The sequence below is a fragment of the Hymenobacter yonginensis genome, assembly GCF_027625995.1.
In the GTDB taxonomy this organism is placed as follows: Bacteria; Bacteroidota; Bacteroidia; order Cytophagales; family Hymenobacteraceae; genus Hymenobacter; species Hymenobacter yonginensis.
Map to the genome: position 1 here is coordinate 3,602,225 of NZ_CP115396.1, position 54,365 is coordinate 3,656,589.

General features: G+C 62.5%; 55 protein-coding genes and 1 tRNA gene (2 of these 56 running past the window's edge). 28 read left to right on the forward strand and 28 right to left on the reverse strand.

What is annotated here, in order from left to right:
- Positions 1–791, reverse strand: the 5' portion of a protein-coding gene (locus tag O9Z63_RS15540; protein WP_270126215.1) for an SMP-30/gluconolactonase/LRE family protein. 409 nt of this gene lie to the left of the window's left edge; only the first 791 of its 1,200 coding nucleotides appear in the window; the start codon lies at positions 789–791; the stop codon falls past the left edge of the window.
- A 448-nt stretch (positions 792–1,239) separates the two neighbouring features.
- Here O9Z63_RS15540 and O9Z63_RS15545 point away from each other — a divergent pair, with 448 nt between their 5' ends.
- A complete protein-coding gene (locus O9Z63_RS15545; RefSeq protein ID WP_270126216.1) occupies positions 1,240–1,770 on the forward strand; it encodes an RlpA-like double-psi beta-barrel domain-containing protein in 531 nt (176 codons plus the stop codon).
- Positions 1,771–1,788: 18 nt separating this feature from the next.
- Here the strand turns inward: O9Z63_RS15545 and O9Z63_RS15550 are convergent, their stop codons facing one another.
- Complete coding sequence (locus O9Z63_RS15550) at positions 1,789–2,835, reverse strand: hypothetical protein (protein WP_270126217.1); 1,047 nt, start codon at positions 2,833–2,835, stop codon at positions 1,789–1,791.
- A gap of 184 nt (positions 2,836–3,019) precedes the next feature.
- Positions 3,020–3,421 carry a hypothetical protein gene (locus O9Z63_RS15555; RefSeq protein WP_270126218.1) on the reverse strand — a complete coding sequence of 134 codons (402 nt, stop codon included), beginning with the start codon at positions 3,419–3,421 and terminating at the stop codon, positions 3,020–3,022.
- Positions 3,422–3,562: 141 nt separating this feature from the next.
- Between O9Z63_RS15555 and O9Z63_RS15560 the strand changes: the two genes are divergently transcribed.
- Entirely contained in the window at positions 3,563–5,512 is a 1,950-nt protein-coding gene (locus O9Z63_RS15560; RefSeq protein ID WP_270126220.1) for a WG repeat-containing protein, read from the forward strand.
- 11 nt (positions 5,513–5,523) lie between these two features.
- On the opposite strand, the gene O9Z63_RS15565 is transcribed toward O9Z63_RS15560, so the two are convergent.
- Positions 5,524–5,949 carry a DUF6799 domain-containing protein gene (locus O9Z63_RS15565; protein ID WP_270126221.1) on the reverse strand — a complete coding sequence of 142 codons (426 nt, stop codon included), beginning with the start codon at positions 5,947–5,949 and terminating at the stop codon, positions 5,524–5,526.
- 172 nt (positions 5,950–6,121) lie between these two features.
- Between O9Z63_RS15565 and O9Z63_RS15570 the strand changes: the two genes are divergently transcribed.
- Entirely contained in the window at positions 6,122–6,472 is a 351-nt protein-coding gene (locus tag O9Z63_RS15570) for a hypothetical protein (RefSeq protein ID WP_270126223.1), read from the forward strand.
- An 81-nt stretch (positions 6,473–6,553) separates the two neighbouring features.
- Here O9Z63_RS15570 and O9Z63_RS15575 read toward each other — a convergent pair whose 3' ends face one another.
- The gene (locus tag O9Z63_RS15575) at positions 6,554–8,131 is read right to left on the reverse strand and encodes a hypothetical protein (protein WP_270126224.1); all 1,578 of its coding nucleotides are present in this window, start codon (positions 8,129–8,131) and stop codon (positions 6,554–6,556) included.
- Positions 8,132–8,410: 279 nt separating this feature from the next.
- Between O9Z63_RS15575 and O9Z63_RS15580 the strand changes: the two genes are divergently transcribed.
- From O9Z63_RS15580 to O9Z63_RS15595, 4 genes are all read left to right on the forward strand, one after another.
- Positions 8,411–9,196, forward strand: coding sequence for a hypothetical protein (locus O9Z63_RS15580; protein ID WP_270126225.1), 786 nt, complete (start codon positions 8,411–8,413; stop codon positions 9,194–9,196).
- A gap of 111 nt (positions 9,197–9,307) precedes the next feature.
- On the forward strand, positions 9,308–9,526 hold the full coding sequence (locus O9Z63_RS15585) for a CsbD family protein (RefSeq protein ID WP_270126227.1): 219 nt from the start codon (positions 9,308–9,310) through the stop codon (positions 9,524–9,526).
- Between the two features lie 154 nt (positions 9,527–9,680).
- Entirely contained in the window at positions 9,681–10,271 is a 591-nt protein-coding gene (locus O9Z63_RS15590; protein WP_270126228.1) for a hypothetical protein, read from the forward strand.
- Positions 10,272–10,341: 70 nt separating this feature from the next.
- Entirely contained in the window at positions 10,342–11,172 is an 831-nt protein-coding gene (locus O9Z63_RS15595) for a DUF1206 domain-containing protein (protein WP_270126229.1), read from the forward strand.
- 113 nt (positions 11,173–11,285) lie between these two features.
- On the opposite strand, the gene O9Z63_RS15600 is transcribed toward O9Z63_RS15595, so the two are convergent.
- A complete protein-coding gene (locus O9Z63_RS15600; RefSeq protein WP_270126230.1) occupies positions 11,286–12,497 on the reverse strand; it encodes an NAD(P)-dependent oxidoreductase in 1,212 nt (403 codons plus the stop codon).
- 319 nt (positions 12,498–12,816) lie between these two features.
- On the opposite strand from O9Z63_RS15600, the gene gcvP reads away from it, so the two are divergent.
- A complete protein-coding gene (gene gcvP / locus O9Z63_RS15605; protein WP_270126231.1) occupies positions 12,817–15,741 on the forward strand; it encodes an aminomethyl-transferring glycine dehydrogenase in 2,925 nt (974 codons plus the stop codon).
- 149 nt (positions 15,742–15,890) lie between these two features.
- On the opposite strand, the gene O9Z63_RS15610 is transcribed toward gcvP, so the two are convergent.
- Positions 15,891–16,184, reverse strand: a complete 294-nt coding sequence (locus O9Z63_RS15610; RefSeq protein WP_270126232.1) for a hypothetical protein — start codon at positions 16,182–16,184, stop codon at positions 15,891–15,893.
- A gap of 213 nt (positions 16,185–16,397) precedes the next feature.
- Here O9Z63_RS15610 and O9Z63_RS15615 point away from each other — a divergent pair, with 213 nt between their 5' ends.
- Positions 16,398–17,015, forward strand: coding sequence for a DUF4136 domain-containing protein (locus O9Z63_RS15615; protein ID WP_270126233.1), 618 nt, complete (start codon positions 16,398–16,400; stop codon positions 17,013–17,015).
- Positions 17,016–17,109: 94 nt separating this feature from the next.
- Here O9Z63_RS15615 and lipA read toward each other — a convergent pair whose 3' ends face one another.
- Together lipA and O9Z63_RS15625 are read right to left on the reverse strand one after the other, a co-directional pair.
- Positions 17,110–18,006, reverse strand: coding sequence for a lipoyl synthase (gene lipA, locus O9Z63_RS15620; RefSeq protein ID WP_270129279.1), 897 nt, complete (start codon positions 18,004–18,006; stop codon positions 17,110–17,112).
- A gap of 153 nt (positions 18,007–18,159) precedes the next feature.
- Positions 18,160–18,960 carry a hypothetical protein gene (locus tag O9Z63_RS15625; protein ID WP_270126235.1) on the reverse strand — a complete coding sequence of 267 codons (801 nt, stop codon included), beginning with the start codon at positions 18,958–18,960 and terminating at the stop codon, positions 18,160–18,162.
- Positions 18,961–19,087: 127 nt separating this feature from the next.
- Between O9Z63_RS15625 and O9Z63_RS15630 the strand changes: the two genes are divergently transcribed.
- The gene (locus O9Z63_RS15630) at positions 19,088–19,495 is read left to right on the forward strand and encodes an OsmC family protein (RefSeq protein ID WP_270126236.1); all 408 of its coding nucleotides are present in this window, start codon (positions 19,088–19,090) and stop codon (positions 19,493–19,495) included.
- Between the two features lie 124 nt (positions 19,496–19,619).
- Here the strand turns inward: O9Z63_RS15630 and ytxJ are convergent, their stop codons facing one another.
- From ytxJ to O9Z63_RS15650, 4 genes are all read right to left on the reverse strand, one after another.
- Positions 19,620–19,964, reverse strand: coding sequence for a bacillithiol system redox-active protein YtxJ (ytxJ, locus tag O9Z63_RS15635; protein ID WP_270126238.1), 345 nt, complete (start codon positions 19,962–19,964; stop codon positions 19,620–19,622).
- 15 nt (positions 19,965–19,979) lie between these two features.
- Entirely contained in the window at positions 19,980–20,297 is a 318-nt protein-coding gene (locus tag O9Z63_RS15640; protein ID WP_270126239.1) for a hypothetical protein, read from the reverse strand.
- Between the two features lie 78 nt (positions 20,298–20,375).
- Entirely contained in the window at positions 20,376–20,663 is a 288-nt protein-coding gene (locus O9Z63_RS15645) for a hypothetical protein (RefSeq protein ID WP_270126241.1), read from the reverse strand.
- 134 nt (positions 20,664–20,797) lie between these two features.
- Positions 20,798–22,786 (reverse strand): alpha-ketoacid dehydrogenase subunit alpha/beta, encoded by a 1,989-nt coding sequence (locus tag O9Z63_RS15650; protein ID WP_270126243.1) that lies wholly within the window; start codon positions 22,784–22,786, stop codon positions 20,798–20,800.
- Positions 22,787–22,926: 140 nt separating this feature from the next.
- Here O9Z63_RS15650 and O9Z63_RS15655 point away from each other — a divergent pair, with 140 nt between their 5' ends.
- From O9Z63_RS15655 to O9Z63_RS15665, 3 genes are all read left to right on the forward strand, one after another.
- The gene (locus tag O9Z63_RS15655; RefSeq protein ID WP_270126244.1) at positions 22,927–25,548 is read left to right on the forward strand and encodes a SusC/RagA family TonB-linked outer membrane protein; all 2,622 of its coding nucleotides are present in this window, start codon (positions 22,927–22,929) and stop codon (positions 25,546–25,548) included.
- Between the two features lie 66 nt (positions 25,549–25,614).
- Entirely contained in the window at positions 25,615–27,063 is a 1,449-nt protein-coding gene (locus O9Z63_RS15660; RefSeq protein ID WP_270126246.1) for a hypothetical protein, read from the forward strand.
- Between the two features lie 167 nt (positions 27,064–27,230).
- Positions 27,231–28,514 carry a M16 family metallopeptidase gene (locus O9Z63_RS15665; RefSeq protein WP_270126247.1) on the forward strand — a complete coding sequence of 428 codons (1,284 nt, stop codon included), beginning with the start codon at positions 27,231–27,233 and terminating at the stop codon, positions 28,512–28,514.
- 140 nt (positions 28,515–28,654) lie between these two features.
- On the opposite strand, the gene O9Z63_RS15670 is transcribed toward O9Z63_RS15665, so the two are convergent.
- The 4 genes from O9Z63_RS15670 to O9Z63_RS15685 all read right to left on the reverse strand — a co-directional run bounded on the left by O9Z63_RS15670 (position 28,655) and on the right by O9Z63_RS15685 (position 30,745).
- Positions 28,655–29,284, reverse strand: a complete 630-nt coding sequence (locus O9Z63_RS15670) for a hypothetical protein (protein WP_270126248.1) — start codon at positions 29,282–29,284, stop codon at positions 28,655–28,657.
- 136 nt (positions 29,285–29,420) lie between these two features.
- A complete protein-coding gene (locus tag O9Z63_RS15675; RefSeq protein ID WP_270126249.1) occupies positions 29,421–29,699 on the reverse strand; it encodes a hypothetical protein in 279 nt (92 codons plus the stop codon).
- A 133-nt stretch (positions 29,700–29,832) separates the two neighbouring features.
- Complete coding sequence (locus tag O9Z63_RS15680; protein ID WP_270126251.1) at positions 29,833–30,189, reverse strand: hypothetical protein; 357 nt, start codon at positions 30,187–30,189, stop codon at positions 29,833–29,835.
- Positions 30,190–30,253: 64 nt separating this feature from the next.
- The gene (locus O9Z63_RS15685; protein WP_270126252.1) at positions 30,254–30,745 is read right to left on the reverse strand and encodes a hypothetical protein; all 492 of its coding nucleotides are present in this window, start codon (positions 30,743–30,745) and stop codon (positions 30,254–30,256) included.
- 290 nt (positions 30,746–31,035) lie between these two features.
- On the opposite strand from O9Z63_RS15685, the gene pheS reads away from it, so the two are divergent.
- The 3 genes from pheS to O9Z63_RS15700 all read left to right on the forward strand — a co-directional run bounded on the left by pheS (position 31,036) and on the right by O9Z63_RS15700 (position 32,887).
- Positions 31,036–32,073, forward strand: a complete 1,038-nt coding sequence (gene pheS / locus O9Z63_RS15690) for a phenylalanine--tRNA ligase subunit alpha (RefSeq protein ID WP_270126254.1) — start codon at positions 31,036–31,038, stop codon at positions 32,071–32,073.
- A 171-nt stretch (positions 32,074–32,244) separates the two neighbouring features.
- A complete protein-coding gene (locus tag O9Z63_RS15695; RefSeq protein WP_270126256.1) occupies positions 32,245–32,718 on the forward strand; it encodes a Rieske (2Fe-2S) protein in 474 nt (157 codons plus the stop codon).
- A 95-nt stretch (positions 32,719–32,813) separates the two neighbouring features.
- Positions 32,814–32,887: transfer RNA gene (locus tag O9Z63_RS15700), tRNA-Asn, on the forward strand.
- A gap of 267 nt (positions 32,888–33,154) precedes the next feature.
- On the opposite strand, the gene O9Z63_RS15705 is transcribed toward O9Z63_RS15700, so the two are convergent.
- The 6 genes from O9Z63_RS15705 to O9Z63_RS15730 form a co-directional block, all read right to left on the reverse strand.
- Entirely contained in the window at positions 33,155–33,487 is a 333-nt protein-coding gene (locus O9Z63_RS15705) for a T9SS type A sorting domain-containing protein (protein ID WP_270126258.1), read from the reverse strand.
- A 334-nt stretch (positions 33,488–33,821) separates the two neighbouring features.
- Entirely contained in the window at positions 33,822–34,502 is a 681-nt protein-coding gene (locus O9Z63_RS15710) for a sterol desaturase family protein (protein WP_270126260.1), read from the reverse strand.
- Between the two features lie 59 nt (positions 34,503–34,561).
- The gene (locus O9Z63_RS15715; protein ID WP_270126261.1) at positions 34,562–35,104 is read right to left on the reverse strand and encodes a shikimate kinase; all 543 of its coding nucleotides are present in this window, start codon (positions 35,102–35,104) and stop codon (positions 34,562–34,564) included.
- A 6-nt stretch (positions 35,105–35,110) separates the two neighbouring features.
- Entirely contained in the window at positions 35,111–36,169 is a 1,059-nt protein-coding gene (locus tag O9Z63_RS15720) for an ABC transporter permease (protein ID WP_270126262.1), read from the reverse strand.
- A gap of 185 nt (positions 36,170–36,354) precedes the next feature.
- Positions 36,355–37,461 (reverse strand): BT_3928 family protein, encoded by a 1,107-nt coding sequence (locus O9Z63_RS15725; RefSeq protein WP_270126263.1) that lies wholly within the window; start codon positions 37,459–37,461, stop codon positions 36,355–36,357.
- A 190-nt stretch (positions 37,462–37,651) separates the two neighbouring features.
- A complete protein-coding gene (locus O9Z63_RS15730) occupies positions 37,652–38,206 on the reverse strand; it encodes a DUF1599 domain-containing protein (RefSeq protein ID WP_270126265.1) in 555 nt (184 codons plus the stop codon).
- A 98-nt stretch (positions 38,207–38,304) separates the two neighbouring features.
- Between O9Z63_RS15730 and folP the strand changes: the two genes are divergently transcribed.
- From folP to O9Z63_RS15745, 3 genes are all read left to right on the forward strand, one after another.
- Entirely contained in the window at positions 38,305–39,186 is an 882-nt protein-coding gene (gene folP, locus O9Z63_RS15735) for a dihydropteroate synthase (protein WP_270126266.1), read from the forward strand.
- Positions 39,183–40,025, forward strand: a complete 843-nt coding sequence (gene cdaA / locus O9Z63_RS15740; protein WP_270126268.1) for a diadenylate cyclase CdaA — start codon at positions 39,183–39,185, stop codon at positions 40,023–40,025. Before folP ends, cdaA begins: the two co-directional genes overlap by 4 nt.
- A gap of 73 nt (positions 40,026–40,098) precedes the next feature.
- Positions 40,099–40,458: a hypothetical protein gene (locus tag O9Z63_RS15745; RefSeq protein ID WP_270126269.1), complete on the forward strand. Its 360-nt coding sequence runs from the start codon at positions 40,099–40,101 to the stop codon at positions 40,456–40,458.
- Between the two features lie 100 nt (positions 40,459–40,558).
- Here the strand turns inward: O9Z63_RS15745 and kbl are convergent, their stop codons facing one another.
- The gene (gene kbl / locus O9Z63_RS15750; protein ID WP_270126270.1) at positions 40,559–41,755 is read right to left on the reverse strand and encodes a glycine C-acetyltransferase; all 1,197 of its coding nucleotides are present in this window, start codon (positions 41,753–41,755) and stop codon (positions 40,559–40,561) included.
- Between the two features lie 282 nt (positions 41,756–42,037).
- On the reverse strand, positions 42,038–43,117 hold the full coding sequence (locus tag O9Z63_RS15755) for a patatin-like phospholipase family protein (RefSeq protein ID WP_270126272.1): 1,080 nt from the start codon (positions 43,115–43,117) through the stop codon (positions 42,038–42,040).
- Positions 43,118–43,303: 186 nt separating this feature from the next.
- Between O9Z63_RS15755 and O9Z63_RS15760 the strand changes: the two genes are divergently transcribed.
- From O9Z63_RS15760 to O9Z63_RS15775, 4 genes are all read left to right on the forward strand, one after another.
- Positions 43,304–44,293 carry an NAD-dependent epimerase/dehydratase family protein gene (locus O9Z63_RS15760; RefSeq protein ID WP_270126274.1) on the forward strand — a complete coding sequence of 330 codons (990 nt, stop codon included), beginning with the start codon at positions 43,304–43,306 and terminating at the stop codon, positions 44,291–44,293.
- Between the two features lie 216 nt (positions 44,294–44,509).
- Complete coding sequence (locus O9Z63_RS15765) at positions 44,510–45,241, forward strand: DUF3891 family protein (RefSeq protein WP_270126276.1); 732 nt, start codon at positions 44,510–44,512, stop codon at positions 45,239–45,241.
- Between the two features lie 147 nt (positions 45,242–45,388).
- Positions 45,389–46,426 carry a helix-turn-helix domain-containing protein gene (locus tag O9Z63_RS15770; RefSeq protein WP_270126278.1) on the forward strand — a complete coding sequence of 346 codons (1,038 nt, stop codon included), beginning with the start codon at positions 45,389–45,391 and terminating at the stop codon, positions 46,424–46,426.
- 59 nt (positions 46,427–46,485) lie between these two features.
- On the forward strand, positions 46,486–47,277 hold the full coding sequence (locus O9Z63_RS15775; protein ID WP_270126280.1) for an SDR family NAD(P)-dependent oxidoreductase: 792 nt from the start codon (positions 46,486–46,488) through the stop codon (positions 47,275–47,277).
- 114 nt (positions 47,278–47,391) lie between these two features.
- Here the strand turns inward: O9Z63_RS15775 and O9Z63_RS15780 are convergent, their stop codons facing one another.
- The gene (locus O9Z63_RS15780) at positions 47,392–48,186 is read right to left on the reverse strand and encodes a DUF6503 family protein (protein ID WP_270126281.1); all 795 of its coding nucleotides are present in this window, start codon (positions 48,184–48,186) and stop codon (positions 47,392–47,394) included.
- A 156-nt stretch (positions 48,187–48,342) separates the two neighbouring features.
- Here O9Z63_RS15780 and O9Z63_RS15785 point away from each other — a divergent pair, with 156 nt between their 5' ends.
- The 3 genes from O9Z63_RS15785 to O9Z63_RS15795 all read left to right on the forward strand — a co-directional run bounded on the left by O9Z63_RS15785 (position 48,343) and on the right by O9Z63_RS15795 (position 51,575).
- Entirely contained in the window at positions 48,343–49,311 is a 969-nt protein-coding gene (locus O9Z63_RS15785) for a YihY/virulence factor BrkB family protein (protein ID WP_270126283.1), read from the forward strand.
- 276 nt (positions 49,312–49,587) lie between these two features.
- The gene (locus O9Z63_RS15790) at positions 49,588–50,811 is read left to right on the forward strand and encodes a hypothetical protein (RefSeq protein WP_270126284.1); all 1,224 of its coding nucleotides are present in this window, start codon (positions 49,588–49,590) and stop codon (positions 50,809–50,811) included.
- A gap of 47 nt (positions 50,812–50,858) precedes the next feature.
- The gene (locus O9Z63_RS15795; RefSeq protein ID WP_270126285.1) at positions 50,859–51,575 is read left to right on the forward strand and encodes a hypothetical protein; all 717 of its coding nucleotides are present in this window, start codon (positions 50,859–50,861) and stop codon (positions 51,573–51,575) included.
- Between the two features lie 77 nt (positions 51,576–51,652).
- Here the strand turns inward: O9Z63_RS15795 and rlmN are convergent, their stop codons facing one another.
- Together rlmN and O9Z63_RS15805 are read right to left on the reverse strand one after the other, a co-directional pair.
- Positions 51,653–52,720 (reverse strand): 23S rRNA (adenine(2503)-C(2))-methyltransferase RlmN, encoded by a 1,068-nt coding sequence (gene rlmN, locus O9Z63_RS15800; protein ID WP_408613903.1) that lies wholly within the window; start codon positions 52,718–52,720, stop codon positions 51,653–51,655.
- A gap of 152 nt (positions 52,721–52,872) precedes the next feature.
- Positions 52,873–53,298, reverse strand: a complete 426-nt coding sequence (locus O9Z63_RS15805; RefSeq protein ID WP_270126289.1) for an acyl-CoA thioesterase — start codon at positions 53,296–53,298, stop codon at positions 52,873–52,875.
- Positions 53,299–53,454: 156 nt separating this feature from the next.
- On the opposite strand from O9Z63_RS15805, the gene mnmD reads away from it, so the two are divergent.
- Positions 53,455–54,141 (forward strand): tRNA (5-methylaminomethyl-2-thiouridine)(34)-methyltransferase MnmD, encoded by a 687-nt coding sequence (mnmD, locus tag O9Z63_RS15810; RefSeq protein ID WP_270126291.1) that lies wholly within the window; start codon positions 53,455–53,457, stop codon positions 54,139–54,141.
- Positions 54,142–54,174: 33 nt separating this feature from the next.
- A protein-coding gene (locus O9Z63_RS15815; protein ID WP_270126293.1) for an HNH endonuclease crosses the window boundary here: on the forward strand, positions 54,175–54,365 show its start. It continues 502 nt past the right edge of the window; 191 of the gene's 693 nt are visible here — the first part of the coding sequence; it begins with the start codon at positions 54,175–54,177; its stop codon lies beyond the right edge, outside the window.

The window sequence follows — 54,365 nt, forward strand, 5'->3', positions numbered from 1 at the left end:
GCAATGCCATCGGCGTTGATGCGGGCGCTGTTGCCGCTGGGGTCAATCAGCTCCTTGCCGTCGGCCTTGATGTTGAGGGTGGTATCGGCCAGCATGGAGGCGTGGCCGCTGAGCACCCGCCGGCCCCGGCCCGTGCGCAGGTCCACCACCACCAGGCTACCCAGGCCCGAGTCGGTGAGGTAGGCGAATTGGTTCTGGGTGTCCACGCGCACGTCGTTGAGGTAGGATTTGCGCGGGGCCACGCTTTCGGGGAAGCTGATGGTCTGCACCACCTTGTCGGTTTTGGGGTCAATCTTTACCAGCTTGGGGCCGCCGGGCACCGTGGCCCGCAGGCCGGGCGAGGCGGGGTCCACTACCCACAGCATACCGGTGTTATCGGCGTACACGCTCTGGGGGCAGATCCAGTGCTTCTGGGGCTCGTTGCGCAGGGTTTCGTTCCAGGTGCACCAGTTGGCATCGGGATAGGGCTTGATGGAGCCATCGGGCGCTACTTCCGCAATGGGCATCACGGGGTTGTTGTCCCAGCGGGGGAAGTCGGCAAACACGCGGCCGTCGGGCAGCACGGCCACGCCCACCATCTGCGGCTCCCGGAACTGGGCCACCACCTGCAGCGGCGAGTTGGCTGGCGCGACGGGCGCGGCCGTTTGGGTGGAATCAGTGGCAGCGGTGGTGCCGCTGGCATCGGTAGCGGGCGTGGAGGGCGAGGAGCAGGCCTGCGTGAACAGAGCGGCCGCCAGCAGGCCAGTAGCCAGCCAGGGCTTCTGGCCAGAGAGTAAGAGTGAGGAGGACATAAGCAGCAACAGGTTGAGAAAAAGCAGAAAGGCACGCCGCAAAAAAGCCGGCCTCGTCTCCATACGCGGGTGTACTGCAAGGGTTCCTGCTTCGCCCACAACCATATGCTGCCCACTGCCGTATTGGCCGGTCCTGAACAAGTAATGATGTCGCCTGTTATACTAAAAAAGTTAGCAAAGGGTAAAAAAACCAGTCTAAAAAAAAGTAGTACCTTTGAGCCCTCCAAAAGGACAATATTTTACAAGTGCAATTGATTATGATTTTTATCTATATTTAACCCATAAAACGTCTTTCACTTGCCTGTTTACGGCTTTATAAAGCCGCTACACATACGCTAAAGAGTGTTTTCAGGCTGCTAACGCAGATGGCGCACTTACCCACTAGCCGAGTCGGGCCGGCTGTCCATTCTCTCCGGACAATAAGCGAGAGTCCACGAACCCAAACGTCATGTCCCTTGCCTTATTCCTATTAACCCTCCTCTTTCCACCCCGCACCCTCACTGACTCGGCTCTTGCGCTGCCATCCACTGTTGCCAGCATCAGCCCCCGTCCGGTACAGCTCGTAGTACCGGTGACGCCCATGCGGCGGCCCACTGCTCCCCCCCAATCCCTGTCGTACCGCGTGACGGCAACCACTTACTGGCCCGAAGTGGGCCAGACCGACGATGCCCCGATGGAAACCGCCGATGGCTCCATCATTCCGGCGCGTCATTCCAGCAAAACCCGCTGGCTCGCCGTATCCCGCGACCTGCTCAAAACCTGGGGCGGCCCGTTCAACTACGGCGATAAAGTCCGCGTCAGCGGCATTTCCTCTGCCCTGGATGGCATCTACGTCATTCACGACACCATGAACCGCCGCCACCGCCATTGCGTGGACGTGCTGGTGAACGAGCGTGAGTGCAAAACCGGCCTCGAAGGCCGCTGGCCCAACATCAAACTCAGCAAGTTTGTGTTCGAGCCTGCCTGGCAGGCCAGCTAGCCTTCTGGTCACTCCATTTTAGCTTTCCTTTTCGTTTTCTGTCTGCGGGCCCTGGAAGTGGTCCAGCTGCCGGGGCTGCCCGTCGGCGTCGTAGAGCAGGCTGAGCGGCTGCGCCGGATCGGCCAGAATCTGCGTGAGCGGAATCTGCCAGGGCTTCCACATCTCCAGCAACGACTGCGCGTAGCCGCTGTTTTCCCAGGGGTTGAACACTGCGCCCGTTACGTCGTCAATCAGGGTGTCCATTACCAGCGTGGTGTCGCCGGGGTGTACGGCGCGCGGGTAGTAGTCGGGCACCACGTTGAGCAGGTAGGCCCCGTAGTATACCCGCGCCTTGAACTCGGCCACCTGCGCCGGGTGCAGCGGCCGTTGGGCATCGTCGTACACGCGGCGCATGGCCTGCCGAATGATGCCGTTATCAACCAGGCACGCCACCAGCACGGCTTCATCGAGCTTGATGCTGAAGGTGAGCGTGCTCAGGTCGTCGTCGTAGAAGAAGGGCAGGGTGTCTTCACGCAGGTCGGTTTCCAATAGGAACACCGAGCCCGGCACGAAGTCGTCGTACTCCATGGGCACCCGCAGGGCCTGAAACGGCTGGAAGAAAGCCTGGAACCGGCGGAACAGCTGGGCGTTTTCGGCCAGCGGATACTGGGGCCGCGCCAGCGGCATCAGCTCGTTGAGCAGCTCGGTTACGAGCACGCCGTAGAACATCTTGCCCAGCCACAGGAACAGGGTCTGCTCGTCGAGCTCCCGCAAGCCGGCCAGGCCTTGGGCGGCAGCCTGCTGCACGCGGACTTCCAGCGGCTCTACGTGCCGGGTGCGGCATTGCGGGCAGCAGGCAATCTGCAGCTCCTCGTAGCGTACAATGCTCATATCGAGCAGCTTGATCTGCCGCTCGTGCAGGTTATAGCGGGTCATCAGCCACTCGGCAAACACGGGCACCGCATCCTGCCCGGGCACGGTGGGCGTACCACACAGAAAACAATGCTTCTGGCTGAACTGCATCCCGGTGAACGGGTCGTAGAGGGCCAGGGGCGAAAGAGACGGGAAAGCAGAACCAGATTCCATAGTGTTGTAAGCGGCGAAGAGGCGCAAAAGTACGCCGCAGATGCCGGCCTGCCGCTACCGCCCCTCACCCCCACCACACAAGTAGCCCCGTCGGCTGCCACACCCTTGCCTGTTGCAGGCAGAGGCGTGGCGGCCGACGGGGCTACTGTGCTTAGCAGAGTGTGTGCCTGCGTGCCGGCGAAGCTTAGCGCGAAAGCGAAGAACCCATTTTGATGAGCACTTTGCCCAGATGCATGAGAGGGCCGGAATAGCCGCCATTCGACTCTTCGGCTACCTTGGTGGTTTCGGCGCCGAGCGTGGCCAGCGTTTCAGCCAGGTCGTGCGACTTGGTGTCGGAGGCGGCAAGCTGTTCGCGCAAAGTGGCCAGCTCCTGAATTATTTTTGCCAGGCCGGGACGCTCCGAGGCCTTCAGGACCTGCTCCCAGCGCTCTATTTCGCCGAGGCCATGCTGGTCAGGCTTGGCGGGCAGGCCGGCGTTGAGCAGCGTGAGCGTATCCTCCAGCAGCGCAGTGTTTTGCTGATCAGTAACCTCGAGCGGCACTGTAGGAATGGGGGTATTTTGGGGAGTGGAGGCCGTGGAATCCATGGGGACAGAGTATGACTGACGAAAGAAGGTGGTTGTCTATACTTGCCCACCGCCGGAAAAGTTGAGCTACCCTGCTGCCACTGGCTGCGTAGAAGGCTGCCGGCCGGCTTGCCCGGCGGCCGGACCGCCGTTTCTTTTTCTATGCTCCACACCTACCTTCCGATTCCTTTCGCCGACGCCACCCGGCAGCAGCAGTTCGATGATTTGCGGGCCGCCCTGCTGGCTGAAGCCGGCGCCCCCGCTACGCTGCTGCTCGGGAATCTGGCCGTGGGTGCCGGCGAGGAAGTGCTGGATGCCGTGCTTATCCGGCCGCACAGCATTGTGCTGCTGCTGCTGTTGCCGGGCGGCGGCCCGTTGCACATCCCCGACTTCGGCCACAGTGCCTGGCGGCTGGCGGGGCGCCCGCTCACCGGCTCGGCCGGCGCCGACAACCCTTTTCAGCAATTCAGCCGGCAGAAGGAAGCGCTGGCAGCCTGGCTCCGGCCCCAGCTCCCTCCGGAAGCCGCCAACCTCAACTTCATTGCCGGGCTCGCGCTGTTTGAGCAGCCCTTGGTGCTTGGCCCTGAGGTAGAGGAACGCATGAGCAGCGTGCCCGCCAGCAGCAGCTTCCATCTGCTGCCCAACCCGGCCAGCTGCACCCGGCGCCTGCGCCAGCTGGCCACCCCCGAAATCGACCTTACCCCGGCTGAAATCACGCAGCTGGCCCACGACCTTAATCAGCATACCACTGATAACCAACCCCATAAAAACCACAGTCATACTACTAACACTGAGCCAGCCGGACACGTAGCGCAGGCCAACGCTGATCCGGACGCTGATCAGACCCGGTACCGGCGGCCGGCCGCGGCCGAGCCGGCTTCATCCGAAGCGACGCAGCTCCGGCGGGCGGCGGGCTGGCTATGGCGCTGGCTGGGCGCCGAGGACGTGACGGACCACGACGCCGACCAGCTGCCCAACGACACCTACAGCACCGCCGCCCCGCAGGCCCAGAAAGAAGAACTGGAGCGGCTGCGGGCCAGCATGCAGGCCGAGCTGGGCGCTCAGCTGCAGGCCTTGGAAGCCCGCGAGAAAGAACGGGAGCACAGCATTGCCCAGCTGCGCCAGCAGCTCACCACAGCGCCCCCCGTAACCGCCGAAGCTCAGTCGCTGCAGGTGCGGCTGGCTATTGAAAGCCAGGAGAAGGAGCAGCTGGAAGCCGCCATGCGCGCCTCCCGCACCGACCTGGAAGAGCGCAACCGCGCCCTGGATGGCCGCATCCGGCAGCTGGAAGGCCTGATGCAGCAGCTTCAGCAGGCGCCTCCCGCTTCTGGAGGAAGCCAGCCGCAGGCAGCCCGCATTTCAAACCGGCTGGCCGGAGTGCGGCTGAGCTGGCCCCAGGCCAAACAACGACTGCGGCAGTGGCAACGCTACAGAAAGCAGGCAACACTGGCCGGGGCCGGGCTGCTGGGCGCGGGCCTGGTGTGGTGGGGCGTGCGCGCCGCTACCGCCGGGCCGCCGGTGCCCTTTCAGGAGGGCAGCCGCTGGGGCTACCTCACCGCCCACGACGATACGCTGGTGCCGGCCCGCTACACCTCGGCAGGCCCGTTTGAAACCGAGCACCGGGCCGTGGTGGAGCAGGACGGGGTATTTGGTTTTCTGGATGAAGACGGCGAGGAAGTAGTGCCGCCCGCCTACGATGCGCTGCAGCCGTACGCCGGCGGTTACGCCCGCGCCCGGATCGGCAAGCTGTACACGTTTCTGGACTTGCAGGGCCAGGAGTTCAACGCTTACTATTACGCTGCCCTGCCCTTCAGCGAGGGCAAGGCCGCCGTGCTCGACCGGCGCGGCTGGTTCTATATCACCGGGCCCGAAGAGCAGCTCAAAGCCCCGGTCATCTTTCAGGAGGCCTACCCGTTTCGGGAGGGGCTGGCCCGGGTGAAGCGCAACGGCCGCTACACCTTCATCACCCCGGATTATCTCGACGACCCCACCGAAGGCACCGAGCCATTCGGCAGCTACGAAAGCGCCGCCGACTTTGCCGAGGGCCGGGCCCGCGTAACCCAGCAAGGCCGCACGTTCTACATCGACACCGATGCCGACGAGGTGAAGTAGGCAGCCGCGGGCTAGTCGTCGTGCTTTTTGCCTTTGTGCTTCTTGTGGCGGCCTTTGCCACGCCCTGCTGCCCACTTAGCCCAGCCCGGCAGGCGCTGCACGTACACCGGGTTGCGACTGGACCCGGCGGTGCCGGCCACGGGCTGCAGCACCACCCGGTTGGCCTGGGTGGTGGCAGCGGTGAGCTGACCGCTCAGGTCGCAGCCACTGCCATTGCGCAGCTCCGTGCGGCGACCATCTGCTGCTACCACAAACCCGTCGGGGGTGACGGTGCGGCCGTTGGGTAGATGCACTTCGTGCGTCATGGGCCGGGGCTGGCCGTTGCGCAGCACGTACATCGTGCCGTCGCGGCGCACAAATCCATCGTTGGTCTGGGCGCAGCCCACTTCGGGCAGCGCAAGCAGCATCCCGAGCAAAACGGGCAGAAAACACTTCATCACTTCACGCAGCTAAACCCGAAAAACCGGGGCTCCGCTTACGCGCAACCGACGCCGGACGTTGGCGCGGCCACCCCGGAAAAATGTCCTGCCATTGGCATGGGTTACCTCTGCAGCAGCGCGTTATTAAGGGATGTTCAGTTAATTTCCACACTCAACTTTTCTTCTTGCCATGAAAATGTCGTTCAAAGCCCTGTTCGTTGCTACCGCCGTTGCTTTCGCTGCTACCTCCTGCACCCAGGAAGGCAAAGAAAACGCTGACGCCGCTGCTGCTAACACCGAAGCCGCTGCCGAAAACGCAGGCGACGCCGCCGCCGCTGAAGCCAAAAACGCTGCTAACGCCACGGAAGCTGCTGCCGAGAAAACCGGTGAAGCCATCGACAACGCCGCCGACAAAGCCGGCAACGCCATCGAAAACGCTGCCGACAAAACCGCCAACGCTACCGAAAACGCCACCAACAACGCAGCCCGCGAAACCAAAGAAGCCGCTGCCGAAGTAGAGCGCGAAACCCGCAGCAACTAATTACCGGGAGGCACTTTGTGTCTCTGGCTACGCAATGGCCCCTTTCTTGCCGCGGTGCGGACGGAAAGGGGCCATTTGCGTTTAGGCGGGTGGGCTGCCGGCCGCCGCCAACTGCGCCTCCGGTGCCGGCGAGCTGCTGCCGGCCAGCTCCAGCAGCACCGTGTAGTAGGGCCGGCCCTGGGTGCGGGCATACAGCCAGCTGTAGAAGCTCAGCGCCTGCAGGTCTTCCTGCTCCAGCGGCGCGAAGGGCGGCAGCTGGCTTACGCGCTCAGCAAAGCCCGGCCGACGGGCTTCGGCTGGGTCTTCGATGATGTCGCGCACCAGACTCAGGTAGCGCAGCACGGCCACGTAGCCTTCGCCATCGGCGCTGAACCGCTCCCGCAGCACCCGCTCGATGGCGCGCAGGCGGTTGAGGGCCAGGTCGGGGTTGCCGAGCTCGAACTGTACCAGCATTTCGCCCATGCTCTTGTTGAGCATCCATTCGAGGCCCATTTCCTGCTCGCACCAATGGTCGGAGCGGCCAATGCTGATGAGCGTCTGGTTGGCTTTGGCGAACTGGCTTTCGGCGAAATAGTGGAAGGCCAGCCCGAGGCGGGCCGTCATTTCGTCGCGCGGGGCCAGCACGGTGGCAGGCTGGCGAAGCACCTGATCCAGCAGCCGGATGCTTTCGGCGTTGCGGTGCAGAAAGGCGTAGTTGGCGGCCAGCAGAAACGTGTAGCGCGGCAGCCAGGCGGCCTGATAGGCCTGGGCGCCGCCCTCATCGAGTAGGCTGCGCAGCTGCTCCAGATACGCCACCGACTCCTGAAACTTGCGGGTGCGGTACAGCGCGTGGGCCACCATGTAGAGCAGCCCCAGCTGGTAGTAGCGGTGGGCCGGCAGGAAGCCGTGGCGCTTCTCCATGAGGTGGTAGCAGCGGCGCACGAACGGCGCAAAAGACACAAAGTCGCGGCGCACGAGCATGGCACTGCGAGCAATGGACATGAGCCGGTAGAGCACGGCCGGGCGCCGGGCAAAGGCTTCCTGCAGGTCGTATTCGCGCAGCACGTCCTGCAGAATGCCGTCGAAGGCCTCGCCGGCGCGGCCCTTCACGCGGGCCTGGCGCAGGCGCTGCCGGATCAGGCTGTCGGCAATGTTGGCGCGCTCCTCTTCGTCGGCGGCTTTCTTGTTGATGCGGTGCCGCCGGATGATGTCGGCCAGGTCGTCGGCGTATTCGCTGCCGGCCTGGGCAATCTGCAGCGAGTACACGGTATTGAGCAGCTCGTACTGCTCGTTGTCGTGGGCCAGCTTTTCGGCTTTGCGCAGCACCGACCAGCCCAGGCGTGGCACGCCGGCCTCGAACAGGTACTGGGCCAGCGTGAGCAGCCCGCGCACCGAAGACGCCGCCGTGGGGTCTTGCTGGCGCTGGCGCAGCAGCAGATAGTCGGTGAGGTGGCGGAGCAGGCGCTTGCGCAGGGCGTAGTAGGCCACGGCGTTGGGCTCGTCGGGGTAGAGCTTGGCCAGCAGCTGCGGCGTGGTGTAGGGCTTGGCGTGCAGCAGCAGCTCGCACAGGCGTAGATCCATGCGGCCTTTGGGCTTGCGCTTCTGCCGCTGAATGAACTGCAGAAACTCCTTGCGGTCGGTGGGCGAAAAGGTAGCCAGGGTGGTACGAAGGTCGTCCATGACGGAATACAGGCGAAGCAGAATAGCGGGCGGCTGTCCGGCCCTTCCGGCCCGGATCAACCCTAAAATCAACCACCTAAAGAAAGCGCCTTTCTATCCGAAAACCAACTCTGAAAGCGAGATTGAAAAATCCAACCAGCTCCGTATCAAACATCTGAAATACAGACCACTAAACAACCAATCAACATAATATCAACGTCTGATAAAGTTAAAAGCTGGTAGCCGTCGGGGCCGGTGGGAGCGGCATCTTCACCCCACACTCTTTCACTTACTGCTGCTATGCTTCGTCTGCTACTCGTTTCCACTGGCCTGCTGCTGGCCGCCACCGTCGCGCAGGCCCAGGACCTGCTAGTCAAGCACAACACCGAAGAAATCCAGGTGAAGGTGGTGGAGGTCACGCCCACCGACGTCCGATTCCGGCGCACCGACAACCCCGACGGCCCGCTCTACATCGTGCGCAAAGCCGAGGTGCGCCTGATTCGCTACGCCAACGGCACCCAGGATGAGTTTGGGCCGGCGGCGCCAGCCGCCAGTGCCCCGGCACCCATAGCCGGGTTTCTGCCCGCTGGTACGGCCCCCGCCAAGCCGCCTACGCCGCCCGGCCCCGTGGTGCCCGGCGACGAGGAAGCAGCCGGCGGCACAGTGTATCTGGGTGGCCCGCGCATCGGGGCCACTGTGCTGACGGGCGGCGTGGTAAGCAAGGCGCGCGAGTCGGTGCCGGGCCTTAACCCGTTTCTCACGCAGTTCGGGTGGCAGTTTGAAACCCGTATTTTCCGGCTGGCCAATGGTACGTCAGGGCTGTTTGAGTTTGTGCCGCTGCTGGGTGGGCTGGAGCAGGGCAAGTTCATTCCAAGCCTGAACGCGCTGTTTGGCATTCGGGGCCCGAAGGGCCTGGAGTTCGGCCTCGGCCCCAACCTGACGCCGGTAAGTGCCAGCGTGGCGCTGGCGGTAGGCACCTCTTTCCGGTACGACGGCGTCAATTTTCCGGTGAACCTGGCCGTGGTGCCCGGCAACGGCGGGGCCCGCATCAGCCTGCTGATGGGTTTCAACTCGCGCCGCCGGTAGCGGCCCGGCAACAGGGTGCAGGAGGAGCGGGAAGCAAAATTTTGGCATTGTCAACCCTGCCCAACGGCCCGCGTATAGCCCCCTATCTTTCCCACTCTAACCTCTACGAACATGGACGCTAATAACAACGGCATCGACGACAGCACCGAACTGCGCGCACGCGGCAACTGGAACGAAATCAAAGGCCAGGCAAAGCAGAAATGGGGTAGCCTGACCGACGACGATCTGGACTACGAAGAAGGCAAGCAGGACGAATGGTATGGCCGCCTCCAGCAGAAAACCGGCGAAACCATCGACGACATCAAAAACTGGTTCCAGCGCACGTTCTAGTGCCAGTTGACTGCCACAGATAACATGCCCCAGGCCTTGCGGCCCGGGGCATTTTTGTTTCCTCGCCGGTAAGCCCGACAGTGAATTCCAATAAATATTATTTATTTAGTAATAATATTTCTATCTTTAGTCATGCAAGCCCCACCCTTATGCTATGCGTATAGCTGCTGAAGAACTGCGCACGTTGGGCAACACCGCCTTGTTGCAACAGGGCAAAACGGCTTTTTTCTGCTCGCGCGATTATCCTACGTCCATAGAGTACCTTACGTATGTCTGGGCGCTGGAGCAGCGCTACGAGCAGGCCTGCGTGCTGTCGGGCTTTCATTCGCGGTTGGAGCAGTCGGTGTTCCGGTATCTGCTGCAGGGGCCGCAGCAGCCCATTATCTACGTCTTGGGGCGGGGCATCCAGCAAAATGTGCGCATGGAGTACGGGCCCGAAATCCAGGCTAACCGGCTGCTATTCGTTTCGCCGTTTGAAGCCAGCGTGCGCCAGATTACCGACGAAACCGCCGAAATCCGCAACCTGCTTATTGCCGACCTCGCCGACGACTTCTTCATCCCATACCTGCGGCCCGGTGGCAACATCGACCGGCTGCTGGCGCAGCCAGCCATGCGGGGCAAACCCATTTACACCCTGAATATTCCGCTCAACAAGCGGCTGCTGCAGCGAGGCGCCCAGCCCTGGCGGCCTCTGGGGGCGCTGGGCCATCATCTTCCGCCTCCTTATCGGCCCACTATCCGGTAGCCGCCCGGGCACCGCCGAACGACACCTGCATTTTCGCGTACAGGGCGAGTATCCCTAACCATCGCACTGCATGAGCCTTTCCGACAACTTAACTGCCGCCGTTCCCACCTCTCCTTCCTCCGGCATCCGGGCGCTGGCCCGCTTCGGGTTTGCCGCCAAAGGAACCGTGTATCTGCTGATGGGCGTGCTGGCTTTGCTGGCGGCCACCGGCCAGCAAGGCGGCCAGACGGCCGATAAGAAACAGGCGGTACTTACGCTGCAGAGCCTACCCGGCGGCCCGGTACTGCTGGGCCTGATTGCCTTTGGGCTGCTGGGCTACATTGTGTGGCGCTTCACCCAAGCCATCGTTGATACCGAAAGCAAGGGCGGCGACGCCAAAGGCATTGGCCGGCGCATCGGGTTTGCGGCCAGCGGGCTGCTGTACGCCAGCCTGGCCTGGTACGCGGCCAAGTTGGCCATGAACGGCTCGGCCAGCGCCGGCGGCAACACCCAGCAAACCCTTACGGCCCGCGTGCTGGGCTGGCCCGGCGGCGAGTGGATTATCCTGCTGGTGGGCGTGGCCATCATCGGCGGCGGCATCTACCAGATCTACAAAGCCTATTCGGGCAAGTTCCACAAAGACGTAAACAGCTCCGACATTCCCGGCGGCCAGCAGAACACGGTGTACCGCTTGGGCCAGCTGGGCTACACGGCCCGGGGCGTGGTAATGGCCATCATCGGCTACTTCTTCGTGCAAGCGGGTCGCCAGTCGCGCGCCGCCGCCGTGGGCAGCACCGACGAAGCCTTTGACTTCCTGGCCACCATGGGCCCGATGGTACTTGGCGTTGTGGCCCTGGGGCTGATGGCCTACGGCCTCTACATGCTGGTACAAGCCAAATACCCCGTGCTGCGCCGGATTTGAGATTTTAGGTCTTAGAACTGAGAAGGGAGAGGTGAGACTTTCGCTCTGCAACCCAAGCGGGCCAACAGAACGAAAATCTCACCTCTCCCTTTTTACAGTCTCACTTCTAACCGCTACGCCACGTAATCCTGCAGGTACTGGTACCGCTCGGTGAGCTGGCCGTTGCGGGCAATGGTGGCGCGCTCAATCACGTTGTCGGTGCCTTCGTGGACGAGGTGGGGCAGCACGTTGTCGAGGAGCTGGCGGCCGAAGTCGCGGGAGGCGTTGCGGGGCAGCTCACAGGGCAGGTTGTCCACGGCCATGATGGTGAGGTTGCCGGGCCGCGAGTAGGCCGGCTCCAGCTCGCCGGTCTGGCAATTGTAGTCGAAGGCGGGCTCCTGGATGCTGCTGCTGCGCTTGGTAACGGGAATGGAGCCGTCCACGTCGCAGGTCACGTCGGCAATGGTATCGATGCGGAAATGGGCGCGGCAGGTATCGGCTTCCTCGAACAGGCGCGGGGCGGACGGGTGCCAGTAGGCGCAGGCAATGAGCAGGTTGGTGACGGGCAGAAAGTTGCGGAACGTGCTTTCGTATTCCTGCGGGTTGCGGTGAAAATCGGGCGTATCCCAGACACGGCCGTCGCGGCGGCGGTTGTAGTCGGAGCTGCGGAGCTGGGTGTACACCGGCTCGTTGAAATCGAGGTAGAGGTAGTCGTACACGCTCACCCGCCGGATACCCATCAGGTTCAGCACCTCTACCGCACCCTGGGCTACGCGGCCTGAGCCCGTTATGGCCATCTTGATGGGCGGCAGCTTTTTCACCTTGAAGAATTCCTCCTGCATGTCCTCCATATCGAGGCACTCGTAGGCCGGCTTCAGCTCGTAGAGGCCGTGCTTGCGGCCGTAGGTGAGCAGGCCGTTGTAGGCCCCCACAATGCCGGCCCAGCGCCCGAAGGCCACAATTCGCTCCCCGTTTTCGTTGGTGAGCAGCTCGTAGTCAATCAGGGTGATGTTCTTGGCCAGCACCTGCCGCAGCAGCTCGCGGTTGGCGGGCTGCTTTTTCACGGTGTGCGAGAAAAACAGATAGGTTTTGTTGTGGATGAGCTGCGCCACGGGCACCTCCTTCACGCCCATCAGAATGTCGCAGTCCGCTACGTCGGGGCGCACCGTAATGCCGGCGGCACGGTACTCGTCGTCGGAGAAGCAGCGGATGGGGCTTTCCTGGGCTACAATCTGCAGGCCGGGGAAACGGGCTTCGGCCTCAGTGCATTTTTTGGGCGTGAGCGGCACGCGCTTGTCGGGCGGGGTTTTGCCTTCGCGAATCAGGCCAATGGTGATGGGACGCATATGGGGTGGGAATGGGAAGTTCGGGGGCTAAATCTGCGGAAAATTGTTGACCTGTCGCCCTCGGGCACATCACGCGTCTGTCATCCTCAGCATTCCGCGCATCAAGCGGCGACGAAGGACCTGCTTATGTTCGGGTTTCTCTCGGATCTAAGACATTCCGGTGTGAGAAGGTCCTTCGCTCCGCTCAGGATGACAGCTAGGTTGCCGGTTGAAATGCCCAAACATTTGCCCGGTTATCGGTTTAAGGGTGACGCCTTTTCGCGCTACCTTTGTCAGGGGCCCTCCGGCCTCATCCCTTGCCACCCTCATATTCTCCTTTATGTTGCTGAAGACCAAGCCCGCCGATGTGTTCGTGGACCGTCACAACGGCCCCGACGAAGCTGCCGTAGCCGAGATGCTGCGCGTTATCGGCGTGGAGTCGATTGACCAGCTCATCGACGAAACCGTGCCGGCCGCCATCCGCCTCAAGAAGCCGCTGAACCTGCCCGCTGCCCTCACGGAGCGGGCTTTTTTGGCGAAGTTCAAAGGCATTGCCGGCAAGAATAAGCTGTTCAAAAACTACATCGGCCTGGGCTACCACGACACCCAGCTGCCGGCCGTGATTCAGCGCAACATTCTGGAAAACCCGGGCTGGTACACCGCCTACACGCCCTACCAGGCCGAAATTGCCCAGGGCCGCCTCGAAGCCCTCATCAATTATCAGACGATGATAATTGACCTCACGGGCCTGGAAATTGCCAACGCCTCCCTGCTCGACGAAGGAACCGCCGCCGCCGAAACGCTGCACATGTTCCACTCGCTGAGCAAGAAGAAAAACGCCACCCGCTACTTCGTGTCGGAGCAGGTACTGCCCCAGACCATCGACGTGCTGCGCACCCGCGCCACGCCCATTGGCATTGAGCTGGTAGTAGGTGACCACCGCACCGCCGACCTCACCGATGAAACCCTGTTCGGGGCCATCCTGCAGTATCCCGCCGCCGACGGCGCCGTGTACGACTACACCGACTTCATCTCGAAAGCCCACGACAACAACCTGTTCGTGACCGTGGCCGCCGATTTGCTGTCCCTGACGCTGCTCACGCCTCCCGGCGAGATGGGCGCCGACGCCGTGGTGGGCAACTCCCAGCGCTTCGGCGTGCCGATGGGCTACGGCGGCCCGCACGCCGGTTTCCTGGCCACCAAAGACGCATTCAAGCGCGTAATTCCCGGCCGCATCATCGGCCAGAGCATCGACGCGGCCGGCAACAAGGCCTACCGTATGGCCTTGCAGACCCGCGAGCAGCACATCCGCCGCGAAAAAGCCACCAGCAACATCTGCACCGCCCAGGTGCTGCTGAGTGTGCTGGCCGGCATGTACGCCGTGTACCACGGCCCGCAGCGCATCCGCCAGTTCGCCAGCAACATCCACGCCCTCGCCCGCACCCTCGACGCCGAGCTGCACGCGCTGGGCCTGGAGCAGGCCAACGAATTCTATTTCGATACGCTGGATATCCAGCTGGAAAGCAAGGAGCTGCAGACGGCCATTCGGCAGGAGGCTGAGTCGGCGGGCATCAACTTCCGCTACTTCGAGCAGGACGGCACGGCCCGCGTGGGCATCTCGCTCAACCAGAACACCGAAATTGAGGATGTGCAGGACATCGTGGCCGTGTTCAGCAAAGTGCTGGGCCGCGACGTGCGCCAGGTAGCCCAGGCCGACGAGGTGGAGGTGACCTGGACCGATAACCTGATCCGCAAGAGCGAGTACCTCACGCACCCTATCTTCAACTCGCACCACTCCGAGCACGAGATGCTGCGCTACATGAAGCAGCTCGAAAACAAGGATTTGAGCCTGGCTCACTCCATGATTTCGCTCGGCTCGTGCACCATGAAACTGAACGCCACCGCCGAGATGATTCCGGTGACCTGGCCTGAAATCGGTGGTTTGCACCCCTTCGCTCCGCGCGAGCAGGCCGCCGGCTACACCGAAATCTTCCACGACCTGGAGAAGTGGCTGTGTGAGGTGACCGGCTTTGATGCCGTTTCGCTGCAGCCCAATTCGGGTGCGCAGGGCGAGTACGCCGGCCTGCTGGCCATTAAAGGCTACCACGATGCCCGCGGCGACCAGCACCGCAACGTGGCCCTGATTCCGGCTTCGGCCCACGGCACCAACCCCGCCTCGGCCGTCATGGCCGGCATGACGGTGGTAGTGGTGAAAAGCACCGAGGAAGGCAACATCGACGTGGCCGACCTCAAAGCCAAAGCGGCCCAATATGCTGACAAGCTGAGCTGCCTGATGGTAACGTACCCAAGCACGCACGGCGTGTACGAGGAAACCATCATCGACATCTGCGCCACCATTCACCAGCACGGCGGCCGCGTGTACATGGACGGTGCCAACATGAACGCCCAGGTGGGCCTGACCTCACCCGCCACCATCGGGGCCGACGTGTGCCACCTGAACCTGCACAAAACGTTCTGCATCCCGCACGGCGGCGGCGGACCCGGTGTAGGCCCCATCGGCGTAGTGGCTGATTTGGCTCCTTACCTCTCCGGCCACGTGCTGGTAGACGCCGACGGCCGCACGGCCGGCGCGGTTACCTCCGCGCCCTGGGGCTCGGCCAGCATCCTGCCGATTTCTTACGCCTACATCAACATGATGGGCGGCGAAGGACTGACGCAGGCCACGCGCATCGCCATCCTGAACGCCAACTACATCAAGGCCCGCCTGGAGGAGCACTACCCCGTGCTTTACACCGGCTCGAACGGCCGCTGCGCCCACGAGATGATTCTGGAGTGCCGCCACTTCAAAAAGGCCGGCATCGAGGTGGAGGACATTGCCAAGCGCCTGATGGATTACGGCTTCCACGCGCCCACGGTGAGCTTCCCGGTAGCCGGCACGCTCATGATTGAACCCACCGAATCGGAAAGCAAGGAGGAGCTGGACCGCTTCATCGAAGCCATGATCAGCATCCGCAAGGAAATTGCGGAGGTAGAAGCCGGCAACGCCGATGCCAAGGATAACGTGCTCAAGCACGCCCCGCACACCGCCGCCACCGTGCTGGTGCACGACTGGGAGCGTCCGTACTCCCGCGAGCAGGCCGTGTACCCCACCGAGTACGCCCGCAGCTACAAGTTCTGGCCTACCGTTTCCCGCATCGACTCGGCCTACGGCGACCGGAACCTGATCTGCTCCTGCACCCCCATCGAGCAATACACCGATGCGGAGGAGAAGCTGGTCGAAACCGACAAAGGCCCGTCGTACTAGTGCTTAGTGCTTAGTGCTTAGTGCTTAGTGCTTAGTGGATATAAAAGAGGCCCCGCCGGGTTACGGCGGGGCCTCTTTTTCTTTCTATTTTCTTCGTTCTCGGGCTCCAGTCCCTAAGCACTAGGCACCAAACACTATGCCCCAAAAACCTATTGTTTGCCGAAGCAGCTGCGGTACATGTAGCCGTTGAGCACCTGGCCGTTTTTCATGACGCGGGCCTTCACGAAGTACACGTCTACCGTGTCCGTGATTTGCACCTGCGTATCGGCGCCGAGGCTGGTGAGCTGGGCCGACTGCTTGGTCATGCCATCATAGAGAATGCACTCCACGATGGTGTTGGCCTGGGCGGCGCTGGCGGTACGGGTGTTTCCGGTGTCTTCCTTGGCGGCGGTGCAGGCCGCAAGGCCTAGTAGAGAGAGCAGAAATAAGGCGGTTTTGTTCATGGCGGAATAATAGGATTGGGGTAAGATATATACATTCAGAAGCAAAAGAGAATTTTCCTTGAATAATTTTACTCCAGGCAGGGAAGATAGACTAAACCGGGAACGATGGATGGGCGTAGGACGTTAAAAACTCAGAACGGCAAAACTCTGTGTATGCTATTAATTGCCCGGTTTTGACTCCGCTTCTCTTCCATTCCTTTTTGTTTTTTCTCCATGTCTCATATCACTCGTTTTCTCAGCCGCCCGGTGGCTATGCTGGCCCTTGGCTCGGCGCTGGCACTGGGCGTTTCGGGCTGCGCCACCTCGTCGCGGGTGGGCGTCACGTCCGACTACGACCACTCGGTTAACTTCCGGGCCTACAAAACCTGGTCGTGGTACCCTACCCAGACCAAGGACACCGAAGGCGGCCCGGCCCAGGGCTACCAGTCGTTTCTGGATAAGCGCATCCGCACGGCCGTGGAGCGCGAGATGACCGCCAAAGGCCTCACCTACGCCGAAACCTCGCCCGACCTCTACATTGCCTATTCGGCTAAAGTGGAAGACAAGCAGCAGGCCAATTACAGCGGTCTGGGCCCTTATGGCTACCCCTACGGCTATGGCTACTACGGCGGCCTCTATGGCCGCGGCAACACCTTCGTCACCAACTACAAAGCCGGCACCGTCATCATCGACTTCGTGGATGTGCGCCGCAAGGAGCTGGCGTGGCGTGGCCAGGGTCAGGCGCAGGTAGACAAGCAGACCATTTCGGAGCCCGAAGTGTACCGCATCGTCAATAGCATCTTGGGCACATACCCGCCGCAGGGCCCCGAAGGCCCCAACGCCAGCCGCTAAGCGCAAGCTGCCTGCTTATATAAAAAAAGCCCTTCCTGATCAGGAAGGGCTTTTTTCTTGTATCGTCGATCCGTACTACGGATACTCTGGCGGGCTAGTTGATCGGCACGTTTACGTGACGCTCGGCGTGGTAGGAGCTACGCACCAGCGGGCCACTTTCCACGTACTTCAGGCCGCGGGCCAGACCTTCTTCGCGGTAGTGCGCAAACACGTCGGGGTGGATGAACTCGGCTACTTCGAGGTGGCGCTTGGTGGGCTGCAGGTACTGGCCCAGCGTGAGGATGTGCAGGCCGTTAGCGGCGAGGTCATCCATGGCTTTATACATCTCGTCGCGGGTTTCGCCCAGGCCCAGCATGATGCCCGACTTGGTACGCTTGCCGGCTTCGTAGGTGCGCCGGATCTGCTCCAGGCTGCGCTCGTACTTGGCCTGCGGGCGCACGAGGCGGTAGAGGCTGCCCACGGTTTCCATGTTGTGCGATACCACTTCCTGGCCGCCGGCAATCATGGTTTCCAGCGCGTCCCAGTTGGCTTTCACGTCCGGAATTAGCGTTTCGATGGTGGTTTCGGGGGAGAGCTGCTTGGTCTGGACTACGGTTTCGTACCAGATGCTGGCCCCGCGGTCCTTGAGCTCGTCGCGGTTGACGGAGGTGAGCACTGCGTGCTTCACGCCCATCAGCTGAATGGCTTCAGCCACGCGGCGCGGCTCGTCGGTGTCGTATTCGCTGGGGCGGCCGGTGGCCACGGCGCAGAACGAGCACGAGCGGGTGCAGATATTGCCCAGGATCATGAAGGTGGCCGTGCCGGCCCCCCAGCACTCACCCATGTTGGGGCAGTTGCCGCTTTCGCAGATGGTGTGCAGCTTGTGCTCGTCTACGAGGCGGCGCACGGCAGCGTATTCGGGGCCCACCGGGAGCTTCACCCGCAGCCAGTCGGGCTTGCGCGGCTTGGCCGGAGCAGCGGCTTCGGGCTGAATGATCGGTAAGGTCAGCAGCAAATCTTCCATGCTGTAAAGGTACTAGGTTTGATCTTGGGGAAATACAGAATCCGCTTCTGGTAAAAGCCGGAGGTGAGACTTTTGTTCGGGTGGCACGCCACGCAAACCCAAGTCTCACCTCCGGTAACTGCCTGCTGCAGGCGGCGCGGGTCAGCTGCGCGAGCCCAGATAGATGGTGAGGTACACCGACGGGTAAAAGCGGTTGTTGATGCTGGCGTCGTTGATGTCGGCCGAGGGCAGCGTGCTCAGGATGATGGGGCGCTTGCCGTAGGCTTCCAGCAGAAAGCCGGTTTCGATACCCGCCACGGCGTCGCGGTAGCGGCCGTACTCGAAGCTGAGCGCGGCCCGGATGTGGGCTCCCAGCAGCGGCTTCAGCTCGTTGATGCCCGAGAACAGCGGGGCGCGGTCGAGCACCAGGTTGAGGTTGCCGTGCTGGCGTGGGTCGTAGGCTTCGGCCCGGATATCGTCGGGGCCGGTGGGGTTGCCGTTGTTGTCGCGCGGGGTGTAGTCGTAGTAGATGTAGTAAGGCATCTGCAGCCCGATGGACGGGCCGGCGCCAAACAGCGCATTCACCTGCACCCCTGCTTCCGGCGCCTTGCGGAAAATTACGCGTTGCACGCCGATGGTTGGCCGCAGCACGTACAGGAAGTTGGCTTTGTCGCGCACGAAGGAGCCGCCATTATAGCTGGCCAGGCGGCGCTCCTTGGGGTGTTTCACCTCCACGCCCTCAATGCTCCAGTAGCGCGACCATTTCTCGTTGAGCACGTGGCTGGAGCGCACCGAAACGCCGCCAATCAGGCCGCCTTTTGTGTTGAAGTTGATGCCGTAGACAAACTCCTTGCGGTACGAAGGGTCGTCGTTGGGGGCAGCGGCAGGCGCCTTCTGCGCCCACACCGCCGCCGGAGCGGCGGCAGCCAGCAGGGTAGCGGCCAGAGTAAGTACGTGTCGCACGGGGCGCAGGAAGGCTAGAGGGTGAAAAGAACTGAACCGTAAGGGCCGCCCGGCGGCTACCCTGTCGAAAGTACGTAAATTTGCAGGTATCATGCTGGTAACCGGCTAACCTTCCAAATCATTCCGTATGAGTACCGCCACCGCCCGCTACGCCGGCAATCTGCGCACCGAAGCCACCCACACGGCCTCCGGCAGCACCATTCTCACCGACGCGCCCGTCGACAACCACGGCCGCGGCGAAGCGTTTTCGCCCACCGACCTGGTGAGTGCCGCGCTGGGCTCGTGCATGATGACCATCATGGGCATCGTGGCGGAGCGGCAGGGCCTGGACCTGACCGGCGTGACGTACGACGTGACCAAGCACATGGCCGCCGAGCCCCGCCGTATCCGGCAGATCGACGTGCTTTTCCGGCTGCCGGCCACGCTCAGCGAAAAGGAGCGTACCATCCTCGAAAATGCCGCCCGCACCTGCCCGGTGGCGCTAAGCCTCAACCCTGAAATCAAGCAGGATGTTCAGTTCTCCTACGAGAACTAGCGCCTGACAAACAAGCCCGTCATACAGAGCGGAGCGAAGTATCTCGCCAGTGTGGTAAACTCAGCTATTGGGTTACCATCCTGGCGAGATGCTTCGCTCCGCTCTGCATGACGGGCTTTTGGGCTTAGCCGGCTACGGCCTGCTTCACGTCGGTGAGGCGGATGCCCATGTGGGAGGCGTCGTAGCGGCACTCGCCGTCCTGGATGAGCAGCAGCTGCGGCGACTCGTGCTGCACGCTGAACTTCTGGGCAATTTCCTGCGAGATGGGCCGGAAGCGGAGCAGGTCGAGGTAGTAGATTTTCACGTTATCAAGGCCGGCATCGGCCCACTGGCGCTCAATCTTGCCCTTAGCGGCGGCGCTGATGGAGCAGGTGGTGCTATGCTTGAAAATGAGAACCGGCTGCTCCTGCGATTCGCGCACGATGTCGAGGAGCTGTTCGGATTGAGTGAGGGGTTGCCAGGGAGTCATAAAAAGGAGTTGGTATTAGTTGGCGGGCGCGTCTTTTTTCTTTTTGCGGAGACGCAAACCCAGGGTGCTTGGTTCACTTACGCGCGCTGCCCCGGTTTTGTCGAATTTGTAGGCGCGGGTCTGGGCCTCGCTGCCGGGTGGGCGGCTGCCTTCGCCGGGCTTCAGCGTTTCCTTGTTCACGGCCAGATGCGAGTCTTTGTACGGCGCGGGATACTTGCGGGCGTCGCGGAGGGCGCGGCGGTTTTCGGCCCGGCGGTTGACGGGCTGGGTCTGGGCCGAGGCCGCCGAAGCAGACAAGCACATCAACCCGAGCAGGAGCAGCAGATAACGCATAGGATACAACAAGCAAGAAGTGAAAATGGCCTTCAAGGGCTTAACCGGATACGCGAAAACCGCGCCGAAGGCTGCCAACTAAAACGGCAGCGTGATGCCCAGAAACTTACGCTGCCCGACTTTGCGCTGCACGCGGCGGCGCTCGTATTTGGGCTTTTTGAGCAGGCCGTTTTTGTCGTAGCTGTTTTTCTGCGGTTTCAGCTCGGCCGGCGCGGCAGCGGTACCGTCGGCGTTGGCATCGGTGGCACGGGCCCCGCGCTTCAGCTTGGGCTGGGGCGGGCCTTTGGGGCTGGGCAGCGCGTAGCGGTGGCAGCTGCCGCCAACCAGCAGCGTCCCCAGCAAACACAGCGTAACGAGTGGTTTCATAAGAGTAGAAATTCGATAAAAGAACGTCATTCCGAGCAGCGCGAGGAATCTCGCTAGTGTGGTAAATATTAGCAATCCAGCGTCAGCACGCGAGATTCCTCGCAGGCTCGGAATGACGTTCTTACTCACCTCTCCTAGTAGCTCAGCAGCTTTTCCACGGCTTCGCGGAGGCGCTGCTGGGGCAGGAACTGCTTTTCCAGGTTGGGCGAAAACGGAATGGCGGTGTCGAGGGAGCCGACGCGCATGAGGGGCGCGTCGAGGCTGCGGAAGCAGTGCTCAGCAATCCAGGCCCCGATTTCGCCGCCCAGGCCGCCCGTTAGCGTGTCTTCGTGGAGCAGCAGTACACGGCCGTTCTTCTCCACGGTGCGGCGCACGGCGTCCTCGTCCCAGGGCAGCAGGGTGCGCAGGTCCAGGATGTCACAGTCCAGGTTCAGCTCCTCGGCCAAAGCCAGGGCCCAATGCACGCCCGCGCCATACGTGATGATGCTGAGCGTGTCGCCCTCGCGCACCAGCGCCGCCTTGCCGATGGGCGTGGTGTAGTAGGCGTCGGGCACCGGGGCCGAGATGCTGCGGTAGAGCTGCTTGTGCTCGAAGTACAGCACCGGGTTGGGGTCTTCGAAGGCGGCGCAGAGCAGGCCCTTGGCATCGACGGGGTTCGAGGGGTACACCACTTTCAGGCCGGGCGTGTGCGTAAACCAGGCTTCGTTGCTTTGCGAGTGGAACGGACCGGCGGCCGTGCCGGCGCCGGTGGGCATACGCACCACCACATCGGCGTTCTGGCCCCAGCGGTAGTGACTTTTGGCCAGGTTGTTCACAATCTGGTTGAAGCCACAGGTCACGAAGTCGGCAAACTGCATTTCCACCATGGCCTTCTGGCCCTTGATGCTCAGCCCCAGCGCCGCGCCCACAATGGCCGACTCGCAGAGCGGCGTGTTGCGCACCCGCGCCTTACCGAACTGCGCCACAAAGCCGTCGGTGATTTTGAACACCCCGCCGTAGTCGGCAATGTCCTGGCCCATGAGCACCAGATCGGGGTAGCGCTCCATGCTCTGCCGCAGCCCGTCCGAAATGGCGTCGACGTAGCGTTTGTCAGTTGTAGGTTGCTGGTTGTCAGTTGGCAGATTCAGGGCCGAATCGGGCTCGAAGCTGCGGTACATGTCGCCGATTTCCTCGGTGAGGCTGGCGGTGGGCATGGGCACGGCGTCGGCCACGCGCAGGCCTTCCTCGATTTCGCGCTTGATGGTTTCGCGGTAGCGCATGCGGGCTTCCTCGTCGAGGATGCCCTCGGCCAGCAACCACTTCTCGTAGTTTTCCACCGGGTCTTTCTGGGCCCACTCCTCGAACAGCTCCTGCGGCACGTACTTGGTGCCGCTGGCTTCCTCGTGGCCGCGCATCCGGAACGTGAGGGCCTCCAGGAGCACCGGGCGCGGGTTCTGGCGCAGGTCCTCGGCGAGGCGGCGCACGGTGTCGTACACTTCCAGCACGTTGTTGCCATCTACCTGCACGGCCTCCATGCCGTAGGCGGGGCCTTTGTCCACGAAGGAGCGGAAGCGGAACTGCTCGTTGGAGGGCGTGCTGAGGCCGTAACCGTTGTTTTCGATGATGAAAATGACCGGCAGCTGCCACACGGCGGCCACGTTCAGGGCCTCGTGGAAGTCGCCTTCGGATGCTCCCCCGTCGCCGCTGTAGGTCACGGTTACCTTGGGGCGGTCGGCCAGCTTATCAGCCAGGGCAATACCGTCGGCCACGGCCAGCTGCGGCCCCAGGTGCGAAATCATGCCCACAATGTGGTGCTCGTTGGTGCCGAAGTGGAAGCTCCGGTCGCGGCCCTTGGTGTAGCCGGTGGTTTTGCCCTGCCACTGCGCAAACAGGCGGTCGAGCGGGATATTGCGGCCCGTAAACACGCCCAGGTTGCGGTGCAGCGGCAGGATATACTCGTCGTCGTCGAGGGCCAGGGTGCTGCCCACCGAAATGGCTTCCTGCCCGATGCCCGAAAACCACTTGCTGACTTTGCCCTGCCGCAGCAGAATCAGCATTTTCTCTTCAATCAGGCGCGGCTTGAGCAGGGCCTGGTAGAGGTGCAGGAGGGTTTCGTTTGAGTAGTCTTTCCGGTCGAAGTTCATCGGGAGCAGGCAGAATTGGTGGGTGGCGCCAAAAGTACGGGTTTGGGTTGGATGCGAAATTATTGGCGGCCGGATTGTGAAATCAGCCTCCGGTCGGCATCTATCTTCGTGCGCTGATTTTCCTTTCCTATCCTGCTTCTATGACCCGATTATCACCGCTGAGTTCTTTGTTGCTGCTTTCCCTCCCGGCCCTGGCCCAGCAGCCGGATACCTTGGCCTTACGGCGTGTGGGGGCGCTTCAATCTGATAGCATAAATGGGCTTATCCAGGATGAAGTTATTGTAACTACTTCCCACTTATCCCCCTTCTTACCTATCCAGGAGCAGCTCCGCCAAGTAGCCGGCGTGCAGGCCTCGCCGTACTCCGGGGCGCCGGGCGCGCAGGTGGCAGTACGGCTGCGGGGCGCGGCCTCGCTGGCCCGCAACGCGCAGCCGCTCTACGTGGTGGATGGCATGCCGGTGTACCAGAACATGGGCGAGAGTGAGTTGCCTACTACGCTTGGGGTGCAGTCGACGCAGGTATACAGCCTCAACCCGCTGCTGAACCTGCCCAATCAGGATATTGAATCGGTGACGGTGCTGCGCGGGGCCTACGAAACCGCCGCGTATGGCGCGCAGGGCCAGAACGGCGTCATCAGCATCACCACCAAGCTGGGCCGCCTAAACCAAACGCCGCAGGTGCGCTACAGCGGCTACGGCGGCGTGCAGCAGGTGCGGCGCCGCTACGACTTGCTGAACGCCCGTCAGTACGCCGAATTTCAGAACGAAGCCGCCCGCAACACAGGCTTCCCGGAGCCATTCTCACCTACCCAGGTGGCTGGCCTGGACGAGGGCACTGACTGGCAGCAGGAAGTGCTACGTGTGGCCGCCCTGCAGGAGCACCACCTGAGCGTGGCTGGTGGCCGCTCCGCCACCCGCTACTACGTGGGCGCCGACCACCTGCGCCAGAACGGCATCGTGGAGAACTCGCAGCTGCGCCGCTACGCGCTGCGGGCCAACGTGCAGCAGCAGCTCACGCCCCGCCTCACGCTGGACGCCCGCGCCGGCGCCAGCCAAACCGAGGCCCGCCTGCCCCCCGAAAACCTCGCGCTGAATATGCTGACGGCCGCGCCGGTGTTTCCGGCCCGCCTGCCCAACGGCGAGCTGAACGACGACCCGCAGTTTGGCATCAATCCGCTCAGCCAAGCCCTGCGCCAAACGCGCGAGCCCCGGCAGCGGCAGTTGCTGGCCCGCCTGGAGCTGCGCCAGCAGCTCGGGCAGCACCTGACGGCCAGCCTGCTGGGACATGCGGAGTGGAACCACCTGCGCCGCACCAGCCTCAGCCGCATTGGCGGCAGTTCCCCCACCTCTGAAAGACGCCAGCTAGAGGATCGGCAGCGGCGGCAGCTCAGCTACCGCGCCGCCCTCAGCTACGGCCGCACCCTGGCTGGCCGCCACGCCTTCACGGCCCACCTGCAGGCGTATCGCCAGGACGTGCAGCAGCACGACAGCTCCGAAACACGCACCACCAGCGGCAGCGCGCAGGTCATCGAAAACAGCCGCAGCCAGAATGAGTACCAGCTGCTGACCGCCAGCCTGCAGACCGGCTACACCTACGCCGGCCGCTACGAGCTGCAGGCCAGCCTGCGCCACGATGGCAGCAGCGCCTTCGGCACCGACCAGCGCCAGCAGTGGAGCCCCGGTGCCCAGCTCACCTGGCACGCCGGGCAGGAGGCCTTTCTGAAAGATAATTCCATCGTGTCGCAGCTGGATATACAAGCCGGCATGGGGCGCACGGCCAACACCGGCAATTTCTATGGCCAGAACTTCTTGGTCTTCGTGCTGGGCGGCTCGGGCGGGGGCGGCGTGCGGGCTACGCCTATCCGGGAAGTTACCACCCAGCAGGATGCAGGGCTGCGGGCCGGGCTCTGGCACAACAAGCTGCTGGTTGAAGCCAGTGCCTACCAGCGCCGAACGGCCCTGACCACCGTTTCGCTGTTTGGCCGCACCGACGACGCCGGCATGCTGCACGCCCGCGGCCTGGAGCTGAGCCTGACCGGCACCTGGCTGAGCAGCTCCCGCTGGTACGCCGGCACCACCCTGGCCCTGGCCACCCAGCAAAGCCGCTATAATGGCGACCAGCAAAGCTGGGGCAGCAGCAGCGTGCAGCTAACGGCCGACGGCGACCCGCTGGCCAATTTCCGCGGCCTGCGCTACCTCGGCCCCGATGCCACCGGCCAGGCGCGCTACGCCGGCAGCACGCCCGCTTCGCCCGAGGGCACCTACGAAAACCTGGGCTCGGGCCTGCCCGCCCGGCTGCTGGGCTTCACGCAGCACCTGCGCTACCAGCGCCTGAGCTTGCAGCTGCAGGCTGATGGTGCTTTCGGCCACCAAGTGTACAACCTCAACAACCGCTACCTCGACGACCCCGGCGGCTTTTACGACAACGGCAGCCGCCGCCTGCTCAGCCGCTGGACGCCGGCCAACCCCAACACCGACGTGCCGGCGGCCGGCGCGGGGGTGCGTTCTGGCAGCTCTTATTTCCTGCAGTCGGGCAATCATGTGCGCCTGTCCAGCCTGCTGATCAGCTACGAACTGTGGAAGCAGGCCGCGCGCAGCGTGAGCGTGTGGGTGGGCGGCCAGAATCTGCTGGTGCTAACCAACTACCGCGGCTTCGACCCCGGCGTGAGCAGCGCCGGCGCCGACGCCAACCAGGCCGGCCTCGACGCCGGTGCCTACCCCACCGCCCGCACCGTGCTGGTAGGCGTGCGGGGAGAATTTTAAGGCTGGCAAAACCCCTGTAACTTGCGTAGCCCGGCCAGAGTCAATTGGCCGGGCTACTGCTTTTCAATGAAAACACGCGTACTCTTTTGGGGCCTGATCCTGTTTGTGCTGCTGGATCTGGCCTTCACCTTTTTGCAGGCCAACCAGCTGCCGCTGGAAGGCGACATGATAGACATTGTGCTGCCCGGCCCCACGTGCCGGCAGGTACTCCACGACCCGTTCGGCTGGGCCGCACTGACGCGCAACGAAGTGTACGTGGCGCCCAACCGATTTTTCGCGCACGCCGCCATGAGCGGCTACTTCAAGACGATGCCGTTTGCGCTGCAGCGCCTGATGCCGCCTATTGCCAGCGTGTACGCCGCCTGCGCCCTATTTGCGGTGGCGGTACAGGCGCTGCTGCTTTATGTGCTGGCCGTGTACAGTACCAGCAGCTACTCGCTGCGGCGGTGGCAGCTGTGGGCCGCGGCGGCGTTGCTGGTGCCGCTGTTTCAACTCGGCGGCTACAACGACCAGATCGGGATTCTGGACCGCGCCATTACTTACACGTTTTTCTACGCCTTCCCGCTCACGTTGCTGTTGCTGCTGCTGCTGCCGTTTTACTTGGCGGCCCGGCGCGGCGAGCCGCTGCGCCTGAGCTGGCCGCGCCGCCTGGCGCTGGTAGCCCTGATGGTAGTGCTGGCCTTCAACGGGGCCATTATCACGGGGGTGGTGACGGTGCTGTTTTTCGGGATTGGGGTGCATTGGCTGCGTAAGCAGTGGCAGGCCGGAGCGCGGTTTGGGCTGGGGCAGTGGCTGAGCCGGGTGCGCCAGCTGCCGGTGCTGCCGGTAGCACTGCTGGGCATCTTCACGCTGCTGTGCCTGTACTCGCTCTACATCGGGCAGAACGAGCTGGAAAGCACCGAGCACATGCTGCCGCTCTGGCAGCGCTACGCCCGCATTCCGTCGGGTATCTACTGGCAGCTTCACCGACTCGGGCTGCCGCTGCTGCTGCTGGCTACCCTGCTCAATCTGGTACTCATCCGGCGGCAACTGCCCGCCTCCGATGAGAGCCGCCACATCTTCCGGATGCTGCAGTGGCTGGTGCTATTCAGCGTGCTGTACGTGCTGCTGCTGCCGCTGGGCGGCTACCGCAACTACCGCCCGCTCATCATCCGCCGCGACTCCATCATGCCGCTGCTGCTGGGCCTGATGTTTCTGTATGGCCTCAGTACCCAGTTGCTGCTGCGGCAACTGCCGCGCAGGCCGCATCGCTACTATCTGGCGGGGGTGCTGGCGTTTTCGGCATTCTTCATGCTCTCCGACCAGTTGCAGCTCACCAACAACAACGACTGCGAGCGAGCCAGCCTGGCGCGGCTGGCGGCCTCCCCCGAGCCAGTCGTACGGCTCAGCGAAGGCTGTACGGTAGCTGCCTGGTGGAAAATCAACGCTCCGCAGTATTCCGAAACCAGCGCCCAACTGATTCAGTACTGGGGTATCACAAAAGACGAAAAACGCTACTACCTGCAGGGGTGGTAGTGTTTGGGGAGTAGAACTCAGGGTTTAGGAAGCAGAATACAGGCCGTTTGGGCTAAGTTCAGCTGCACAACACGGTTCCTTAATCCTCAGTCCCTAGTCCCCATTTCCGAACCCGGTGGGCCAGCCAATGGTTAGCCTTTTATCTAGTTTCTCCCCGCTCCTTCTCCATGATTCATTTCGAAGAATTTACGCTGGCCAACGGCCTGCGCTGCATTGTGCACGAAGACCACACCACCCCGATGGCCGTCCTCAATGTGCTCTACAACGTAGGCGCCCGCGACGAGGACGCCGACCATACCGGCTTCGCGCACCTGTTTGAGCACCTAATGTTTTCGGGCTCCGTGAATATCCCAAGCTACGACGAGCCGCTGCAGCGGGTGGGCGGCGAAAACAATGCCTTCACCTCGCCCGACATCACCAACTACTACCTCACCGTGCCCGCCGCCAACCTCGAAACCGGCTTCTGGCTGGAATCCGACCGGATGCTGAGTCTGGCTTTCTCGGAAAACGGGCTGGAGGTGCAGCGCAAAGTAGTAGTGGAAGAGTTCAAGCAGAACTACCTCAACCAGCCTTACGGCGACGTATGGCTGAAGCTGCGCCCCCTGGCCTACCAGCACCACCCCTACCAGTGGGCCACCATCGGCAAGGAAATCAGCCACATCGAAAACGCCGTGATGGACGACGTACGGGCCTTCTTCAAGAAGCACTACGCCCCGCAGAACGCCGTGCTGGTAGTGGCCGGCGCCGTGACGGTGGCCGAGGCGCGCCGCCTGGCCGAAAAGTGGTTTGAGCCCATTGCGGGCGGCCCGGCCTATGAGCGCCAGCTGCCCGCCGAGCCCCGCCAGACCGAGCCCCGCTTCCTAGAAATAGCCGCCGACGTGCCCCTGAGTGCCCTCTACAAAGTGTACCACATGCCCGCCCGCAGCGCCGACGACTACTACGCCGTGGATTTGCTCAGCGACCTGCTGGGCCGCGGTAAGTCCAGCCGCCTGTACCAGCAGCTGGTGAAGGAAAACCCGCTGTTCAACTCCATTTCGGCTTCCGTGACGGGCTCCCTGGAGCCGGGCCTGCTGGTTGTGAGCGGCAAGCTCAACACCGGCGTGACGCTGGAAGCCGCCGATGCCGCTGTGGAAGCCGTGCTGGCCACCCTGCGTGAGGCGCCGGTAGCCGCCGACGAGCTGGAAAAGGTGAAAAACCAGGCCGAAGCCAGCATCGTGTTCGGGGAAATCGAACTGCTCAACCGCGCCATGAACCTGGCCTACAGCAAGCTGATGGGCGACGCCAACCTCGTCAACCAGGAAAGCGCCCGCCTGCAGGCCGTGACGCCAGCCGCCGTGCACGCCGCGGCCCAAGAAGTGCTGCGCCCCGACAACTGCAGCACGCTCTACTACCGCGCCCAGCCGGCCACCGAAACCGTCCCGGCCACCCTGGCCACCGCCGACGCCGAGTAGCGCTGCCGGAAAACGAGTAGCAGCGTGCCGCCTTGTGCCTCATTTCAGACAATAGCCCGGCATCAAACTGCATAAGAAAGGCCCGGCCGACAATACGTCGGCCGGGCCTTTCTTATGGGCTTTGCACAGGTTGAATGGGCTTACCAGCCGCTACCACCCGAGCCCCAGCCGTCGTCCTTTTTCTTAGCAGGTGCGGCTTTCTTGGCAGCCGGTGCGGCGGCCTTCTTGGTGGCCGTAGTGCCGCCCGACGCCTTGGTGGCGCTGGCCGAAGCAGCTACGGGTGCGGGAGCTGGCTCTGGAGCGGCGGCTACCGGTTCTGGCTCAGGCTCTGGCATTGGCGCGGCTACCACCGGATCGGGGCGGCGTACATTGCGCTTGATGTAGGGAGCCAGCGGGCGGCCCCGGTAGTCGGTAGTAACCCGGTGCGAAGGCGCGGCCGTGAAGCCAGGCGCTACCACCGAGCCGCCGGGCTGGTTGCTGGTGCCCACCGCCGTCATACCGCCACCGCCGAAACCGGCTTGGCTGGATACGGCATCCGTAGCGGGAGCTGCGGCCGGCTCAGCGGCTGGCGCCTCCATAGGGGCGGCAGCAGCGGCCGGAGCAGCAGCCTTCTTAGGGGCAGCAGCGGCTTTCTTCGGTGCCGGAGCAGGCGTGCCCCAGCCGTCCGACGAACCCCAGCCGTCGTTGGCCTTCTTTTTAGTCTGCGCCAGCGCAGGAGCAGTTACGAGGAATGTGCCGGCCAGCAGCAACGGTAAGGCAAAACGATTCATTAGAGCTAGGATTAAAAAGTGCTGCAAGATACGGCTCCGCCTGCTGGCAGGAAACCTTCCGTGTACATTCTTGCGAAACGCAATGTCTTGCCAGAAGTTCCTGTCGGCGCGGGATTTAACGGCGCATATCGCCAGCCTATTGCTTGGCTGGCTTCTGACCGGGCTTTGTGGGCGCAGCCGGCGTACTGGGGGCGGCAGTTGGAGCTGCCGGCGCCGGAGCAGTGGCGCGTGTTTCGGATGGGGCCGCCGGGGCCGCTACCGGCTCCTCAACATCGGTGGCGGGAGCAGCCGGCGCGAAGGGCTGCACGGCGGCGGGCTGTGCCGGCGCTGCTTTGGCTTTAGCGGCCGGCTGGGCCTGGGCCGTCAGGGCCAGCAGGCAGCAAGCTAGGGTGGGTAATAGCGGGAAACGGACCATAATCTGACAGATGGATGGTGGGACATTCTATAAGTTACGATTTATTTCTTCCTTTTCCTCAGGCACTTACCAACTCCCCCTAAACGCCAAAAGCCCGGTCAGCAGACCAGGCTTTTGATGGGAGGCGGGGGCCTCACGGCTTGCGGCGGACCGCCGGCTTTTCGGAGGAGATGGACGAGGCTCCGGATGCAGCGGGCTTCGGGGCTTTCTTTTTCAGTGGCCGGCCCATGTAGTCGGTGGTGGGCGGGCTGGGCATGTTCAGGCGCAGGCCCGGGGCCAGCTTCAGGTTTTCTTCGTCGCGCCGGCCTGCCCGGTTGTAGCGGGCGTAGGCGCCAGAGCGGGCCTTGGCGCGGGTGTTACTGGTGCGGTGGTAGCCGTTGGCCGCCTTTTTGGTGCCGCTGGGGCGGGTGGTTTTCTGGGCCTTCGCCTCCGATACCAGCAATATGCCCAGCAGCGCGAGACCAACGGTGAAAGCAGAGACGATACGCATGGCAGGATTCAGCTAAAAGGTTGGCAATAAGCTACCATACGCAGGCGCCGCGTATCCGGCTGGATTACCAGCTGGCCGGCTCGCTGGAAGCCACGGTGCTGTTTTGCGTGGTGGTTTTGCCCAGCGTAGTGGCGGCCTTGGCTTTAGGCTTGATTGGGCGGCCCCAGTAGTCGGTGCTCACGCCACGGTAGGGTGCCGTGTTCATGCCGGGAGCGGCCATCACCCCCGACGACTGCATCATGGGGTCGGTGCTGGCTTGCTCCTGGTAAGCCACTTCTTTGGCAGCGGCCATGGTGCGGTTGGCCTTCTGCTTTTTCTTGAGCGGGCGGCCCCAGTAGTCGGTGGTAGGGCGGCCGTGCAAGCTCAGGCTCTGGCCGGGAGCCGTATTCCAGCTCATGGTGTAGGCAGGCGCGGCCTCGGCTTCGTCGGGCGCTACGGCGGCGGGCTCGGCCAGTTCATCCAGCCAGGAGTTGGCGCCAGCGGGCAGCTGGCCTTGGGCGAAAGACGTGCTGAACGAAGCAGCTACCAGAAAAGCGGAGAGAATCAAGGATTTCATAGCCAGAGGAAGATAAGACGGCGGAAAAACAGAAAAGGCAACCGGGCCTCGGCAGCAGAACGGGCGGCACGCCACGTTCCGGCAACTGGCCGCTGGTGTTTGAGCTAAGACAGCAACCATACCAATTTCCTTTTCCAGCCGGCGGACAGGGCCTGTTTTTTCAGCAAAACCGCATTAGAAAGCCATACAAGCAGATTTTTTTCGGCATTTTTTTTCTTGACCCACACTTTCCTCCCGGCGCAGGCCTGGCTTTTCCTACTCACCCCTCAACTGCCTACCTTTGTTGTACTATGCAGGAGAACATCACCCGGCTGCGCGCCGAAATAGACGCGTACGACCTCAGCACCCCCGAGCAGCTCGACCAGTTCCGCATCGCCTACACGGGCCGCAAAGGCCAGCTGGCCGACCTGTTCGATCAGCTGAAAACCGTACCGCAGGAGCAGCGCCGCGCCGTTGGGCAGGAGCTCAACCAGCTCAAGCAGCTGGCCCTGGCCCGCTTCGAAGGCCGCCAGCAGGAGTTGGAGGCCGCCACGGCCACCGCCCCCGCCGACCCCACCTTCGACTACACGCTGCCCGCCGTGCCGCAGGCTCTGGGCACGCGCCACCCGCTGAGCGTGGTGCGCGAGGAAATCGTGCGGATTCTGGCCCGTATCGGCTTCAACGTAGCCGAGGGGCCCGAAATTGAGGACGACTGGCACAACTTCACGGCCCTCAACTTCCCCGAAAACCACCCCGCCCGCGACATGCAGGACACCTTCTTCGTGCGCCGCACGCCCAGCGAGCAGGAGTGGGTGCTGCGCACGCACACCAGCCCCGTGCAGGTGCGCGTGATGCAGGCGCAGAAGCCCCCGATTCGCAGCATCATGCCCGGCCGCGTGTACCGCAACGAAGCTATTTCGGCCCGCGCCCACATGATGTTCCATCAGGTGGAGGCGCTGTTCGTGGATGAAAACGTGAGCTTCGCTGACCTCAAGCAGACCGTGTACCACTTCGTGCAGGAGCTGTTCGGCAACGATGTGCAGGTGCGCTTCCGCCCATCCTTCTTCCCCTTCACCGAGCCCAGCGCCGAAATCGACATCACCTGCCTGATTTGCAAAGGCAAGGGCTGCAACATCTGCAAAGGCACCGGCTGGGTGGAAATCGGGGGCTGCGGCATGGTCGATCCGGCCGTGCTGGAGCAGTCCGGCATCGACCCGGAGCGCTACTCCGGCTACGCCTGGGGCATGGGCATCGAGCGGATTACGATGCTCAAGTACCAGATCAAGGACCTGCGCCTGTTCACGGAAAACGATATGCGCTTCCTGCGGCAGTTCGAGAGCGTGCAATAAGCTCGCCCGCAGCCCGACTTCAGACTACACCCCGCATTCTGCCGTTGTGATGACGGAACACGTACCGAGGGCCGTATAACGGCCTGTGCTACGGTTCTGCCGCCACAGCGGCAGTTGCCGTTTAATGGCACTCGCCTAGCCGTGCGGCCCGTTTTATCTACACTTGTTTCCATGAACCCAGCCCACCTCTTTTCCTCCGCCAACTCTTTGCCGCGTTGGCGCGCCCTTGTAGGGCTGCTGGCCTTTGCCGGGCCGCTGCCCCTGGCTTCTTGCGACTCCGGCTCCAACGCAGTGGAGCCCCAGATTCCGCTGGTGGCCTTCAACTCGCCCATCAACCTCACCAACCAGGAGTACGTGACCCTGCGCGCCGACAACGGCGCGGCCTACGTAGCGGGCGGCGTGCGTGGCTTGATTGTGGTGCGCCAGAATGCCAGCACCTACGTGGCCTTCGAGCGCAACTGCCCCTATCGCGCCAATGACACCTGCGCCCGGGTCCGCATCGATGCGTCGCGGCTGTTTCTGCGCGACGCCTGCTGCGCCTCCCAGTTCGACCTGCTGGGCCGCCCGCAGGCCGGTCCGGCTACCCGTCCGCTGCGCCAGTACACAACTTCTTTGTCTGGTAGTATCCTGACAATCACGAACTAGCCGAAAAATCGCATTTTTTTTTAGCCCTGCGCTTGCACAAACTTTTAATTTGCTCTAATATTGCACCAGCAACGGCAAAAAACGCCGCCATAACCGCTTCCTTAGCTCAGCCGGTTAGAGCATCTGACTGTTAATCAGAGGGTCCCTGGTTCGAGCCCAGGAGGGAGCGCCTCGAGTGAAAAATGCCCGCCTTTATCGGCGGGCATTTTTCGTTTATCTGCCCACAGAACTGTCACTCTATGTTGGCCTACTGCTCCCAGCATATTGGCAGGCACGCGGATCATACTAATGGCTTATCGTTTTCCATTGGTAGTGATACCCGCAACTGCTGGGCCAACCTGACAATCAACATCCCTCCTGCTAGCTGGTAGCACCACAATACAAAAGGGCGGCCCCACGAGGCCGCCCTTTTGTGTTTTTACGACTGACAACGGAGCTATTCCTTCACTACGCGCAGCAACTTAGCGCCGTGTGCTGCAGCAAGCTTCAGCAGGTAGATACCGGCCGGCTGGGCCTGCAGATCTACTGTGTTCTGGCCGTTAAGATGCTGCACGACTTTGCCCAGCGTGTTGTGCACCGTACTCGTTACGTACACCGGCTGGCCGTTTGCATCCAGCACCCGAAATACGCCGGTACCCGGGTTGGGCGCCAATGTCAGCGTCTGCGGCACACCGGCACAGGTGGCGCAGCCGCTCACGGCCCGAGTACTGGTGATGCCATACAGGTAAGGGCGGTGGCCCGAGCGGGCCCCTTCACGCAGGCCGCTCACGCCCTAGGCCCACCAGCGCCGCAGCCAGCAACTGACCGTGTCGGCATCCACAGCAAATAAGGCCACCAAACGGCTGATGCTCTGACTCCGGCTGCGGCCCAGTATTGCCTGTGCCCGGCGGCGCATACGCTAGTGCGGGCCATGGGCCGCTACCTGTTCCAACGTTAGAACTTCTGGGTTGGCCAAATCAGTAGCATCTCACATTCAAAAAAATACGATCTTCTAACCAACTGTATTACTTTCGCCTCACCACCTAATAGTCAAATAATTAGCGTTTCATAGAAAAAAAGCCACTCGCTATGAGTGACTTTTTTTCTATGACAGGAGCACCTAACTAGCTTTTCTTTTCCGGCGGCATCGTGCCGATGATGTGGTCCCAGAGTGTGGTGCTTACACCAAAGGCAATTTCGTCTTGCCGGTAGTGGTGCTGGGCATGGTGGTGCCACCATACTTTCAGGAAGTTCTTCGGCGGCGAGTACACATGAATGGCGTAGTGCACGAACAGGTACAGCGCATAGCCGAACACGAAGCCCGCCAGGATGCCGAAGCCGGCATTGCCGAACGTGAAGCGGAAGATGAAGAACAGCAGCGACGCCACGAACACCGTCAGGATGGGCGGCATGGCCAGGCGCGTCTTGTCTTTGGGGTACTCGTGATGCACGCCGTGCATGGTGTACTGAAACTTGGCCTTGCGGGGCGTGTTGGCCTTAAGGTGGTACACGTAGCGGTGCATCAGGTATTCGGCCAGCGTAAACAGGAACCACCCGCCCAGAAACAGCCCGAACGCCGACAGGCCCGACAGCAGGCCGCGGCTCAGGCTGTAGTAGAGGCTCACGCCCGCCACGCCAAAGAAAATGCTGAGCGGCCCGGCAATGTGAGTGTGCGTGAGGCGTTCCAGCACCGGGTTCTGAAACAGCTGCGCCGAGCCCTTGTGCTTGGGCTTTACGGCTTGCGCCGGGGCAATGGGGCTGGATTTAACATCAGGAGTCGGAGCAGCAGGCGCAGTCTGATTCATGGAGACAAGTATCTGATTCAAGGGGCAAAAGTACGCAGCGCAGCGTAAACCAGCATTGGTTAAGCCAGGGGCAGGTACTGCGCCAGCAGCCGCCGGACGTTGTCCAGGGTGCAGGCGTCAGCGGTGCAGCGTAACGGTGCGCGGTCGTAAAACCGCTTTCGGTAGCGCAAGGTTTCATCCAGGCGGCTAATCAGGGCGGCGCGGTCGGGCAGGCCGGCCAGCAGGGGGCGCTGCGCCGCCGCCGCCAGAATGCGCGCCGCCAGCTCCGCTACGGGCACCTCCAGGTACAGCACCGGGCCATCGGCGAGCAGGTCCTCTAGGTTGTGGTGGAAGCAGGGCGTGCCGCCGCCGGTGGCCAGCACGAAGCGGCCGGGCTGCTGCTGTATTTCGCGCAGCGTGGCGGCTTCCCGCTCGCGGAAATAGTCTTCGCCTTCGGCCGCGAAAATATCGGCCACGCTGCGGCCTTCCCGGCGCACAATTTCCTCGTCGAGGTCCAGAAACGGCAGCTCGTAGGCCACCGCCAGGCCGCGGCCCAGCGTGGTTTTGCCGGCACCGGGCATGCCAATCAGATATAGACGCTGCAGCTCAGGTTCGGAGGCCATACGCAGTTAAGAAGTCAGTTTTACGCGCGGATCGAGCACGGCGTAGAGCACGTCCACGGCAATGTTCACGACTACAAACAGGGCCGCAATGAAGATGGTGGCGCCCATCACCACCGGGAAATCCAGGTTTTCCACGGCCCGCAGCGTGACGGTGCCCAGGCCCTTCCAGTTGAAGATATACTCGATAAAGAAGGCGCCCGCCATCAATGAAGCCAGCCAGCCCGACACGGCCGTTACTACCGGGTTCAGGGCGTTTTTGAGGGCGTGGCCTACCACCGTGCGGTAGCCCGACAGGCCCTTGGCCCGCGCCGTGCGGATGTAGTCCTGGCCCAGCACATCGAGCATGCTGGAGCGGGTGAGCTGCGTGATGACGGCCAGCGGCCGGATGCCGAGCGCGAAGGCGGGCAGCAGCAGGTTGCGCAGCACCAGGTGGCGACCCGTGAAGGCGTCGGTTTCGAAAAGCTGCCCCGTGAGGTTGAGGCCGGTCCAGCGGCTCCAATAGAAGCCGAACGTAATGGCAATCAGGATGGCGGCCACAAACGAAGGCACCGAAATACCCAGCACCGACGTGGTAATCAGCAGCCTATCCAGCCAGGTGTGCGGCTTAAGGGCGGCTACCACCCCGAACGTAATGCCCAGCACAGCCGCCAGCAGCATGGCCGCCAGCGCCAGCCACAGCGTGCCCGTGAAGTGGTCGAGCAGGATGGTAAGCACCTCTTTGTTGCTTTGGAAAGATCGCCGCAGATACGGCGTTTTCAGCACCACGGCCCGCTCGCCCAGCGGCAGCAGCGCAAGGCCACCGTACTTGGCCGTGCCCGCCGAGTCGCGCGGGTGCAGCCCCAGCGGCGACACGTCGTTGAGGTAGCCGAGCAGCTGCGCGGGCAGCGGCTGGTCGAGGCCCAGGTCGGCGGCAATGGCGGCGCGGGTGGCGGCGTCGGAGCGCTGGCCGGCCAGCAGGGCCACCGGGTCGCCGGGCAGCACCTGAAACAGGAAGAACACCGTGAGGGCCACGCCCGCCAGAATCAGCAGGCCATGCCCCAGCCGGCGCAGAAGGAAGATGAGCATGCAGTAAAGGTAGTGCGGCGGGCGGTCATTGCGCAGCCAATAAGCACGTCATTCCGAGCGAAGGCAGAGCCGTAGCCGAGGAATCTCACTAGTGTAGTAAACTTGATTCTACCATACTAGCGAGATTCCTCGGCTACGGCTCCGCCTTCGCTCGGAATGACGTGCGCACTGCGCTGTTTTGCCTCTTAAAACAGCTTCTCGATCTTGTACAGATCGGGGATGTCGTGGTAGTGGTATTTGGCTTTCACCACGCCGTCCTGCAGCACCATCAGGCCGGGGTTGGAGCGAATCATGGACTTGAGCACGGTGGCGTCGGCGAAGTAGTAGGGGCCGGGCAGGTTCACGTCGTGGCGGAACGAGTCGAACTTGGGCGGGCTGGTGCTGGTGATGGTGAGCGACTGGATGTTGCGGCGCGACTTGCCGGCGGCTTCCATCAGGGCATTGATGGCCTTGAAACGCTCCCGGTCGGTTTTGTTGGTATTCTGCACGATGAGCACTAGCTTGTTGCCTTTCAGCAGCTCCTGCGTGTAGGAGTTGCCCTCCACATCCGACACCTCAAAGTCCGTAATAACCGGCTTCGACGCTTCCGGATTCAACGACTCCATGCTCTTGTACTTCCATGTCGAGTCGGTGGGGTATTGGTCGAAGGTTTTGGTTTCGCCGTTGCGCTCCATCACATATTGGTAGCGCGCCTGCTCGCGGGGCTTCATCAGTTGCCCGATGTTGTTGCCGACCTTGTAGGGCAGGAAATCGAAGTACGGCAGGTGGCCCAGGGCGCGCACCCCGATGCCAATAGCCACGGCCGAAGCCAGCGTGATGTACATCACGCCCAGCTGGCCCTTGGCGAAGCTGTAGCGCAGAAAGCGCTGGTTGAAGAACACCACGGCCCACAGCCCCAGCAGCACCACATCCTTGCTAAACGACTGCCAGGGCGTGAGCTTGATGAAGTCGCCGAAGCAGCCGCAGTCCGTGACTTTGTTGAAGGCCGCCGAGTAGAACGTGAGGAAGCCAAAAAACACCAGCAGCGCCAGCAGCACCCACAGCGTTTTGTTGAGCATCCAGCGCAGCAGCAGCGCTACGCCCAGCACCACTTCCAGCGAGCTGAGCACGATGCTCATCGTCCGGGCGTAGTCTTTGAAAAACAGAAAAAAGCTGCCGAAATCCTCGGCAAACACCTCGAAGTACTCTTCCAGCTTCAGGGCTGTGCCCACCGGGTCGTTGAGCTTGATGAGCCCCGAGAAGATGAACAGCGCCCCCAGCAGCAGCCAGCAGACTTTCGTAACTAATTTCATAACAGCGTTTTGGACTTTTGAAGTCAGAAGAGCGTGGTTGGTTTGGCAGACAAGAGCGGCGGCAACCTGGCACCGCAGAAGCGTGGCCGGCGCCCGTCGCACCCGCGCCGCGCAGTACATACGCTAAACTCAACCGTCGGATACAGGCAGTGCCACAATGAGGCGTAAGATACAGCCCCGCCCCAACACGCTACGCCGCCGAAACGCCGAACCCCTTCTTGATCAGCACAAACACAGCGTAGTTGAGCATGTCGCGGTAGTTGGCCTCCACCCCTTCCGACACGCGCGTGGCGCCGGCCAGGTCCTCGATCTGCTTGGTGCGGTGCAGCTTCATCAGGATAATGTCGGTAATGCTTTCGATGCGCATCTGGCGCCAGGCTTCCCCGTAGTCGTGGTTTTTGGCGAACAGCAGGCGGCGGTTTTCGGCAGTCTGCTCGTCGTAAGCGGCGGCCACGGCGTTGGGCTCCAGCTCCAGTGGGGCGTCGGCGGGCAGGCGCAGCTGCATCAGGGCCATCACGCAGTAGTTGACGATGGCCACGAACTCCCCGTCCACGCCGTCCTCGACCAGTTGGCGGCCTTTCTCTTGAATGCTGCGGATGCGCTGGGCCTTGATGTAAATCTGGTCGGTGATGCTGGGCAGGCGCATGATGCGCCAGGCCGTGCCGTAGTCGTGCGTTTTGGCCACAAACAGGGCGCGGCACTGCGCAATCACTTGGTCGTACTCGTGCTGGGTTTGATTCTCCAAGTTTTTGAGGCTATTTTGTTGCAATTCGCCTTTTTCGTCCGTGCTGGCCGTCTGCCCAAGCCAAGGAAAGGACAACAGCCGGCACAACACCCGAAACCATGCTCCAGGCCCCGCAAGATACGTGTTTCCCCGCTGCGCAAACCCTGCGCTGCCCCGGTGGGCGCCTGCTCGATCTGCGTCGGCCGCAGGTGATGGGCATCCTCAACCTCACCCCTGACTCGTTCTTCGAGGGCAGCCGCATCGAAACCGAAACCGACCTGCTGCGCCGCGCCGAAACCATGCTCACGGCTGGGGCCGCCGTGCTGGATCTGGGCGGCTACTCCTCGCGCCCCGGCGCCGAGCACATTTCGGAAGACGAGGAAAAGCGCCGCCTGCTGCCCGCCGTGGAAGCCGTGCACCGCGCCTTCCCTGAGGCGTTGCTGTCGGTGGATACGTTCCGGGCCGGCGTGGCGGCCGAGGCCGTAGCGGCCGGCGCCGCCATCCTCAACGACATCAGCGGCGGCACCCTCGATACCGACATGCTGCCCACCGCCGGCCGGCTGGGCGTGCCTTACATCCTGATGCATATGCGCGGCACGCCCCAAAACATGACCCAGCACATCCACTACGAGGGCGACCTGGTACTGGAGCTGGTGCGCTACTTCCGCGACAAGCTGGCCGTGCTGCGCCAGCACGGCGTCACGGACGTGGTGCTCGACCCCGGCTTTGGCTTTGCTAAAACCCCGGCCCAGAGCCACGAGTTGCTGCGCCGCCTGCCCGAGCTGCGGGTGCTGGGTTTGCCGATTCTGGCGGGGCTCTCCCGCAAAAGCATGGTGTATAAGCCGCTGGGCCTCACGCCCGACGCGGCCCTCACGGGCACGGTGGCCGTGAACACGCTGGCCCTGCTCAACGGGGCCCAGCTGCTGCGCGTACACGACGTGGCTGAGGCCGTGCAGACCGTACAGCTCGTTTCCAATACTTTTCCCCCGTTTCCGTCGTGATTGGCTCGTTCTCCATCGGCTTCCTGCGCATCGGCTGGATAGACGTCGTGGACGTGCTGCTGGTCACGGTGCTGTTTTATCAGCTGTATAAGCTGCTGACGGGCAGCGTCGCGCTGAAGATTTTTCTGGGCTTTATGTCCATCTACCTGTTTTACCTGGTAGTGAAGGCGGCTGGCATGGAGCTGCTGACCAGCATTCTGGGGCAGTTTATGAGCGTGGGCGTGCTGGCCGGCATCATTTTGTTTCAGCAGGAAATCCGGCGGTTTCTGCTCAACATCGGCAAGGCTACGGCCTTTGAGCGGATGCGCATGTTTCCGTGGCGCCGCGACACCGACAACGCCGAACGCCTCAACGTGACGCCCTTCGTGGAAGCCGCTAAGAGCCTGGCCGGCAAGCAAACCGGCGCCCTCATTGCCTTCAGCCTAGCCTCCGACCTCAAGCCCTTCGCCGACACCGGCGACCTGATTGATGCGGCCGTGAGCAAACGCCTGCTGCTGAGCATCTTCAACAAAACCAGCCCGTTGCACGATGGCGCCGTCATCATCAGCCGGGGCCGCATTAAGGCGGCGCGCTGCATTCTGCCCGTGAGCGAAAACCCCGACGTGCCCGCCGCCCTCGGCTTGCGGCACCGCGCCGCCATCGGCCTGACGGAAGTAACCGACGCCGTGGTGCTGGTGGTGAGCGAGGAAACCGGCCAGATTTCGCTGGTGCGCGGCGGCGAAGTCTTCCGCAACCTCGCCCCCGCCGACCTGCGCGCCCGCCTCAACGAGTTCCTGTTCGACGCCGCGCCCAAGCCAGCCGCGCCGGCTGGTGCTACAACAGCGGAAGTAGCAGCGTAGCAATATAGCCGCAACCTGTTCGCCTTCTTTGCCGTTATAATTAGCAAATCGTGCTAATAAAACAGGCAAACATATGAAAATTCAAGTTGAAAAAGACGAGAAGGGTTTTCTGCCCGACGGTCGTCATTCTGTTGAAATAACCGACATTGAAGAAGGTGTGAGTGAACACCAAAATGTGCCCTTCTTTGCTGCCCGCATGGAAAACGAGGATGGCTTCGTAACACAGCGGTTCTACAACTCGCCGGCCGGCAAACCCATTATTCTGTCCTTGTATGCCGCTGCGGGCATCAAGCCAGAAGGCGAGCAGGACCTCGACACCAAGCAACTGATCGGTAAAACGCTGTCGGTGGAAGTCAGCGACCACACTTACGCCGACCCTGCTACCGGCCAGGAGCGCAGTATCCGCCAGGCCACTGGTTTCCGGGCCAGCTAAGTAGAGTGCATCTTCTCGATATAAAAAAAGCCTCCGCTAATCAGCGGAGGCTTTTTTCAGGGCCTGAATTTTGGCTTGGGCAGGCCACTCGCCTTACCGGTTACTTCAGCACTTCCAGCTCCTTGCCTACTTCAATGAAGGCGGCAATGGCTTTGTCGAGTTGAGCGCGGGTGTGGGCGGCACTCAGCTGCACCCGGATGCGGGCCTGGCCCTTGGGCACCACTGGGAAGTAGAAGCCTACCACGTAGATGCCTTTTTCCAGCATGCGGGCCGCAAACTCCTGGCTCAACTTGGCGTCGTAGAGCATGACGGGCACGATAGGGTGCTCGCCGGGCTTGATGTCGAAGCCGGCGGCTGTCATCTGCTCGCGGAAGTAGGTGGTGTTTTCTTCGAGCTGGTCGCGGAGCTGGGTGCTTTCGGTGAGCAGCTCCAGCACGCGCAGGCTGGCGCCCACAATGGCGGGCGCGAGAGTGTTGCTGAACAGGTAAGGCCGGCTGCGCTGGCGCAGCATGTCGATAATTTCCTTGCGGCCCGTGGTGAAGCCGCCCATAGCGCCGCCCAGCGCCTTGCCCAGCGTGCCCGTGATGATGTCGACGCGGCCCATAACGCCCCGCATTTCGTGGGTGCCGCGGCCGGTTTTGCCCAGGAAGCCGGTGCTGTGGCACTCGTCCACCATCACCAGGGCCTGGTACTTGTCGGCCAGGTCGCAGATGGCGTCGAGGCGGGCAATGGTGCCGTCCATGGAGAACGAGCCGTCCGTTACGATGATGCGGTGGCGGGTGCCCTTCTCCTTGGCATCCTGGAGCTGCTTTTCCAGGTCTTCCATGTCGTTGTGGGCGTAGCGGTAACGCTGGGCCTTGCACAGGCGCACCCCGTCGATGATGGAGGCGTGGTTGAGGGCATCCGAAATAATGGCGTCCTGCTCGTTGAACAGAGGTTCGAACACGCCGCCGTTGGCGTCGAAGGCCGCCGCGTACAGGATGGTGTCCTCAGTGCCTAGGAACTCGGCCAACTTGGCTTCGAGTTGCTTGTGGATATCTTGGGTGCCGCAGATAAAGCGCACCGACGACATGCCGTAGCCGTGGGTATCAATGGCTTCTTTGGCGGCTTTGATTACCTCGGGGTGCGACGACAGGCCCAGGTAGTTGTTGGCGCAGAAGTTCAGCACCTCACCCGCCTCGGCGGTTTCAATTTCGGCGCCCTGGGGCGAGGTAATCACCCGCTCCTTCTTGTAGAGGCCGGCGTCTTTAATTTCCTGAAGCTGCTGCTGAAGATCGGGCTGAAGGGTGGTGTACATAATGGTGGGTTGATGGAGTATGGTTTGGTGAACGGGTGGCCGCGTAACAAAGATACCACGCGTCATTCTGAGCGGAGCGAAACAGAACGTCATGCTGAGCGAAGCCGGAGGCGTAGTCGAAGCATCTCGCGTGCTGATGTGGCCGAGGTAACCAGCCGTAACCACTCCATAGCCCAGGGTTTAAACCTTGGGCTAGTGAATTGTTCAGCGAAACGGTAGAGATGCTTCGACTACGCCTCCAGCTTCGCTCAGCATGCCGTTCTTACTACCGCGCGCTTCTTTCTACCGCCCGAAAAACGCCTGCACGCCCTTCCGGCCGCTGGCCATCAGGCGCTGCTTGTCGGCGTCGGGCATGCGCTTGATTTTGGGGGCGAAGCCTTCGGTGTTGATGCTGATGGTGCGGCTCCAGTCCTGGGCGCGGGTGGGGTTGAGGGTTTCCTCGGTGAGGTTGTACAGGGCCCCGATGTAGCTGCCGAAGCCGTTGATATCGTAGGGGGCCAGCTCCTGGCGGCCGGTGGGCAGCGTATCGCAGGCAATCTGCTCGGCCCGGTCGAGGCGCAGACCCAGGGTTTCGGGGTTATACACGCGGCCTTCGGCGTCGGGCTTGGTGGAGGCGGAAAGCTGGGTGGGCAGGTAACGCGGGTAGTCGAACAGTTCCACGGGGTAGTTGGCCAGCAGGCCGCCATCTACCAGCACCTGCACGGGCTGGCCTTTCTCGGGCTTGCCCTGGATGACGTTGCCGCGGGCATCGAGCAGCACGGCCCGGAAGTAGAGCGGAATGCTCATGCTGATGCGCACGGCGTCGGCTACGCGCAGGGTGGGGTTGGTTTCGTGGCTGAACACCTGCACGCGCTGTTGGGTGAGGTTGGTGCCGGTGGTGTAGAGGTCGAGGTAGCGGCCGGGCTGCTGCTGAGCCAACTGGTGCAGGCCGGCCAACGTCAGGTCGGGTTTGCCGGTTTTGCGGGCCACCAGCTGCCGGATGTTCTCCGTGAGGGCGTCGCCGCGGTACCAGCCAAACTGCTTGGTGAGGCGGTGGCTGCCCCCGATGAACATAAACCGGCCGTCGTTGAAGCGCTGGATGGGCGTGTTATTGACTACGTCGATGATTTCGCGGGGCGAGTAGCCCACGGCCAGCAGCGCCGCCTGAATGGCCCCGGCCGAAGTGCCACCGACCCGCTGCAACCCCGCCAGCACGCCCTGCCGCTCCAGCTCTTCCAGCGCCCCCCCGTAGGCCACGCCCCGGATACCGCCGCCTTCCATCACCAGATTACGATACACGGGCCGGGCCGCCGGCTGGGCCGCGGGCTGTGCCAGTGCGGGCAGGCTGCCCAGCAGCCAGAACAACAGGAATCGGTAGCGCATAAAACAGACAGGTAAACCGGTAACGACAGGAGTTCAAATATACCGGGGAAGTTGCAGCCGGGCTACTGCCGGGCCGTAGCGCAAGCGTTGCAGTTCGCGCTACGGCACACCTGACCTCCCCGAAACCCCGGCGGCCCGTATCTTTGTATTTCTTCACCACCCAGTTACCCCTCCCCACCCTCCCGAATGGCTACACCCAGCACTTCCGCCGCCACCCCCGGCGACACCATCCTCGTTATCGGCGCCGGCGGACAGCTGGGCCTGGAGCTCACCCACGAGCTGCGCCAGATGTACGGCGCTTCCAACGTAGTGGCCGCCGACGTGCGCCCCCCCCAGGACGCCGAAACCACTCAGGCCGGCCCCTTTGAGCTGCTGGATGTGCTGGATAAGAACCGCCTGGAAGACGTGATGCGCCAGTACAAGCCCACGCAGGTATACCACCTGGCGGCGCTGCTGTCGGCCACGGCCGAGAAGAACCCTAAGTTTGGCTGGCAGCTGAACATGGACGGCTTGTTTCACGTGCTGGATGCAGCCGTGGACCTGGGTGTGCGGCAGGTGTACTGGCCCAGCAGCATTGCCGTGTTCGGCCCCGATACCCCGCGCGACAACACGCCCCAGCTCACCATCATGAACCCCAACACGGTGTACGGCATCAGCAAGCTGGCCGGGGAGCAGTGGTGCGAGTGGTACTTCCGCAAGCACAGCCTGGATGTGCGCAGCCTGCGCTACCCCGGCCTCATCGGCTACAAGAGCCTACCCGGTGGTGGCACCACCGACTACGCCGTGGACATTTACCACAAAGCCGTGGCCGGCGAGAACTTCGAGTGCTTCCTGAAAGAGGACACTTACCTGCCCATGATGTACATGCCCGACGCGCTGAAGGCCACCCTGGACCTGATGCATGCCCCGGCCGACAACATCCAGGTGCGCAGCTCCTACAACCTGGGCGCCATGAGCTTCAGCCCGAAGGAAATTACGGCCAGCATCCAGCGCCACTACCCCGATTTCCAGGTCACCTACCAGCCCGACCAGCGCCAGCAGATTGCCGACTCCTGGCCCGCCAGCATCGACGACAGCAAAGCCCGCCACGACTGGAACTGGCAGCCCCAGTTCACGCTGGACAAGATGACCGACGACATGCTGCTGCACCTCAAGGAAGCCGTGGTACTGAAGTAGCGCGAACTTTGTAGTTCGCGTCCCCACGCCGTTCGAACAATTCTATCGGCGCGGTGGCGCGAACTACAAAGTTCGCGCTACTGGTTGTCACGCAGCTTACCATCTTGGAACGCCCTACCTCATTTGGTGGGGCGTTTGTGTTTCCTGTTGAGTGGCCGCAAACCTCCGGCCGCTGGCTGCGTTTCTGAAGCTGCACCCTTTTCCGCGCCCCGCTCCATGATTGTGAACCATACGCCCGCCGGCTGGCAGATTATCTACCAGCAGGCCCACGCGCTGCTGGCGGCCCAGCTACTGCACCAGTGGCCCCCGTTTCTGCCCCTCGACCAGTGGGTGGGCCTACTGGCCGCCGCCGCCCAGCACGACGACGAGCAGGCCGACTGGACCGGGCACTACGGCCTTACGCTCGCCGGGGCCCCGGCCAACTTCACCATGAAGGAATTCTCGCTGGAGCAGGCCACCCGCCTGATGAATGCGGCGCGGTTCCAGGGTCGCTGGCGCAGCCTGCTCACGAGTATGCACCTGAGCACGCTATATGAAAGTCTACGGGGCGAAAAGCCGGAAATCGACCAGTTCCTGGACGAGCAGCTGGCTTGTCAGAAAACCTGGCGGCGGGAGCTGAAACTCAAAAAGGCCGAGGCCGACCAGGCCTACGCCCTGCTGCACTGGTGCGACCGGCTCAGCCTAATTCTGTGCCGCCAGGAGCTGCCGGAAATGGGCCGGGCTCTGGAAATCCACCGCGGGCCCGACGGCTACACCCACCACGTGCTGCGCCCCACCGAGGACGGCCCCGTGCAGGTACAGCCCTGGCCCTTCCGCGAGCCGCAGCTTGCGGTGAGCGTGGAGGCCTCAGTGCTGCATCAGCTGCAGTTCCGGGATGATGCCGAGCTGGCCACGGCCCTGCGCGAAGCCCCCATCGAAACCCTGCGCTGGGAGCTGGCGAAAGGGTAAGCGGACGGCCGAGCAGTATGCAGTACAAGCGCCAGGGGGTGCGTTGTGTCGTTGCTGCGCTTGTTTGGGCCACGTCTTCGTTCAACTAGGAAACGTAAAACAGGGCGTCTTTGCTTCGTTCGGCCTGTCAACCACTATTCTGACCGTATGGCTTCTTCTTCCGTGGCAATTCCGATACTGTCCGGGCGGGCGTACCACCAGCTGTTTTTTCAGGGCGAAGGCCGCTCGTTGGCGCCTGTACCCAGTGGAACCACCACCATCGAGCATTTCGAGATTCACCGGCGCGACGACTTCCGCTACAAGTGCAAGGATACCATTGAGGCCAATCGCCTCGATTTTTACCTGGTGTTCATCGTCACGGGCGGGGAAGGCATCCACACTTTCGGGGCCGAAACCCATTACGTGCGCGAAAACATGCTCTGCTTTATCGGGCCGCACACCATCACCAGCTGGCAAACCACCGTGCCCGACCACCAGGGCTACTTCTGCGCCTTCTCGGAGGATTTCTTCAATGCAGACCGCGCCGACAAGGGCCTGCTGCGCAGCCTGCCGTTTTTCCGGGTGGGCGGCGGGGCCAGCACGCTGCAGCTGGAGCCCGCGCAGACGCGCTACTTCCTGGAGCTGATGCAGCACATGGAGGCCGACTACCAAGCCGGGGCCGCCGAGCACGCGCCGCTGCTGCGGGCCCAGCTTCAATTGCTGCTGCAGCGCGCCTACGCCCTTTACCACCACGCCAGCCCCCGGGCCGAGCAGCGCCACTCGGCGGGTGTGCAGCTCACCAATGCCTTCCTGGCCCTGCTCGACGCCGATTTCGCCCGCCTGCCCCTGCGCCAGACCACCGTGGCCCACTACGCCGACCGCCTGCACGTGAGCCCTAACCACCTGCATGATATGGTGCGCGCCCACACCGGCCGCTCGGCCGGGGCCGTGGTGCAGGCTCTGCTGGTGCGCACGGCCACGGCTTACCTAGTGGGCACGGCAGTGCCGGTGGCGGAAGTAGCCCGGTTGCTGGGCTTTGCCAGCGCGGCCTACTTTGCTCGGTTTTTCCGTCGCCACACCGGCCAGAGCCCGTCGGCGGTGCGGGCCGGCGGAGTGGTGGCGGGGCTGGGGGGCTTCGATTCCGTGGAAAGTGCTGGTAGTTCCGTGAAACCGACTCAACCGCCGGGCGCGCTTTCCGTGTTGTAGAACCAACCAACCGGCCGCCACTTCCGGCAGGCCGGCTCCACCTTTTGCGTTTCCTCATCATGGACTTACAGCTCACCGACAAAACCGTCCTCATCACCGCCTCCACCGGCGGCATCGGCCTGGAAATGGCCCGCACCTTTGCCCGCGAGGGCGCCCGCGTGATTGTGAACGGGCGTACGGCGGCCAGCGTGGAACAGGCCATCAGCCAGCTACGGCAGGAGTTTCCGGCGGCCCAGCTGCTGCCCCTGGCCGCCGACAACGGCACGCTGGAAGGCACCGCCCAGACGCTGGCCCAGTACCCCGAGGTGGACGTGCTCATCAACAACCTGGGCATCTACGAGGCCACCGACTTCTTCGACACCACCGACGAGGCCTGGCAGCGGCTGTTTGAAGTGAACATCCTGAGCGGAGTGCGCCTGAGCCGCCACTACCTGCGCGGCATGCTCGGGCGCGGCACCGGCCGCATCCTGTTCATCAGCAGCGAATCAGCCCTGAACCCGGCCCCGGAAATGGCCCACTATAGCGCCACCAAGATGATGCAGCTCTCCGTAGCCCGCAGCCTGGCTGAAATGACGAAAGGCACGGGCGTGACGGTGAATGCGCTGCTGCCCGGCTCCACCCACACGCCCGGCGTGGAGGAATTCATCCGCCAGGTATTCCCCGAAGAAACCGACTACCCCACCGCCGAGCGGCGCTTCATGGCCGAAAACCGCCCCACCTCCCTCATCGGCCGCCTCATCCAGCCCCGCGAAATTGCCGATTTCGCCGCCTTCGTGGCCAGCCCGCTGGCGGCGGCCATCAACGGGGCCAGCCTGCGCGTAGATGGCGGCCTAGTGCGCAGCGCCGTGTAGTAGCGCCGGGCTTGCACCGACGCAAATCTGTGTCATCAGACCTATTCCAATACGCAAAGCGCCCCGGCTACACCTGGTAGCTGGGGCGCTTGCTGTATCAGGAAATCCCGCAGCCTAGAGCTTCTCTACGGGTTTGGGGTTCTGCATCACGCCGGCGGGCACGTTGCTGAAGGCCGAAATGTGGCCCAGCTTGCGGCCGTCTTTGCCGTCGGTGCGGTCGGCGGCCAGCAGGATGCCGTTGAATTTCTGGTAGCCCACCCAGCGGCGGCGGAAGGCAGGCTGGGCGTCGGTGGCTTTGGGGAAGTAGGCCCACTCCTCCATCAGGTTGGTTTTGGGGTTGATGAGGACTTCGTACTTGTTGTCGGGCGTCACGCCTACGTTCTTGAAGGTCATGTTGAGCACCTCGGCCGGCTGCCCGTCCATGAACTTGCCCGCGCCCTTGTACGTCAGCGTCACGCCCGAGTCCTTGAGCTTGAAAGGCATCAGCAGCCACCACGAGTTGTTCACCCAAATCGGGTACATGCGGCTGAGCAGCTTTTCGCCGTCGGGGGTGGCCGAAATGTCGCGGCCGTTGCGGAAGGCTTTGCCCTTTTTGCTTTGCAGGTTATACACAGCCACGGTGCTGTCTTTCTGCCAGCGGAAGTCGCCGGTCTGCTTGTCCCAGAGCTGGTAGGAGCCGTCGAGGAAGTCCCAGCCCAGCAGGCGGGTCTGCTGCCAGGCCGGGTAGCCGCCCATGGCCAGCATCACCTTATCGGCCAGCTGCGTGGCTTTGGCGTCGGAGCCGGCTGCATCAAAGCCCTGGCCGGCCGGATAGCTGCCTTTCGGGGTTTTGGCCGGCTTGGTTGTGGAAGTCTGAGCGAAACCGGCCAGGGGCAAAGCCGCCAGCGCGGCCACAAGAAGAAAACGCATAGGTCAGGAAAAAAAGCAGGAAACGAAACCGGGCCGCAAAGTAGCTCGCCCGCCGGGCTTCTCTACGGAAAGCTCCCGCAATTGGCCAACTCTATCCAACGCCACCCGCGCCAGGCCCGTACTACCGCCAAACCTTTCCCCTGAATCGTGCGCCTTATGGCTACCCATTACAAGCTTTCCGACGTCCTCAACATCCTCAAAACCACGGCCGGGGAGTTTATGGTCAACAACTCGTTCCGGCACGCGGCAGCGCTATCGTACTACACTATCTTCTCGCTGCCGCCGCTGCTGCTCATCGTCATTACGGTGGCCAGCTCGGTGTATGGTAGTGAAGCCGTCACGGGCCAGGTATACGGGCAGCTGCGCGGCTTCGTCGGGCCCGACTCGGCCAAATTTCTGCAGGATTCCATTGCCGAGTTCACCAAGCAGCAAAAGAGCGGGCTGGCCGCCGTTATCGGCATTGGCACGCTGATTTTTGCCGCCACCACGTTCTTCGTAACCCTGCAGGAAAGCATCAACGACATCTGGAACCTGAAGGTGAAGCCCCGCAACGGCCTCTGGCAGTTCGTGCGCGACCGGCTGCTGTCGTTCGGCCTGATTCTGAGCGTAGCCCTGCTGCTGCTGATTTCGTTTGTCATCAGCGCCATGCTGTCGGTGTTTACCGGCTACCTGCAGCGGCTGCTGCCCGAAGTCACGGTAGTCATCATCCACCTCGTCGATTTCGGCCTCTCGCTATTCATCACCTCCTTGCTGTTTGCTCTTATCTACCGGTTCCTGCCCGATGCCATCATCCGGTGGCGCGACGTGGGCGTGGGTGCCTTCATCACGGCCCTGCTGTTCATGATTGGCAAGTACCTGATTGCCGCCTACATCTCCTACGCCGAGCCGGGCTCGGCCTTTGGGGCGGCGGGCTCGGCCATTCTGCTGCTGCTGTGGGTGAACTACTCGTCGCTGATCATCTTCTTCGGGGCTGAGTTCACCCAGGAGTTTGCCGACGCCTTCGGGCAGAAAGTGCAGCCCAAAGCCCACGCCGTGCGCATCGAAACCCGCGAGGTGCCCAAAGGCGAAAGCCCAGAGGAAATCTCGACGGGCCGGCCCCGCGCCGAGGGCCGCTGGCGGGCCTAGCCGGGGCAAGTGGCCCCGCGCCAGTGCAAATTCAGCTGGCTATCGGCCAACACAGGCAGCCTTTCAAGGCACCGCCTGAAGTCCCTGATACAACTACTAAACGACCTATCAAAAAAGGCATCCTGGCTATTCAGGATGCCTTTTTATTTGTGCCAGCCTTCTGAAAGGGCGGCATTCAAAAGTCTGATGAAGCGACATTGTGGGGCACCTGGAGCATAGAGAGTTATGGCCAATCGTGTAGGTTTGGCTTACTCTTCTACTCCACTCTCCCGCAGTATGTATCGCCTATCCTTACTCCGCTTTTTACTGCCCGCCTGCCTGCTCGCCGGCCACGCCTACGCCCAGCAGCCCGTTACCCAGCCGCTCTCCTTCAGCCCGGCCATCGGCCCGGTTCTCGACCAGCAGGAAAAGCGCGACTACGGCCTGCTGCCGGAATACTCCATCAAGGATTTCCAGGAAGCGCGCCTGCTGCAAATCATGACCCCCGACAGCGCCCTGACCCTGCAGGTGCAGCTCCAGGATGGCCGCACGGTGCTGCGCCCCTACACCCCGGCCGAGTTGGCTGGCGCCCGCAGCCTGATTGCGGCCCGGCAGCGGGAGCTGGCCGCCACCAACCTGCAGCCCGGCACTGCCGCCTCGCCCGACTCGGTGGGCCGCCGCTACCGGGTTACGCTGCGCTCGGGCTCGGCTTTTGATGGCGAGCTGACTGACCGCCAGCCCCAGCGGCTGCAGTTTCTCACCAAAGACCTGGGCGTGGTGCAGGTGGAGCGCGCCAACATCGAGCGGCTGGAGGAGCTGACGTCGGAGGTGGCGCGCCGCCCGGCCAACTGGCACAACATCGGCAACGGCAACCGCCTGTTCTTCGCACCCACTGCCCGCAACCTGCGCCAGGGCGAAGGCAGCCTGCAGGATATCAGCCTGTACTTTGTGGGCGCCAACTACGGCTTCACCGACAATTTCTCGATGGGCGTGATGTTCTCGGCCATTCCCACGGTGCCGCTGCAGGACCAGTTCCTGGCCCTCACGCCCAAGTTTTCGGCAAAAATCTCGGAGAAGTGGCACGCCGGTGCCGGCCTGCTCTACCTGCGCATTCCTGATTTCGAGTATGGCAACAACTCTTTCGGCGTAGGTCTAGCCTACGGGTTGGCTACCTACGGATCGGCCGACGACAATTTCACGGTGGGCCTGGGCTATGGGTTTTCTGGCAGCGGCATACTATCTACCCCGGTGCTGCAGGTTGGCGGCCAGAAGCGCATCAGCCGCCGCGTGTCGCTGATCAGTGAAAACTACCTGATTGCCAACTCTAAAACGGGAATGGGCGGGTTGTACGGGGCCAAAATCAACTGGCGGCGTACCTCGCTGGGGCTGGGCGCCTTCTATGCGCTGGCCTACAACAACAACGACGACAATTACAACGATTACGGCCCGCGCGTCTTTTCTTCCTACATCGTGCCCGTGTACTACGACTTCACGTTCCGCTTCGGCAAAGGCAGCAAATAGGGCAGCCAAGAGCTTCGGTATTGGCAGCCGGGTGATACATTTAACGCATGAAAATTTTTATCCTACGCGTTGTATTGCTGATAAGCCTATGCAGCACTACCCTTACGGGCCACGCCCAAACTGCCCCCGACAGCCTGGCCGAACAGAAAACCATTCGCCTGGCCGGCGCTGATATCTGCCGGCAGCTGGAGGCCGAAGACAAGAAGAAGCCGCTCAGCAAGCTCTCCAAGGACGAAGCGCAGCAGCTCTTTATTCGCCTGACGATGATCAGCGCCGCCAACAACCCCGACTTCATGACCCTGCTTACCAGCGGCGGTGAGGGCACCCGCGACGCCATCAGGGCCAGGGGCGAGGAGATAGGGCGCCAGATTGCCATGTGGCTGCTGGTCAACTGCCCCGTCGGTCAGCAGTTGTTCATTCGCCTGGGTGCCGAACAGCTGAACCAGCCGCAGCCCGTGCCGCTGCGGCCGGAAGAAGAAAAAGCCCTGCGGCCAATAGCCAGCGCCCTCTGCCGCGACCTGCAGCCCCGCGTTGGCACCATCAAAGCCCTGAGCACTGATGAGCGCCAACAGGTGGTAACCCAGGCGTTTGAAAAGCACCTGAAGGCTCACGCCTCGCAGCTCAAAAAGGTGTTCGGCGCCGACATATTCGAGAACCAGGACCGCATGCGCGACATGGGCACCAAAGTGGGCCTGCAGATGGCTACCGAATGCCCCGAAGCGGTGATGCTCTTCTCTGACTTCAACAAGAAAACGCAGGAATAACAGACTCCTGCTTTCAACAAAAAAGGGCCCGGCATTACTGAATGCCGGGCCCTTTTACTTGCATGAGTAGGTGCAGCCTACGCCGCCTCCGACTTCTCCTTCACGGCCAGCTGCCCGCAGGCGGCGTCGATGTCTTTGCCGCGGCTGCGGCGCAGGTTGGTTTGCACGCCGCGGTCGGCCAGGTACTTGAGGAAAGCCATGAGCTTCACCTCGCCAGTGTTTTTGTAGTCGGCGTTTTCGATGGGGTTGTACTCGATGAGGTTCACCTTGCACGGAATCCACTTCGTGATTTGGAGCAGTTCCTCGGCGTCCTGCAGTGTGTCGTTGAAGCTCTCGAACACAATGTACTCGTAGGTGACCTTGCGGCCCGTTACTTGGTGGTAGTGCTTGAGAGCGTCTTCCAGCGAAGCCAGCGAGTTGGCCTCGTTGATGGGCATGATTTCGTTGCGCTTGGTGTCGTTGGGCGCGTGCAGGCTCAGGGCCAGGTTGGCCTTCACGCCGTCGTCGGCCAGCTTCTTGATCATCTTGGCAATGCCGGCGGTGCTGACCGTGATGCGGCGCGGGGCCATGTTCAGACCGTCGGGGGCGGTGATGCGCTCAATGCTTTTCACCACGTTGGCGTAGTTGAGCAGCGGCTCGCCCATGCCCATGTACACGATGTTGGTGAGCGGCGTGCCGTACTGGGCCTCGCACTGCTCGCGGATGCGCACCACCTGGTCGTAGATTTCGGCGGCGTCGAGGTTGCGCTTGCGGTCCATGTAGCCGGTAGCGCAGAACTTGCACGTGAGCGAGCAGCCCACCTGCGAGCTGATGCAGGCCGTCATGCGCGTGTCGTGCGGGATGAGCACGCCTTCCACGATGTTGCCGTCGAAGAGCCGGAACGCCGATTTGATGGTGCCGTCGTTGGAGAGCTGCTGATTTTGCACCTGCACGCCGTTGATGACGAAGTGCTTCGCCAGCAGCTCGCGGGTGGCCAGGCTGATGTTGTTCATCTCCTCAAACGTGCCGGCCGTGTTCTTCCAGAGCCACTCACTCACCTGCTTGGCGCGGAAGGGCTTTTCGCCGTGCTCCACCATAAAGGTTTTGAGCTCGTCGGGGGTGAGTTTGCGGATGTCGCGCTTGGAAACTACGGGCAGGTCAATCATCATAGCGCAAAGATACAACGAGCGAGGCAGTTGGGTTCCACGGAAATCGGGCAGTAGCGCGAACTTTGCAGTTCGCGCCTCCGCACGGCTCAGATGGCGCTTGCGGCGCGGGGGCGCGAACCGCAAAGTTCGCGCTACTGCCGGCCTGGCTGTCAGCCCGCCAGATGGGTTAGCTCGGCCTCGGTGAGGGGCAGCAGCTTGCGGGTGGTGTAGTCGAAGGCAAGCATGCCGGTTTTGGCCCGCGCAATTTCGCGCTGCTCCTGGTTCCAGACCTGGTACACGATGTCGAAGCCATACTTGTGCGGGTCGGCCACGGCCATATCCACGCGCAGCGTATCGGCGTGGAAGGCCTCGCCTTTGTACTCGATGGCCACGTCGGCCATGATGTGGCCGCGGCCGGTGGCGCGGTCGACCTCGGGGCGGCCCAGGTGCAGCAGAAACTGCACGCGGGCCTCGTGGAGCAGCCCCAGCAGCGAATCGTTGCCGAGATGGGCGCCGTAGTTGAGGTCGGTGATGCGCACGGCGAGGGTGCTGGAAAAGCGGAAAGTTTCCGGTAGATTTACTTTGATGCGGGCCATGTAGCGGAACGATAAGAAAAACGGGTAGCCTTCCTACGCACGGCTTGCAGGCCGGGTGACGAGAACGAGGCAAACGGGGCGTTTTCTTGCCGGCCGCTGCTGCCCCGCCTCGCCTGCTCCTGCCTGCCTACACACCTGCTCCTCAACCGCTCCCGTATGCTCACCCCTACCGTAGAAGTCCGCACCACGGCCGACGGCTCCAGCACGCTGTACGTGCCCGCCCTCGACGAACATTACCACTCCACCCACGGCGCCATTCAGGAGGCGCAGCACGTGTACCTGGGCGCGGGCCTAGCCCCCGTGATGGCCGCCGCCACGGGCATGGTGTGGGTGCTGGAAGTTGGCTTCGGCACCGGCCTGAACGCCCTGCTCACGCTGCAGTACAGCCTGGCCAGCCCCCACCCCATCTTCTACGATACCATTGAGAAGTACCCGCTGCCACCGGCCGTTATCGGGCAGCTGGGCGTGGAGCGCTACGTACTCAACCCCGAGCTGCTCGACTACCACGAGCAGATTCATGCTGCCGGCTGGAACACGCCAGTGGCCCTCACGCCGCAGTTTGCGCTGCTGAAGCTGGCCGGCGAGCTGCAGCACACGCCCCTGGCCGAAGACACCTACCACGTCATCTACTTCGACGCCTTCGCGCCCGAAAAGCAGCCCGACATGTGGACCGACGACATCTTCCGGCAGTTGTACGCCGCCACCGCGCCGGGCGGCTGCTTGGTGAGCTACTGCGCCAAAGGCAGCTTCAAGCGCAGTCTGCAGGCCGCTGGCTGGCAGGTAGAGCGGATTCCGGGCCCGCCCGGCAAGCGCGAAATGACGCGGGCCTGGAAGCGGGGGTAAGCATTTATCTTAATATAATATAAACCACAGAATATGGAAAGACCTGCAGTATGGAGAATGGTTAAAGAGGCCGTGGAGGCACACAGCGGTAAAGCAAGTCGAAGAGAAATAAAAGAATACATACACACTAAGTGGCAAAACGTAAAAGACCACACAATTATTTGCCAGATTCAACTTCTGACAGTTAATCATAATTCAAGAATACATTGGTCTGAAAATCAGCG

Coding starts and splice junctions, on each gene's coding strand:
- O9Z63_RS15545 (WP_270126216.1), top strand. CDS start 1,240: ATGTCCCTTGCCTTATTCCTATTAACCCTCCTCTTTCCACCCCGCACC.
- O9Z63_RS15550 (WP_270126217.1), bottom strand. CDS start 2,835: ATGGAATCTGGTTCTGCTTTCCCGTCTCTTTCGCCCCTGGCCCTCTAC.
- O9Z63_RS15555 (WP_270126218.1), bottom strand. CDS start 3,421: ATGGATTCCACGGCCTCCACTCCCCAAAATACCCCCATTCCTACAGTG.
- O9Z63_RS15560 (WP_270126220.1), top strand. CDS start 3,563: ATGCTCCACACCTACCTTCCGATTCCTTTCGCCGACGCCACCCGGCAG.
- O9Z63_RS15565 (WP_270126221.1), bottom strand. CDS start 5,949: ATGAAGTGTTTTCTGCCCGTTTTGCTCGGGATGCTGCTTGCGCTGCCC.
- O9Z63_RS15570 (WP_270126223.1), top strand. CDS start 6,122: ATGAAAATGTCGTTCAAAGCCCTGTTCGTTGCTACCGCCGTTGCTTTC.
- O9Z63_RS15575 (WP_270126224.1), bottom strand. CDS start 8,131: ATGGACGACCTTCGTACCACCCTGGCTACCTTTTCGCCCACCGACCGC.
- O9Z63_RS15580 (WP_270126225.1), top strand. CDS start 8,411: ATGCTTCGTCTGCTACTCGTTTCCACTGGCCTGCTGCTGGCCGCCACC.
- O9Z63_RS15585 (WP_270126227.1), top strand. CDS start 9,308: ATGGACGCTAATAACAACGGCATCGACGACAGCACCGAACTGCGCGCA.
- O9Z63_RS15590 (WP_270126228.1), top strand. CDS start 9,681: ATGCGTATAGCTGCTGAAGAACTGCGCACGTTGGGCAACACCGCCTTG.
- O9Z63_RS15595 (WP_270126229.1), top strand. CDS start 10,342: ATGAGCCTTTCCGACAACTTAACTGCCGCCGTTCCCACCTCTCCTTCC.
- O9Z63_RS15600 (WP_270126230.1), bottom strand. CDS start 12,497: ATGCGTCCCATCACCATTGGCCTGATTCGCGAAGGCAAAACCCCGCCC.
- gcvP (WP_270126231.1), top strand. CDS start 12,817: ATGTTGCTGAAGACCAAGCCCGCCGATGTGTTCGTGGACCGTCACAAC.
- O9Z63_RS15610 (WP_270126232.1), bottom strand. CDS start 16,184: ATGAACAAAACCGCCTTATTTCTGCTCTCTCTACTAGGCCTTGCGGCC.
- O9Z63_RS15615 (WP_270126233.1), top strand. CDS start 16,398: ATGTCTCATATCACTCGTTTTCTCAGCCGCCCGGTGGCTATGCTGGCC.
- O9Z63_RS15630 (WP_270126236.1), top strand. CDS start 19,088: ATGAGTACCGCCACCGCCCGCTACGCCGGCAATCTGCGCACCGAAGCC.
- ytxJ (WP_270126238.1), bottom strand. CDS start 19,964: ATGACTCCCTGGCAACCCCTCACTCAATCCGAACAGCTCCTCGACATC.
- O9Z63_RS15640 (WP_270126239.1), bottom strand. CDS start 20,297: ATGCGTTATCTGCTGCTCCTGCTCGGGTTGATGTGCTTGTCTGCTTCG.
- O9Z63_RS15645 (WP_270126241.1), bottom strand. CDS start 20,663: ATGAAACCACTCGTTACGCTGTGTTTGCTGGGGACGCTGCTGGTTGGC.
- O9Z63_RS15650 (WP_270126243.1), bottom strand. CDS start 22,786: ATGAACTTCGACCGGAAAGACTACTCAAACGAAACCCTCCTGCACCTC.
- O9Z63_RS15655 (WP_270126244.1), top strand. CDS start 22,927: ATGACCCGATTATCACCGCTGAGTTCTTTGTTGCTGCTTTCCCTCCCG.
- O9Z63_RS15660 (WP_270126246.1), top strand. CDS start 25,615: ATGAAAACACGCGTACTCTTTTGGGGCCTGATCCTGTTTGTGCTGCTG.
- O9Z63_RS15665 (WP_270126247.1), top strand. CDS start 27,231: ATGATTCATTTCGAAGAATTTACGCTGGCCAACGGCCTGCGCTGCATT.
- O9Z63_RS15670 (WP_270126248.1), bottom strand. CDS start 29,284: ATGAATCGTTTTGCCTTACCGTTGCTGCTGGCCGGCACATTCCTCGTA.
- O9Z63_RS15675 (WP_270126249.1), bottom strand. CDS start 29,699: ATGGTCCGTTTCCCGCTATTACCCACCCTAGCTTGCTGCCTGCTGGCC.
- O9Z63_RS15680 (WP_270126251.1), bottom strand. CDS start 30,189: ATGCGTATCGTCTCTGCTTTCACCGTTGGTCTCGCGCTGCTGGGCATA.
- O9Z63_RS15685 (WP_270126252.1), bottom strand. CDS start 30,745: ATGAAATCCTTGATTCTCTCCGCTTTTCTGGTAGCTGCTTCGTTCAGC.
- pheS (WP_270126254.1), top strand. CDS start 31,036: ATGCAGGAGAACATCACCCGGCTGCGCGCCGAAATAGACGCGTACGAC.
- O9Z63_RS15695 (WP_270126256.1), top strand. CDS start 32,245: ATGAACCCAGCCCACCTCTTTTCCTCCGCCAACTCTTTGCCGCGTTGG.
- O9Z63_RS15710 (WP_270126260.1), bottom strand. CDS start 34,502: ATGAATCAGACTGCGCCTGCTGCTCCGACTCCTGATGTTAAATCCAGC.
- O9Z63_RS15715 (WP_270126261.1), bottom strand. CDS start 35,104: ATGGCCTCCGAACCTGAGCTGCAGCGTCTATATCTGATTGGCATGCCC.
- O9Z63_RS15720 (WP_270126262.1), bottom strand. CDS start 36,169: ATGCTCATCTTCCTTCTGCGCCGGCTGGGGCATGGCCTGCTGATTCTG.
- O9Z63_RS15725 (WP_270126263.1), bottom strand. CDS start 37,461: ATGAAATTAGTTACGAAAGTCTGCTGGCTGCTGCTGGGGGCGCTGTTC.
- folP (WP_270126266.1), top strand. CDS start 38,305: ATGCTCCAGGCCCCGCAAGATACGTGTTTCCCCGCTGCGCAAACCCTG.
- O9Z63_RS15745 (WP_270126269.1), top strand. CDS start 40,099: ATGAAAATTCAAGTTGAAAAAGACGAGAAGGGTTTTCTGCCCGACGGT.
- kbl (WP_270126270.1), bottom strand. CDS start 41,755: ATGTACACCACCCTTCAGCCCGATCTTCAGCAGCAGCTTCAGGAAATT.
- O9Z63_RS15755 (WP_270126272.1), bottom strand. CDS start 43,117: ATGCGCTACCGATTCCTGTTGTTCTGGCTGCTGGGCAGCCTGCCCGCA.
- O9Z63_RS15760 (WP_270126274.1), top strand. CDS start 43,304: ATGGCTACACCCAGCACTTCCGCCGCCACCCCCGGCGACACCATCCTC.
- O9Z63_RS15765 (WP_270126276.1), top strand. CDS start 44,510: ATGATTGTGAACCATACGCCCGCCGGCTGGCAGATTATCTACCAGCAG.
- O9Z63_RS15770 (WP_270126278.1), top strand. CDS start 45,389: ATGGCTTCTTCTTCCGTGGCAATTCCGATACTGTCCGGGCGGGCGTAC.
- O9Z63_RS15775 (WP_270126280.1), top strand. CDS start 46,486: ATGGACTTACAGCTCACCGACAAAACCGTCCTCATCACCGCCTCCACC.
- O9Z63_RS15780 (WP_270126281.1), bottom strand. CDS start 48,186: ATGCGTTTTCTTCTTGTGGCCGCGCTGGCGGCTTTGCCCCTGGCCGGT.
- O9Z63_RS15785 (WP_270126283.1), top strand. CDS start 48,343: ATGGCTACCCATTACAAGCTTTCCGACGTCCTCAACATCCTCAAAACC.
- O9Z63_RS15790 (WP_270126284.1), top strand. CDS start 49,588: ATGTATCGCCTATCCTTACTCCGCTTTTTACTGCCCGCCTGCCTGCTC.
- O9Z63_RS15795 (WP_270126285.1), top strand. CDS start 50,859: ATGAAAATTTTTATCCTACGCGTTGTATTGCTGATAAGCCTATGCAGC.
- rlmN (WP_408613903.1), bottom strand. CDS start 52,720: ATGATTGACCTGCCCGTAGTTTCCAAGCGCGACATCCGCAAACTCACC.
- O9Z63_RS15805 (WP_270126289.1), bottom strand. CDS start 53,298: ATGGCCCGCATCAAAGTAAATCTACCGGAAACTTTCCGCTTTTCCAGC.
- mnmD (WP_270126291.1), top strand. CDS start 53,455: ATGCTCACCCCTACCGTAGAAGTCCGCACCACGGCCGACGGCTCCAGC.